Source organism: Flagellimonas taeanensis (assembly GCF_003584105.1).
Taxonomy (GTDB): Bacteria; Bacteroidota; Bacteroidia; order Flavobacteriales; family Flavobacteriaceae; genus Flagellimonas; species Flagellimonas taeanensis.
In genome coordinates, this window is the sequence record NZ_QXFO01000022.1 from 65,172 (window position 1) to 120,121 (window position 54,950).

The 54,950-nt window shown below is 45.1% G+C and carries 68 protein-coding genes (2 of these 68 cut by a window edge); 53 read left to right on the forward strand and 15 right to left on the reverse strand.

Translation table 11 applies throughout. From position 1 onward, the window contains the following. Together D2V93_RS10520 and D2V93_RS10525 are read left to right on the forward strand one after the other, a co-directional pair. On the forward strand, positions 1-973 hold the 3' portion of the coding sequence (locus tag D2V93_RS10520; RefSeq protein ID WP_119619472.1) for a sensor histidine kinase. The gene continues 86 nt to the left of window position 1, outside the view; only the last 973 of its 1,059 coding nucleotides appear in the window; the start codon falls outside the window, past its left edge; it ends in the stop codon at positions 971-973. Next, complete coding sequence (locus D2V93_RS10525; protein WP_119619473.1) at positions 970-1,695, forward strand: LytR/AlgR family response regulator transcription factor; 726 nt, start codon at positions 970-972, stop codon at positions 1,693-1,695. Before D2V93_RS10520 ends, D2V93_RS10525 begins: the two co-directional genes overlap by 4 nt. Before the next feature lie 117 nt (positions 1,696-1,812). On the opposite strand, the gene D2V93_RS10530 is transcribed toward D2V93_RS10525, so the two are convergent. The 3 genes from D2V93_RS10530 to D2V93_RS10540 all read right to left on the reverse strand — a co-directional run bounded on the left by D2V93_RS10530 (position 1,813) and on the right by D2V93_RS10540 (position 3,384). Continuing rightward, on the reverse strand, positions 1,813-2,190 hold the full coding sequence (locus D2V93_RS10530) for a DoxX family membrane protein (RefSeq protein WP_072881190.1): 378 nt from the start codon (positions 2,188-2,190) through the stop codon (positions 1,813-1,815). 94 nt (positions 2,191-2,284) lie between these two features. After that, on the reverse strand, positions 2,285-3,070 hold the full coding sequence (locus D2V93_RS10535) for an SDR family oxidoreductase (RefSeq protein ID WP_119619474.1): 786 nt from the start codon (positions 3,068-3,070) through the stop codon (positions 2,285-2,287). 2 nt (positions 3,071-3,072) lie between these two features. Beyond that, positions 3,073-3,384, reverse strand: coding sequence for a cupin domain-containing protein (locus D2V93_RS10540; RefSeq protein WP_072881194.1), 312 nt, complete (start codon positions 3,382-3,384; stop codon positions 3,073-3,075). Between the two features lie 95 nt (positions 3,385-3,479). Here D2V93_RS10540 and D2V93_RS10545 point away from each other — a divergent pair, with 95 nt between their 5' ends. Further along, a complete protein-coding gene (locus D2V93_RS10545; protein ID WP_119619475.1) occupies positions 3,480-4,838 on the forward strand; it encodes a UDP-N-acetylmuramate--L-alanine ligase in 1,359 nt (452 codons plus the stop codon). 2 nt (positions 4,839-4,840) lie between these two features. Here D2V93_RS10545 and D2V93_RS10550 read toward each other — a convergent pair whose 3' ends face one another. Next, positions 4,841-5,293: a DUF1569 domain-containing protein gene (locus D2V93_RS10550; protein ID WP_119619476.1), complete on the reverse strand. Its 453-nt coding sequence runs from the start codon at positions 5,291-5,293 to the stop codon at positions 4,841-4,843. 53 nt (positions 5,294-5,346) lie between these two features. Between D2V93_RS10550 and radC the strand changes: the two genes are divergently transcribed. The 6 genes from radC to D2V93_RS10580 are packed head-to-tail and all read left to right on the forward strand — an operon-like array spanning position 5,347 to position 10,952. Next, the gene (gene radC, locus D2V93_RS10555) at positions 5,347-6,045 is read left to right on the forward strand and encodes a RadC family protein (RefSeq protein ID WP_119619477.1); all 699 of its coding nucleotides are present in this window, start codon (positions 5,347-5,349) and stop codon (positions 6,043-6,045) included. A 2-nt stretch (positions 6,046-6,047) separates the two neighbouring features. Beyond that, on the forward strand, positions 6,048-7,343 hold the full coding sequence (locus D2V93_RS10560) for a polysaccharide deacetylase family protein (RefSeq protein ID WP_072881202.1): 1,296 nt from the start codon (positions 6,048-6,050) through the stop codon (positions 7,341-7,343). Further along, the gene (locus tag D2V93_RS10565) at positions 7,336-8,025 is read left to right on the forward strand and encodes a YjjG family noncanonical pyrimidine nucleotidase (RefSeq protein ID WP_119619478.1); all 690 of its coding nucleotides are present in this window, start codon (positions 7,336-7,338) and stop codon (positions 8,023-8,025) included. The genes D2V93_RS10560 and D2V93_RS10565 overlap by 8 nt, the downstream gene beginning before the upstream one ends. A 59-nt stretch (positions 8,026-8,084) precedes the next feature. Beyond that, positions 8,085-8,636 (forward strand): hypothetical protein, encoded by a 552-nt coding sequence (locus tag D2V93_RS10570; RefSeq protein ID WP_119619479.1) that lies wholly within the window; start codon positions 8,085-8,087, stop codon positions 8,634-8,636. Further along, complete coding sequence (locus D2V93_RS10575) at positions 8,633-10,090, forward strand: DUF5723 family protein (RefSeq protein ID WP_119619480.1); 1,458 nt, start codon at positions 8,633-8,635, stop codon at positions 10,088-10,090. Before D2V93_RS10570 ends, D2V93_RS10575 begins: the two co-directional genes overlap by 4 nt. Positions 10,091-10,103: 13 nt before the next feature. Next, on the forward strand, positions 10,104-10,952 hold the full coding sequence (locus tag D2V93_RS10580; protein WP_119619481.1) for a hypothetical protein: 849 nt from the start codon (positions 10,104-10,106) through the stop codon (positions 10,950-10,952). Here D2V93_RS10580 and D2V93_RS10585 read toward each other — a convergent pair. Then, the gene (locus D2V93_RS10585; protein WP_119619482.1) at positions 10,949-12,226 is read right to left on the reverse strand and encodes a replication-associated recombination protein A; all 1,278 of its coding nucleotides are present in this window, start codon (positions 12,224-12,226) and stop codon (positions 10,949-10,951) included. The two genes, D2V93_RS10580 and D2V93_RS10585, sit on opposite strands and share 4 nt — an antisense overlap. A gap of 120 nt (positions 12,227-12,346) precedes the next feature. Here D2V93_RS10585 and D2V93_RS10590 point away from each other — a divergent pair, with 120 nt between their 5' ends. Beyond that, entirely contained in the window at positions 12,347-13,072 is a 726-nt protein-coding gene (locus tag D2V93_RS10590; protein WP_119619483.1) for a rhomboid family intramembrane serine protease, read from the forward strand. A gap of 2 nt (positions 13,073-13,074) precedes the next feature. Here the strand turns inward: D2V93_RS10590 and rlmB are convergent, their stop codons facing one another. The 4 genes from rlmB to D2V93_RS10610 form a co-directional block, all read right to left on the reverse strand. Beyond that, positions 13,075-13,812, reverse strand: a complete 738-nt coding sequence (gene rlmB, locus D2V93_RS10595; protein ID WP_072881215.1) for a 23S rRNA (guanosine(2251)-2'-O)-methyltransferase RlmB — start codon at positions 13,810-13,812, stop codon at positions 13,075-13,077. A 29-nt stretch (positions 13,813-13,841) separates the two neighbouring features. After that, on the reverse strand, positions 13,842-14,558 hold the full coding sequence (locus tag D2V93_RS10600; RefSeq protein ID WP_119619484.1) for a hypothetical protein: 717 nt from the start codon (positions 14,556-14,558) through the stop codon (positions 13,842-13,844). 103 nt (positions 14,559-14,661) lie between these two features. After that, on the reverse strand, positions 14,662-16,110 hold the full coding sequence (locus D2V93_RS10605) for a SusD/RagB family nutrient-binding outer membrane lipoprotein (RefSeq protein ID WP_119619485.1): 1,449 nt from the start codon (positions 16,108-16,110) through the stop codon (positions 14,662-14,664). 8 nt (positions 16,111-16,118) lie between these two features. Then, a complete protein-coding gene (locus D2V93_RS10610) occupies positions 16,119-19,307 on the reverse strand; it encodes a SusC/RagA family TonB-linked outer membrane protein (protein WP_072881221.1) in 3,189 nt (1,062 codons plus the stop codon). A 498-nt stretch (positions 19,308-19,805) separates the two neighbouring features. On the opposite strand from D2V93_RS10610, the gene rpsL reads away from it, so the two are divergent. The 36 genes from rpsL (at position 19,806) to D2V93_RS10795 (ending at position 42,719) form a co-directional block, all read left to right on the forward strand. Further along, positions 19,806-20,180, forward strand: coding sequence for a 30S ribosomal protein S12 (rpsL, locus tag D2V93_RS10615; protein ID WP_013305196.1), 375 nt, complete (start codon positions 19,806-19,808; stop codon positions 20,178-20,180). Between the two features lie 19 nt (positions 20,181-20,199). Further along, complete coding sequence (gene rpsG, locus D2V93_RS10620) at positions 20,200-20,676, forward strand: 30S ribosomal protein S7 (protein ID WP_072881223.1); 477 nt, start codon at positions 20,200-20,202, stop codon at positions 20,674-20,676. Positions 20,677-20,684: 8 nt separating this feature from the next. Next, positions 20,685-22,811, forward strand: a complete 2,127-nt coding sequence (gene fusA, locus D2V93_RS10625) for an elongation factor G (protein ID WP_072881225.1) — start codon at positions 20,685-20,687, stop codon at positions 22,809-22,811. 12 nt (positions 22,812-22,823) lie between these two features. Continuing rightward, complete coding sequence (gene rpsJ / locus D2V93_RS10630; RefSeq protein ID WP_026915146.1) at positions 22,824-23,129, forward strand: 30S ribosomal protein S10; 306 nt, start codon at positions 22,824-22,826, stop codon at positions 23,127-23,129. A gap of 238 nt (positions 23,130-23,367) precedes the next feature. Beyond that, positions 23,368-23,991 carry a 50S ribosomal protein L3 gene (rplC, locus tag D2V93_RS10640; RefSeq protein ID WP_072881227.1) on the forward strand — a complete coding sequence of 208 codons (624 nt, stop codon included), beginning with the start codon at positions 23,368-23,370 and terminating at the stop codon, positions 23,989-23,991. Further along, complete coding sequence (gene rplD / locus D2V93_RS10645) at positions 23,991-24,620, forward strand: 50S ribosomal protein L4 (protein ID WP_119619486.1); 630 nt, start codon at positions 23,991-23,993, stop codon at positions 24,618-24,620. Before rplC ends, rplD begins: the two co-directional genes overlap by 1 nt. 7 nt (positions 24,621-24,627) lie before the next feature. After that, complete coding sequence (rplW, locus tag D2V93_RS10650; RefSeq protein ID WP_072881232.1) at positions 24,628-24,918, forward strand: 50S ribosomal protein L23; 291 nt, start codon at positions 24,628-24,630, stop codon at positions 24,916-24,918. 9 nt (positions 24,919-24,927) lie between these two features. Beyond that, on the forward strand, positions 24,928-25,752 hold the full coding sequence (gene rplB / locus D2V93_RS10655) for a 50S ribosomal protein L2 (RefSeq protein ID WP_072881234.1): 825 nt from the start codon (positions 24,928-24,930) through the stop codon (positions 25,750-25,752). Positions 25,753-25,764: 12 nt separating this feature from the next. After that, positions 25,765-26,043 carry a 30S ribosomal protein S19 gene (gene rpsS / locus D2V93_RS10660; protein ID WP_072881236.1) on the forward strand — a complete coding sequence of 93 codons (279 nt, stop codon included), beginning with the start codon at positions 25,765-25,767 and terminating at the stop codon, positions 26,041-26,043. Between the two features lie 7 nt (positions 26,044-26,050). Beyond that, positions 26,051-26,458 (forward strand): 50S ribosomal protein L22, encoded by a 408-nt coding sequence (gene rplV / locus D2V93_RS10665; RefSeq protein WP_108423770.1) that lies wholly within the window; start codon positions 26,051-26,053, stop codon positions 26,456-26,458. 10 nt (positions 26,459-26,468) lie between these two features. Further along, positions 26,469-27,188 (forward strand): 30S ribosomal protein S3, encoded by a 720-nt coding sequence (gene rpsC / locus D2V93_RS10670; RefSeq protein WP_072881240.1) that lies wholly within the window; start codon positions 26,469-26,471, stop codon positions 27,186-27,188. 19 nt (positions 27,189-27,207) lie between these two features. Continuing rightward, the gene (rplP, locus tag D2V93_RS10675) at positions 27,208-27,627 is read left to right on the forward strand and encodes a 50S ribosomal protein L16 (protein ID WP_072881241.1); all 420 of its coding nucleotides are present in this window, start codon (positions 27,208-27,210) and stop codon (positions 27,625-27,627) included. A 21-nt stretch (positions 27,628-27,648) separates the two neighbouring features. Next, positions 27,649-27,840 carry a 50S ribosomal protein L29 gene (gene rpmC / locus D2V93_RS10680; RefSeq protein ID WP_072881243.1) on the forward strand — a complete coding sequence of 64 codons (192 nt, stop codon included), beginning with the start codon at positions 27,649-27,651 and terminating at the stop codon, positions 27,838-27,840. 13 nt (positions 27,841-27,853) lie between these two features. After that, positions 27,854-28,111 carry a 30S ribosomal protein S17 gene (gene rpsQ, locus D2V93_RS10685; RefSeq protein ID WP_014032003.1) on the forward strand — a complete coding sequence of 86 codons (258 nt, stop codon included), beginning with the start codon at positions 27,854-27,856 and terminating at the stop codon, positions 28,109-28,111. 2 nt (positions 28,112-28,113) lie between these two features. Continuing rightward, positions 28,114-28,482, forward strand: coding sequence for a 50S ribosomal protein L14 (rplN, locus tag D2V93_RS10690; RefSeq protein WP_072881245.1), 369 nt, complete (start codon positions 28,114-28,116; stop codon positions 28,480-28,482). Positions 28,483-28,498: 16 nt separating this feature from the next. Next, positions 28,499-28,810, forward strand: a complete 312-nt coding sequence (gene rplX, locus D2V93_RS10695; protein WP_072881247.1) for a 50S ribosomal protein L24 — start codon at positions 28,499-28,501, stop codon at positions 28,808-28,810. A 2-nt stretch (positions 28,811-28,812) separates the two neighbouring features. Further along, positions 28,813-29,364: a 50S ribosomal protein L5 gene (rplE, locus tag D2V93_RS10700; RefSeq protein ID WP_072881249.1), complete on the forward strand. Its 552-nt coding sequence runs from the start codon at positions 28,813-28,815 to the stop codon at positions 29,362-29,364. A gap of 1 nt (position 29,365) precedes the next feature. After that, complete coding sequence (gene rpsN / locus D2V93_RS10705; protein ID WP_072881251.1) at positions 29,366-29,635, forward strand: 30S ribosomal protein S14; 270 nt, start codon at positions 29,366-29,368, stop codon at positions 29,633-29,635. 18 nt (positions 29,636-29,653) lie between these two features. Further along, the gene (gene rpsH, locus D2V93_RS10710) at positions 29,654-30,052 is read left to right on the forward strand and encodes a 30S ribosomal protein S8 (RefSeq protein WP_072881253.1); all 399 of its coding nucleotides are present in this window, start codon (positions 29,654-29,656) and stop codon (positions 30,050-30,052) included. Between the two features lie 19 nt (positions 30,053-30,071). After that, positions 30,072-30,614 carry a 50S ribosomal protein L6 gene (gene rplF, locus D2V93_RS10715; protein WP_072881255.1) on the forward strand — a complete coding sequence of 181 codons (543 nt, stop codon included), beginning with the start codon at positions 30,072-30,074 and terminating at the stop codon, positions 30,612-30,614. 12 nt (positions 30,615-30,626) lie between these two features. Next, complete coding sequence (gene rplR / locus D2V93_RS10720) at positions 30,627-30,980, forward strand: 50S ribosomal protein L18 (RefSeq protein ID WP_072881258.1); 354 nt, start codon at positions 30,627-30,629, stop codon at positions 30,978-30,980. Between the two features lie 8 nt (positions 30,981-30,988). Continuing rightward, complete coding sequence (gene rpsE, locus D2V93_RS10725; protein WP_072881260.1) at positions 30,989-31,513, forward strand: 30S ribosomal protein S5; 525 nt, start codon at positions 30,989-30,991, stop codon at positions 31,511-31,513. Between the two features lie 11 nt (positions 31,514-31,524). Beyond that, complete coding sequence (gene rpmD / locus D2V93_RS10730; protein WP_072881262.1) at positions 31,525-31,704, forward strand: 50S ribosomal protein L30; 180 nt, start codon at positions 31,525-31,527, stop codon at positions 31,702-31,704. A gap of 14 nt (positions 31,705-31,718) precedes the next feature. Then, entirely contained in the window at positions 31,719-32,171 is a 453-nt protein-coding gene (gene rplO / locus D2V93_RS10735) for a 50S ribosomal protein L15 (protein ID WP_119619487.1), read from the forward strand. An 11-nt stretch (positions 32,172-32,182) separates the two neighbouring features. Further along, complete coding sequence (gene secY / locus D2V93_RS10740) at positions 32,183-33,526, forward strand: preprotein translocase subunit SecY (protein ID WP_072881266.1); 1,344 nt, start codon at positions 32,183-32,185, stop codon at positions 33,524-33,526. A gap of 4 nt (positions 33,527-33,530) precedes the next feature. Further along, complete coding sequence (infA, locus tag D2V93_RS10745) at positions 33,531-33,746, forward strand: translation initiation factor IF-1 (RefSeq protein WP_008239515.1); 216 nt, start codon at positions 33,531-33,533, stop codon at positions 33,744-33,746. 5 nt (positions 33,747-33,751) lie between these two features. Then, positions 33,752-33,868 (forward strand): type B 50S ribosomal protein L36, encoded by a 117-nt coding sequence (gene ykgO / locus D2V93_RS10750; RefSeq protein ID WP_014166264.1) that lies wholly within the window; start codon positions 33,752-33,754, stop codon positions 33,866-33,868. Positions 33,869-33,870: 2 nt separating this feature from the next. Continuing rightward, positions 33,871-34,245, forward strand: a complete 375-nt coding sequence (rpsM, locus tag D2V93_RS10755; protein ID WP_072881268.1) for a 30S ribosomal protein S13 — start codon at positions 33,871-33,873, stop codon at positions 34,243-34,245. A 100-nt stretch (positions 34,246-34,345) separates the two neighbouring features. Beyond that, complete coding sequence (gene rpsK, locus D2V93_RS10760) at positions 34,346-34,741, forward strand: 30S ribosomal protein S11 (protein WP_072881271.1); 396 nt, start codon at positions 34,346-34,348, stop codon at positions 34,739-34,741. Between the two features lie 103 nt (positions 34,742-34,844). Continuing rightward, on the forward strand, positions 34,845-35,450 hold the full coding sequence (gene rpsD, locus D2V93_RS10765) for a 30S ribosomal protein S4 (protein ID WP_072881273.1): 606 nt from the start codon (positions 34,845-34,847) through the stop codon (positions 35,448-35,450). A gap of 21 nt (positions 35,451-35,471) precedes the next feature. After that, a complete protein-coding gene (locus D2V93_RS10770; protein WP_072881275.1) occupies positions 35,472-36,464 on the forward strand; it encodes a DNA-directed RNA polymerase subunit alpha in 993 nt (330 codons plus the stop codon). Positions 36,465-36,526: 62 nt separating this feature from the next. Further along, entirely contained in the window at positions 36,527-37,033 is a 507-nt protein-coding gene (gene rplQ / locus D2V93_RS10775; RefSeq protein ID WP_119619488.1) for a 50S ribosomal protein L17, read from the forward strand. 97 nt (positions 37,034-37,130) lie between these two features. Next, a complete protein-coding gene (gene carA / locus D2V93_RS10780; protein ID WP_119619489.1) occupies positions 37,131-38,243 on the forward strand; it encodes a glutamine-hydrolyzing carbamoyl-phosphate synthase small subunit in 1,113 nt (370 codons plus the stop codon). 119 nt (positions 38,244-38,362) lie between these two features. After that, positions 38,363-39,655: a phosphopyruvate hydratase gene (gene eno / locus D2V93_RS10785; protein ID WP_072881281.1), complete on the forward strand. Its 1,293-nt coding sequence runs from the start codon at positions 38,363-38,365 to the stop codon at positions 39,653-39,655. A gap of 119 nt (positions 39,656-39,774) precedes the next feature. Next, positions 39,775-41,313 (forward strand): glycogen synthase, encoded by a 1,539-nt coding sequence (locus tag D2V93_RS10790; RefSeq protein WP_119619490.1) that lies wholly within the window; start codon positions 39,775-39,777, stop codon positions 41,311-41,313. Between the two features lie 122 nt (positions 41,314-41,435). Next, complete coding sequence (locus D2V93_RS10795) at positions 41,436-42,719, forward strand: citrate synthase (RefSeq protein ID WP_072881285.1); 1,284 nt, start codon at positions 41,436-41,438, stop codon at positions 42,717-42,719. Positions 42,720-42,771: 52 nt separating this feature from the next. Here D2V93_RS10795 and D2V93_RS10800 read toward each other — a convergent pair whose 3' ends face one another. After that, entirely contained in the window at positions 42,772-43,230 is a 459-nt protein-coding gene (locus D2V93_RS10800; protein WP_119619491.1) for a hypothetical protein, read from the reverse strand. A 264-nt stretch (positions 43,231-43,494) separates the two neighbouring features. On the opposite strand from D2V93_RS10800, the gene D2V93_RS10805 reads away from it, so the two are divergent. The 5 genes from D2V93_RS10805 to D2V93_RS10825 all read left to right on the forward strand — a co-directional run bounded on the left by D2V93_RS10805 (position 43,495) and on the right by D2V93_RS10825 (position 47,940). Continuing rightward, on the forward strand, positions 43,495-44,421 hold the full coding sequence (locus D2V93_RS10805) for a dimethylarginine dimethylaminohydrolase family protein (RefSeq protein ID WP_119619492.1): 927 nt from the start codon (positions 43,495-43,497) through the stop codon (positions 44,419-44,421). 48 nt (positions 44,422-44,469) lie between these two features. Further along, a complete protein-coding gene (ctlX, locus tag D2V93_RS10810; RefSeq protein ID WP_409557889.1) occupies positions 44,470-45,405 on the forward strand; it encodes a citrulline utilization hydrolase CtlX in 936 nt (311 codons plus the stop codon). A 614-nt stretch (positions 45,406-46,019) separates the two neighbouring features. After that, positions 46,020-46,658: a Pr6Pr family membrane protein gene (locus tag D2V93_RS10815; protein WP_119619493.1), complete on the forward strand. Its 639-nt coding sequence runs from the start codon at positions 46,020-46,022 to the stop codon at positions 46,656-46,658. Between the two features lie 411 nt (positions 46,659-47,069). After that, positions 47,070-47,579, forward strand: a complete 510-nt coding sequence (locus D2V93_RS10820; protein ID WP_119619494.1) for a hypothetical protein — start codon at positions 47,070-47,072, stop codon at positions 47,577-47,579. Further along, positions 47,569-47,940 (forward strand): hypothetical protein, encoded by a 372-nt coding sequence (locus D2V93_RS10825; protein WP_119619495.1) that lies wholly within the window; start codon positions 47,569-47,571, stop codon positions 47,938-47,940. The genes D2V93_RS10820 and D2V93_RS10825 overlap by 11 nt, the downstream gene beginning before the upstream one ends. A gap of 3 nt (positions 47,941-47,943) precedes the next feature. Here D2V93_RS10825 and D2V93_RS10830 read toward each other — a convergent pair whose 3' ends face one another. After that, entirely contained in the window at positions 47,944-48,129 is a 186-nt protein-coding gene (locus D2V93_RS10830) for a hypothetical protein (protein WP_119619496.1), read from the reverse strand. A 56-nt stretch (positions 48,130-48,185) separates the two neighbouring features. Here D2V93_RS10830 and D2V93_RS10835 point away from each other — a divergent pair, with 56 nt between their 5' ends. Then, complete coding sequence (locus D2V93_RS10835) at positions 48,186-48,599, forward strand: hypothetical protein (protein ID WP_119619497.1); 414 nt, start codon at positions 48,186-48,188, stop codon at positions 48,597-48,599. Here D2V93_RS10835 and D2V93_RS10840 read toward each other — a convergent pair. From D2V93_RS10840 to D2V93_RS10850, 3 genes are all read right to left on the reverse strand, one after another. Further along, positions 48,577-50,082 (reverse strand): peptidase associated/transthyretin-like domain-containing protein, encoded by a 1,506-nt coding sequence (locus D2V93_RS10840; RefSeq protein WP_119619498.1) that lies wholly within the window; start codon positions 50,080-50,082, stop codon positions 48,577-48,579. The two genes, D2V93_RS10835 and D2V93_RS10840, sit on opposite strands and share 23 nt — an antisense overlap. A gap of 338 nt (positions 50,083-50,420) precedes the next feature. Next, complete coding sequence (locus tag D2V93_RS10845; protein ID WP_119619499.1) at positions 50,421-50,846, reverse strand: hypothetical protein; 426 nt, start codon at positions 50,844-50,846, stop codon at positions 50,421-50,423. Position 50,847: 1 nt separating this feature from the next. After that, positions 50,848-51,201 (reverse strand): bleomycin resistance protein, encoded by a 354-nt coding sequence (locus D2V93_RS10850; RefSeq protein WP_072881301.1) that lies wholly within the window; start codon positions 51,199-51,201, stop codon positions 50,848-50,850. A gap of 104 nt (positions 51,202-51,305) precedes the next feature. On the opposite strand from D2V93_RS10850, the gene argS reads away from it, so the two are divergent. Further along, on the forward strand, positions 51,306-53,084 hold the full coding sequence (gene argS / locus D2V93_RS10855) for an arginine--tRNA ligase (protein ID WP_119619500.1): 1,779 nt from the start codon (positions 51,306-51,308) through the stop codon (positions 53,082-53,084). Positions 53,085-53,123: 39 nt separating this feature from the next. On the opposite strand, the gene D2V93_RS10860 is transcribed toward argS, so the two are convergent. After that, positions 53,124-54,950 carry the 3' portion of a TonB-dependent receptor gene (locus D2V93_RS10860; protein WP_119619501.1) on the reverse strand. Its footprint extends 741 nt past the window's final position, so the window shows 1,827 of its 2,568 coding nt (coding positions 742-2,568); its start codon lies off the right edge, out of view — the gene reads right to left on this strand; its stop codon occupies positions 53,124-53,126.

Sequence of the window (54,950 nt, forward strand, 5' to 3'; positions counted from 1 at the left end):
TGTACCGAAGGGCATCAGCATGGAATTGACCATCTATTCCGTGGTTGTTGGCACTTTCATTGGGATTCTACCCACTTCCATATTGAGATGGTACTTAAAAAGAAATGTGCATCTTGATTCCTTTGGACCAAAGGATATTCTAAAGATTCTTGCTTCCTTGACATTGACGGCCTTGGTGTTTGGGCTGCTGAACATGTTCTTTGGATTCCTATATGGAAAATTTGGCCCTGCACTGACCGAGAACGAGATCCACATGTTCAAGAGCTACAACAATTTTTGGATCCAAGTGGTAAATTCCTTGTTCTTGGTAGGGGCTTGGATGGTCACCTATTTGGTCATTACCTTATTGCTCAAGTTGAATCAGGATAGGATAGAACGCTTGGAACTGAACACGAATTTGAAGCAGGCGCAACTGAACACCTTGAAGGGGCAGATCAACCCACATTTTATGTTCAACAGCTTGAACAACATACGCGGTCTTATGCTGGAAGATGTGGAAAAATCCAGGGAAATGCTCACAAAGCTGTCGGAAATCTTGCGGTACTCATTGACCAAGAACAACACCAACGATATTGCGGTAAGGGAGGAACTGGAAGTGGTGGACAATTATATCGATCTCTCCAAGATCCAATTTGAGGACAGATTGGAATTTGTCAAAAAAGTGGATGCGGATACCCTCGACCTCAGAATTCCGCCCATGGTGATCCAATTGCTGGTGGAGAATGCCGCCAAGCATGGAATCGCCAATCTGAAAAATGGGGGTAGGATCCTTTTGAAAATCCTCCAAAAAGAAGATCATTTGCTCATAGAGGTAAGGAACACGGGACAACTGAACATATCCAAAGATTCCACACAATTGGGGTTGAAGAACATAAAACAACGCCTAAAATTGTTATATGGCGACCGGGCATCATTTACATTGGAAGAAGTGACCGATGAAGTAGTGGCCCAAATAAGCATTCCACTCACATGAATATCAGGGCAGTCATAGTAGAAGATTCCAGATTGGCACGCAATGAGCTCAAAGAGCTCTTGAAAAAGTACGATGACATAACGCTTGTGGGAGAAGCGGAGAACGTAGATGATGGCTATGCGTTGATACAGGCCGAAAATCCCGACCTCTTGTTCCTGGACATCAATATGCCCGAGAAAGACGGTTTTGAGCTTCTTGAGATGTTGGACGAGGTGCCCATGACCATTTTTACCACGGCCTTTGATGAATATGCCATCAAATCGTTTGAATACAACGCCCTCGACTATCTGCTCAAGCCCGTGAACGAAAAGCGTTTTGCAATGGCACTGGAAAAAGTTAGGGGTAAGATGGAAACATCGAAACGGGACAGTGACAAGGCAAAGAAACTTACGGAGAGCAGCCAAATATTCATCAAGGATGGGGAGTCTTGCTGGTTGGTAAAGATCGGGGACATTTCGTTGTTCGAGATTGTCGGCAACTATACTAGGGTGTTTTTTGAAGACAAAAAACCGCTGCTGTACAAATCGCTCAACCAAGTGGAGGAAAAACTCCCAGAGGACACTTTTTTTAGGGCCAATCGACAACAGATTGTCAATACCAATTACATCGAAAGCGTGGTCCCTTGGTTCAATGGGAAGTTGAAACTCACCTTAAGGAACGGGGAAGAGGTGGAAGTGTCCCGAAGACAATCCTATATCTTTAAAGATCGAATGAGTTTATAATAAGGTAGAAGACTGCAGTTTGGATTTTGTCAGGTTGAGCGCAGTCGAAACCTCTTGATTGTCAGCAACCAATAAATTCCCGACTGCGCTCGAATTGACAGAAAGTCTTTTATATTGCTATGCGCGTAACAAATCCTTGTATCGATCCTTGTAGCCGACCAAAACAACAATGTTCAATATCAACAATGCAAGGGCAGGCGGTATGCCTTCGGGTGAAAGAGTAACATGAAAAAGTACGGCACAGACCGAAACACTCATCAAAATGAGGGCCATCAGTGCACCATATTTGTTGAAGATCAAGGCAAGTCCTGACAGTACTTCGACCACGGCCACCAATTTTAAGGTGTAGGTCGATGAAAGTGCTCCAAAATAATTCATGACCGCATCCGGCATTTCACCGCCGGCTGGCAGAAAGTTCAAGAACTTGTTCAGTCCGAAGACCAGGACAAATAGTCCCAAAAGTATACGGACCACCAAAAAAACTTTTGAATTCATAGAGTTGGATTTTATGGTTTATCCAATAAATGTATTCAAAAAATAAATATATGTTAATTTTTTTGGATTATATTTTTATTTATAATAAAAATGATTATAGAGATTTCAATAATCCTCCATCAATGGGTATGTTGGTCCCGGTAATAAAAGCCGCTTGGTCCGAAGCCAAAAAAGTGACCAAAAAACCATATTCTTCGGGTTTTCCTATCCGCTTCATGGGAACTTGCTCTTCCATGTTGGAGCGCACTTCATCGGGCGAAATGCCCAGATTCTCCGCTTTTTTCATGTTGAGTTGGGCAATGCGGTCCGTATCAAAATAACCCGTCAAGGTGCTGTTTATAGTAATCCCGTCCTTGGCCACATCATAGGCCAAGCTTTTTGCCCAGGTCACCACGGCCGCCCTTATGGAATTGGAGAGCGCCAAATAGTTCAGTGGTTCCTTGACTGAAATGGAGGCCACGTTGATGATCCTTCCCCATTTGTTCTGTTGCATGTGTTTCAATGCAAGTTCCGTAGTGAAAACCACGGATTTGAACAACAGGTCAAAGGCCTCTTGGTAGTCCCCGACCTTCTTTTCCAAGGCGCCACCGGCTTGTGGACCTTGGGTATTGTTCACCAAAATATCGATGGTATGGTGTTCAAAAAATGCCGAAATGCTGGTTTTGAACGCTTCAAAATCGGAGAAATCGACCACCAGATATTGATGTTGCTGCCCTTGTGAGGTATCCATTTCCTTTACGATGGCCTTCATGCGTTCCTCGCTCCGTGCCATAAGCGTTACACTGGCCCCGCTGGAGGCCAACTGTCTGGCTATGGCCTCGCCAATTCCTTTGCTGCTCCCGCCCACTAGGGCAGTCTTTCCTTTGAGTGAAATGTTCATGGCTATCTGTATTCTTCGCGGACTGGACTGAAAATGTCCATCAATTTGCAAGGCGTGATGGCTTTTCCACTATGTGGTACATGGGAAGGGATGATCACCACATCCCCTGGGCCATAGGTGTCTGTTTTTCCGTCAAGGGTAAATTCAAAAGTTCCTTCCACCACGTGCATGATCTGTTCGTGCATATGGCTATGCTCTGGCACTGCGGCATTTTTTTCCACATCCCAGAACACCCAGCTCATCTGCTCCCCGTGGACCAATTTTCCATGGTAGCCGGGCATGATTTCCTTTGATTTTAGTTCAGATAGGTTCATCGTGACAAATTTTTGGCAAGATAGAAATTAATAAGATGGTTTCTTTGTTTGTATTGGTAGGTCCAATGGCTATTTTTGGACCATAAATCGTATTGATGCACATACACTTTATAGCCATCGGAGGCAGTGCCATGCACAATCTGGCACTGGCATTGCAGGAACAGGGGCATGAAATAACAGGGAGTGACGATGTCATTTTTGAACCATCCAAGAGCAGATTGCAGGCCAATGGCCTTTTGCCGGAAGATTTTGGTTGGTTCCCCGAAAAAATCCACGGCGGTCTGGATGCCGTCATCTTGGGCATGCATGCCAAGGCCGATAACCCAGAACTGTTGAAGGCCCAAGAGTTAGGGTTGAAGCTATATTCCTATCCCGAATTTCTCTACGAACACTCCAAGCACAAAACTCGAGTGGTCATTGGAGGGAGCCATGGCAAGACCACCATTACATCCATGATTTTGCATGTGCTCAGATACCATGACATTGAGGTGGACTATATGGTGGGGGCCCAACTGGACGGCTTTGATAAAATGGTGCATCTTACCGAGGAAAACGATTTTATGGTTTTGGAAGGGGATGAATATCTTTCATCGCCAACGGACAGAAGGCCCAAGTTCCATTTGTATAGGCCCAACATTGCCCTGTTGAGCGGCATTGCATGGGATCATATCAACGTTTTCCCCACTTTTGAGAATTACGTGGACCAGTTCCGCATTTTTGTGGACAGCATTGTAAAAGGTGGGAGCATTACCTACAATTCGGAAGATCCCGAAGTGAGCAAAATAGTGGAGACCACAGAAAATCCCATACGAAAGTTCCCCTACAGCACGCCTTCGTACCGGGTAGAAGACGGGAAGACCTTGCTGGATACGCCAGATGGCGAAATGCCGCTTGAAATTTTTGGAAGGCATAATTTAGGCAATTTGGCCGGTGCCAAATGGATCTGTCAGCAAATGGGAGTGGACGAAATGGATTTTTATGAGGCCATGGCCACCTTTAAAGGTGCGGCCAAGCGTCTGGAAAAACTGGTAGAAGGAAAGGATAGGGTGGCGTTCAAGGATTTTGCCCATGCCCCGAGCAAGGTCAGTGCCACCACAAAAGCGGTGAAGGAGCAATATCCCCAACACCGGTTGATCGCCTGTTTGGAGCTACACACCTACAGCAGTCTGAACCCTGAATTCCTGAAGCAATACCGAGGGGCCTTGGATGCTGCGGACACAGCGGTGGTCTTTTATTCCCCGGAATCGGTGAAGGTGAAAGGTTTGCAGGAAGTGACCAGGGAGCAGATCATGGAGGCCCTGAATCGGACGGATGCCCAAATTTTCACGGATTCCTTGGCCTTTCAGGACTACCTATTCGCCCAGAATTTTAAGGACACCACTTTGTTGTTTATGAGTTCCGGGAACTATGGGGGCATCGATTTTGAAAAATTGGGGACTATCTTTTTGAAATAGGTCTAAACACCGAACTGCCTCAAATGGTGGTCCAGGTGCTTGTACTGCATCTGTCCCCATTGATCATAGGTGAAAGAACCAAAAACCGGATGTGGGTCCCACACTTTCTTGTCCTTTTGCTGATGGAAATCCTCGATTAGCTTGATCAATTTTTTCTTTTCGGTTGAAAAATCCTTGTCATCCGCAACCTTGAGGTCCTTGGCCGTGGGCAAGTTGTGTCGCCAGGGCTTGTCATCATACATACTTTTTTTGAAACTTTTCATGAGGAGTTTCATCAGGGGATTCACTTTTTTAAAGTTGCCATGATCTCCAAGGGCAATCTTGAGCGGAAACTGGCAATGGCACAGCATTTGGCCCACGGTCATTTTGCCCCAAAGGCCATGGGAAGATTCGGTCAGCTGATTTGTCCTCGCAAGAATTTCAGTATGGACTTCTGTGTTGAACAATGATTTCATCTATGGGCGTTTATCTTGAAAATTACATAAAATTAATCTCCTATCTTTAGACCATGCAAGAAAAACTAGCTTCTTTTTCCATTAAGAATTGGGCCGATGATGACAAGCCAAGGGAAAAATTGGTGCAGAAGGGCTGTTTTGTTTTGTCGGATGCCGAACTGATCGCCATTCTGATAGGTTCCGGGAGCCGTGATGAAAGTGCCGTGGAGCTCTCCAAACGCATTTTGGCCTCAGTGGACCACAACCTCAATGAACTGGGCAAACTTTCCGTCAACCAATTGATGAGGTTCAAGGGCATTGGTGAAGCAAAAGCAGTTAGCATAGCTGCGGCACTCGAGATGGGTCGTCGAAGGAGAATGGAGGATACCAAGAAGATCACGACCATAACCAGCAGCAAGGATGCCTTTGAGTTGTTGTACCCATTGATAGGGGAGCTGCCGCACGAAGAGTTCTGGATCTTGTACCTGAACAACTCCAACAAGGTCATCCATAAATCGCAGTTGAGTAAGGGAGGCATCACCGGTACTTTGGTGGATGTGCGGTTGGTGATGAAACAGGCGTTGGAACTTGGGGCCGTGGGCATCATTTTGGCGCATAATCATCCATCCGGCACGCTCAAACCCAGTTTGGCGGACAAACAGATCACGGAAAAGCTTAAAAAGGCATCGGAAGCGCTGGATATAAAGATCTTGGACCACTTGATCGTGGCCCATCACCAATACCTGAGCTTTGCGGATAAAGGAATCTTATAACCATGTTGCTGATATTCACCCATAAGATCACGAACAGGCTCACCTATACGGCGAAACAGCTATTTGAGAAAATACTGGGTATGGAAATCACTTTTACCACTAAGGTCGAGGATTTTATCAAGCATTCCGGGCCCAAAATGACCTATTCCAAGCAGCCCCTCCAAAATGAATTTTTTATACGAAGCAATGATCTATTGTTTGAGCAGGGTATCAATGATTTGGATATCAAGGTGATGGACTGGGAAGGAGTTCCCTGTTTTTTCTCGGCGGGGGACAAGAGTACTTTGCCTTTCGATATTTTTTCGGCAAGTTTTTTTCTTCTTAGCCGGTATGAGGAATACCTTCCCCATGTGAAGGATAGTGTGGGTCGGTTCCCGGTCAAGGAGAGCATTGCCTACCAGAACAAATTTTTGGAATTGCCGGTGGTGGACCTGTGGGCCTTCAAACTATTGGATGCGCTCAAACAGCGTTTCCCAGATCTTGAGCACAAGGAAAAATCGTATCGTTTTTCATCCATTATCAATGTCACCACTTCGCATGCCTTTGCCATGCGTGGATTGGCCCGTACCCTTGGAGGTTTTTTCCTTGATCTGGGAAATTTTAAGTTTCGCAGTATCCTAGATCGTTTCTCGGTGCTCCTGGGCTTGAAGAAAGACCCGTTTGACAATTTTTACGAGCTGATCGACATCCATAAAAAGTTTCCCATAAAGACGATGTTCTTTTTTCAGTTTGCCAAACATTCGGCCCACGACAAGAATGTCTCCACAAACCACAATAAGTTCAGGTACCTGATAAAATCAGTGGCAGATTATAGTGAGGTGTCGCTCAGCACTTCGTTTTTGTCGTCAACGGACAAAACTGTTTTGAAGGAAGAGAAAAAGCAATTGGGCAACCTGATCAATAGGCCCATAAGCTATTCCAGACTTCGGTACAACAGGGTGAATGTCCCTGCTACCTACCGTAATTTGGTGGAAACAGAGTTTACGGACGATTTTTCCATGGGCTACACCCACGAGGTCGGTTTTCGGGCCGGGACCTGCACACCTTTCCATTTTTATGACATCAATATGGAAGTAAGGCAACCGCTGAGAGTACATCCCTTTGCCGTACACGACTACGCTTTGGTGAACTATCGGGACAAGGAGGAGATCTTTGAAAAAATGGACAAGATGTACCGCATGGTCAAACAGGTGAAAGGGGATTTCATCGTGGTGTTCTCCAACGAACTGTTGGGCGGCAAGCAACACTTGGACTGGATGGAGCTCTATCAATCTTTTTTAAAACGGTATTATGTTTGAGCATAAGGTGACGGACATCTTTTTTGATTTGGACCATACCTTGTGGGACTTTGAAAGAAATTCGGCACTCACCTTTGCCAAGATCTTGGAAAGCAACCGGGTGAATGTGGATCTCAAGGGTTTTTTGGAAATCTATTCCCCGATCAACCTTGAAATGTGGAAACTGTACCGCGAAAATGGAATCAATCAATCGGAACTCCGCTACCAACGCCTAAGACGCACCTTTGACACCTTGAAAGAGTCCGTTACGGATGAGACCATCCATGCGTTGTCCCACGAATACATAGAACACCTGCCCTCGTTCGTACATCTTCTGCCCAACGCCCTAGAAGTGCTGGAATATCTTTTTCCAAAATACCGGTTGCATATCATCACCAATGGATTTGAGGAGGTCCAGGAGCGGAAGCTCAAGGGAAGCAATATCCATCATTACTTTGACCAGGTCATCAATTCTGAAATGGCCGGGGTAAAGAAACCCGACCCCTACATTTTTGAGCTGGCCCTGAGCAAGGCCAAAGTTGAACCAAGGCATACGCTTATGGTGGGGGACAATCTGGAAGCGGATATTTTGGGTGCCAAAGCCATGGGCATGCAGGTGGTACACTTCAATTCCAATAACGAAGCCAACCACGATGTTTGCAAAACTATCTACGATCTTATTGAAATAAAAAGCATTTTATAGAGTTATATAGTAAGAACGGCATACCCCTGTTACACTACTCTTGAAAAATGCTTTTGGCTATGAAGAAATTGTTTTTCCTTGTGCTTATTGCCTCAATTTCCATTTTGATGCTTTCTTCTTGCACAGAGGAACAGGATTTCAGTCAAATTGATGACCTCAGTGTGACACCAACTTTGGCCTCCGGTATTTTTTACTTGGAATCGGATGAGGAGACCATCAATTCCGCTGGGAGTTTTAGTGCATTCTATTCCCAAACCGTAAATTTTGACGCGTTCAACGAAGCCTATGTGGCAGAGCGCTTATTGGAAGGTGTGATGATCTACGAAATTGAGAATACGACGAGTAAGCGCGTAGACATCAGCATAGAATTTTTGGATGAATCAGGGAATATCCTAGATGTCGAGACATTCACTGTGGAAGCCAACCCTTCTGAAATTTTTACAAGGGAAGTGGTCTACGGTCCGGGGGGTAAAAACCTTTCCATTTTGGCCAACACATCCAGTCTTAGGGTCACAGCAAGAAATTTGGGCGATGCCACTAGCACATCTTCACTTCCGGAACCCAAGATTTCGTTGAGTTCCGCCGCAGAATTCATATTCCGTTTGAAATGAGAGGATTCCTCAAAACTGTTCTTGTGGCTGCTTTTGGGATTTCTTCCATCCATGCCCAAAATAGACAATTGCTCTACGATTTCAACGAAATTCCACAGGCATTGATGCTCAATCCGGGTATGAAGACCTCACAACGTTGGCATGTTGGGGTCCCAGTGATATCGGGACTATTTTTCCAAGTTTCGACCAGTGGGGTCACCGTAAATGACCTTTTTGCCAATGATGGGGTGGATTTTACCACAAAGGTGCAGGAACGTGTTTTGGACGTGATGACCCGAAGGGACGATTTTGGTTCCACCAGCCAGATAGAGGGCTTCAATATCGGTTTTCGGGGAAAGAACAGGCCGGACGACTATTATTCCTTCGGGATGTATGGTGAAACGGATATTATTGTCTATTGGCCCAAGGATTTGGCCCTATTGGCCTTTGAGGGCAATGGTGGCGCCAATATTGGTAGGAGTTTTGACCTGGGCGATTTGAAATTAAGGGGAGAAATGGTGAATGTGTTCCATTTTGGGATCAATAGGAAGGTGAGCAATACCTTGACCATTGGGGCCAGGGCAAAATTATATTCCAGTATTTTTCAGTTTCAATCCATCAAGAATTCAGGCTCGTTCCGAACCGTGCAGGGACAGGACAATATTTATAGGAGTACCATTGTGGCCGATATGCAATTGCAAACTTCGGGCGTCAAAGGGTTTTATGACATTATTGATGAGGATACCGGAACCACCAGAAAAGACTTGACCAGCCTGTTCACGGAGCGTGTATTGCTCGGAGGAAGCTTGGGATTGGGCTTCGATGCAGGGTTTACCCATCAATTGAACCCTCAGACCACCATAACGGGGAGTATTTTGGATGTGGGGTTCATTTATAATTCCAACGACGTTTGGAACTATACCTTTGAGGGTGCCACAAGTACAGAAGGTATCACGGTTTTTCTCCCTGAGGATATCGATACTGTGGACAATGACCTTTGGCAAGACCTTGTGGATGAAATCGATGAGGCCCTGCCCCATGGGGAAAACCAGTCCAGTTATATTTCCTTTAGACCGGTAAAGGCTTATGGGTCCATTCGTTATGATTTTGGGGAAGGAGGGAGAAACTGGTCGGAGAACTGCGGTTGTGCCATAAACACCGGTGGTGGCTCCAATAGCGATTTTTATAGGAACAGTGTGGGAGGACAGCTCTATATGATTAAAAGGCCAAGGGGCATTCAGGCCGCATTGACCGGATTCTACCAAAAAAGATTGGGAAGGACCCTGTCATTGAAGACGACCTACACCGTGGATAAATATTCTTTCACCAACATCGGTCTTGGACTGAATTTACAGGCAGGCCCCATAAATTTTTATGTCCTGGGGGATAATCTTTTGAGCTACGGGAACATTGCCGATAGTCACTACGCTTCTTTACAGTTCGGATTTAATATCATATCTTGGAACGATAATTGATTTATTGTTCAGTATGAAATCGAGATTGCTATATATTTTGTTGTTTGCCCTAGGGCTGAATTATTCCGTCAGCGCACAGTTGAATGAGTACAAGTATATCATTGTACCCAAAAAGTTTGGAAGTTTTAAATCGGAGAACCAATACCAGACCAGTACATTGGTCAAACATTTTTTAAGTGAAAATGGTTTTACGGCGGTATATGATGATGCGCTTCCTGCCGATTTGGCGGCCAATAGATGTTTGGGGCTTGTTGCCGATCTTTTGGATGCTTCCTCCATGTTCTCCACAAAGTTGCACCTCACCTTGAAAAATTGTCAGAATGTGGAAGTCTTCAGAACTGTGGAAGGGAAAAGCAAGATCAAGGATTTTGATTCAGCCTATAAAGAGGCATTGGAACGTGCCTTTGTTTCTTTTTCCAATATGAACTATCAGTATGAACCCAAAAAACAGGATGTCGTTTCGCAGGAAAAGCCCGTGACCATCAGTTTTAAGGATGATGTGAAATCCTTGGAAGAAAAACCCAAGGAATATGTTGTGGAACATAAGGCGACTTTGGAAGAGCAGACCTATAAGAGCGTGGAACCACGTCCTTCCACCATCCAAAGACCTACAAATGTTTCGGAACCACAGACCCAATTGCCTTCAGGAGTGCTGTATGCGCAACCGATAGCGAACGGGTATCAATTGGTGGACAGTACCCCAAAAATTGTATTGAAGCTAGGAGAGACTTCCATGGAAAATGTTTTCTTGACAGAATATGCAGGCAACAGTGCCGTGGTCTTCAAAAAGGATGAAAAGTGGGTTCTGGAATATTCCGAGAATGGAGAGAAAAAAATGATGGAGCTGAATATCAAGTTCTAAAAATCATATTTGTCCTTCCATCTACTTTTTAAAAAATCCTTCATGGCTTTTTCCCTGGGATTGTTTCCCGGTTTGTAGAAAGTGGTGCCCGAAATTTCATCGGGAAGAAACTCAAATTCCGCAAAATTGTTCTCATGGTCATGCGCATAGGCATACCCCTTGCCATAGCCGAGGTCCTTCATCAACTTTGTTGGGGCATTCCTGATGGCCATGGGTACGGATAGGTCACCGGTCTGTTTTACCATTTGCAGGGCTTCATTGATGGCCATATAACTGGAGTTGCTTTTTGGGGAGCTGGCCAAATAAGTGGCGCATTGGCCCAAAATGATTCTGGCTTCCGGATATCCAATGATGTTCACGGCCTCAAAGGTGGCGTTGGCCATGACCAGTGCCGTGGGGTTTGCGTTTCCTATGTCTTCCGATGCCAGAATGATCATACGGCGGGCAATGAACTTCACGTCCTCTCCACCCTCTATCATCCGGGCCAACCAATAGACCGCTGCATTGGGGTCACTTCCCCTGACCGACTTGATGAAGGCCGAAATGATATCGTAATGTTGCTCCCCCGTTTTGTCATAAAGTACCGTGTTCTTCTGGACCTTGCTAAGGACCAAATCATTGGTGATGGTGACGTTGTCGCTAGCTTCCGAATTGATGATCAGTTCAAAAATGTTGAGCAGTTTTCTGCCATCACCACCCGATAGCCGTAAGAGTGCTTCGGTTTCCTTCAGGGTTATTTTTTTGTTTTTCAGTGTACTGTCCGTTTTGATGGCCCTTTCCAACAGGGCCACGAGGTCCTCCTTGCCAAAAGGGTTCAGGATATAGACCTGACATCGGGACAGTAAGGCCGGAATCACTTCAAAACTTGGGTTTTCCGTTGTGGCGCCGATCAATGTCACCCACCCCTTTTCCACGGCACCCAGTAGGGAATCCTGTTGGGATTTGCTGAATCGATGGATCTCGTCAATAAAGAGGATAGGATTTTTTGAGGTGAACAGGCCACCACTTTGCTTGGCCTTATCGATTACTTCCCTTACATCCTTTACGCCACTGCTTATGGCGCTCAGGGTATAGAACGGTCTTTGGCTTTCCGTGGCAATAATATTTGCCAAGGTGGTCTTTCCGGTTCCCGGAGGCCCCCAAAATATTAGGGAGGGAATGACCCCATTTTTGATTTGTGTGGTCAATGCGCCATGTTCGCCCACCAAATGTTGCTGGCTGATATAATCTTCCAGTGTTTTTGGGCGTATCCGTTCTGCCAAAGGTTCGTTCATAGGTGTAAAAATAAGACAATTTTGATGTTGATTTTGCTCTCCTTTTCTGATGTAGTGTCGAGGAATATGACAATTTGTGTATTTTCAAGGTTCTGGTAACATAATTGCAGAGAAGGATCTATGGAATTGTCCAAACCCTACAAATTTTCCCAAAGTGTAGTACTGGCCCCTCTTTTGGCAGTGCTGGTCATTTGGACCGTGTTTTGGGCAGAGGTTCGATTTGGCATCAACCTGAACGAATATGGCATATACCCCAGAACCATATCTGGGTTGAAGGGTGTGGTGTTGAGCCCGTTCATCCATGGGTCGGTGGAACACCTCTATAACAACACTGTTCCCTTGGCCGTGCTATCGTCCTTTCTGTTCTATTTTTATCGCAAAGCTGCTTTTAGGGTCTTGTTGTTGGGGATATTGCTTTCCGGGTTTATTACTTGGGTAATAGGTAGGCCATCGTACCATATTGGGGCAAGTGGGGTTATTTACGTATTGTCCAGCTTTATTTTTTTTAAGGGAATCTTTGCCAAGCACTATAGGTTAGTGGCGCTTTCTTTAGTGGTCGTTTTCATTTATGGGAGCATGATCTGGTATATTTTTCCCATTAAGGAGGATATTTCATGGGAAGGACATTTGGCAGGATTCGCAACTGGGTTGTTGCTTGCATTGGCCATTAAGGTCAAACTTCCCTTGGAAAGAAAGTATGAATGGGAGCGGGAAGATTATAGCGAGGACAATGACCCTTTTCTCAAACATTTTGATGAGAATGGTAATTTCATTGAGAATCGGGATGAGGAGGGGGAAGGCACAGTGGAGGTCAGATACCACTATCGCCCTGATAAAAAGGACTGATGCTACTTTTTTCGTTGCCTGACGACTTCGTATAGGAATACCCCACATGCCACGGATACGTTCAACGAGCCTATTTTGCCCAAAAGGGGCAATTTCGCCTTTTGATCCACAATGCCAAGGATGGAAGGGGAGATGCCCTTTTCTTCTGACCCCATGATGATGGCGGAAGGTTGGTCAAAATCCACGACATAGATTTCATCTTCGGTTTTTTCAGTGGCAGCTGTAACGGATATCCCGGATGACTGCAAATAGAAAACAGCATCTTTAAGGTGGTCTACTTTGGCAATCGGCACATTGAAAGCTGCCCCGGCAGAGGTCTTTACCGTATCGTTCGTTATGGGTGCAGCACCGTTTTTGGGAACTATAATGCCATGTACCCCGCAGCATTCTGCGGTACGGATGATGGCACCAAAATTCCGGACATCGGATACTTGGTCCAAAAGCAGAAAAAGAGGAAGTTTTTCTTTGGAGATGACCTCTTCCACAAGTTGTTCAAAATCTTTGAAAGATACTGGGGAAATCTGGGCCACGACACCTTGGTGGTTATTTCGCGTCAATCGGTTCAATTTCTCAACGGGAACATAGGATGCGCTGATACCATTTTTCCGTATGGAGGATTCCAGTTCTTTGAAAAGCTCTCCCTTAAGGCCCTTTTGGAGGAATATTTTGTTGATGGGCTGTTCGGCGCTGATGGCTTCAAGTACTGCCCTTATCCCATAAATGTGCTGGTCGTTCTCCATGAGGGCAAAAGTAGGTAAAAAACCTTGTTTTATTTTGTCATAAGACAAAAGGAAATCAAGGCGTCAAGCTGAGTAGGATTGTCGAAATCTATATTGTTTGCTTTTACATAATTTTTTATCTCCTTTTTGACGTCCGGGTATGCTTTTGCAATTGCCCTTTCACCCAGGTTGCTGGATTCTATATATTTGCCTTCGGGGCCTTTTACGTAGAAGGTATTTTTTGTTCTATACTCTTCATAGGATTTTTTATCGAAGTTGTTTGTGGTGTCAGTGGCATTGTCATGAAGCCTTTTGGAAATCTCTTCGATGACATAGTCTGTATCTTTTGTACGCTGTCTGTAGTATTTCGTTTCTTTTACTGAACCACCAAAATCAGAAGGCGACTTTTTTACAAAAGTATCAGTGGTGGAGCCATTTGTCTTGTCCCCAACTTGGGTAAGGGTGAATTTTTCCACAGTGTTCATGTTCACTATGGTTCCTTTGGTATCATCTTGGTCGTCTTTGACAAGCAAGTTGTTCAATTCCAGATCGACCTGTATAAGCATAGGCTTGGAAGTGGTTTGGTCTGAAAAGGTGATTTTTCCGGCACCCCAACCATTGAAATAATATTTTGTGCCCTTGATGGAGCTATCGCCACCCATGAAACCATATTTTCCTTGATTTCCACCATCAATAAGTACAAGTTGTTGCCCAATGCCTAATTGACATGCAAAAAATAAGATGAAAAAGAATACATTTCTGTTCATGATATTGAATGTTTAAATTCATGTAAAAGTTAAGAATAAAATACGAAAAAGGGAGGGCATTTGCCCTCCCTTTTGAAGCTTATAGTTGAGCTAAGACTGATTGTTATTGTGCCCACCAAAGAACTGTGTCAAGGTTGTCGGGTCCTTGTGTAGCAACTGCAGCATTATAGTTTTCCTCGTTGCTGGCACTGGCGTTGGTAGCATAGGCTTGCCTTTGTGGGATACCTGTACCGCTCAAAGCAGTAGGAGGAGCCACAAGCGTAGGGGCGTCGGCACCAAACTTTCTCCATTCTGCCCATGCCTCATAACCTTGCAAGTATAGGGCCACATACTTTTCATAAGCAATATCAGCTATGTCTGTATATGGGTGCGCAGCAATATAGATGGCGGCATCTGCTGGGTCAACTCCCCATTGTTCCATAGAGGCTGCAATACCTTCTTCATAGAAAGTAGCGGCACTTCCACCTATCCAACCCAATTCAGCTGCTTCGGCTCTAGCGAAAGCGACTTGGGCATAGGTGAACATATAACCGGGAGCCTCTTGGTTGTAGATTACATCTGGTGTGATAAAAGAGTAATCAGGAGTGTTTCCATTTTCTTCACCATAGGGTGCTCCTACAAAAGTACCTGAGATTTCCGAAGGCACGGCATATTGCTCCAAGCGAGGATCCTCAGGTGCTGCAGGTGTTCCGCTGCCAACAAGGAAGTTTACAAACGTATCGCTCAGAAGGTAGTCCAAACGGAAGTTGGGGGCAAGAAAACGGTCTTCCCATGGGTTGTCATTGTTTTCCTCGGCACGATAGGTATAGAAAAGATTGTCATCGTTGGAAGCGATGGCCCCTGAAATCGCCTCGTTGAACTTGGTGGCTGCGTAGCCTCCAGGAGCGGGGAATCTTTTTGAAAGCCTGATGGCCATGTTCATTTTAAGCGTATTTGCAAATTGTCTCCAGCGAGCCATATCACCACCCAAGATGATGTCACCTGTGGGCCCCGGATTACCCCCTTCGATAAGGGCCAAGGCTTCGTCAATCTCATTGAAAAGCCCATCATAGATAACCTCTTGGGTATCATATGCGGCAAAGATGTCATCCAAACCTTGTAGTGCCTCTGTATAGGGAAGCATTCCCCAACGATCGGTCATCAATTGATAAGTGTATGCAGTAAGAATTTTTGCTACGGCTATCTGATTGTTGTTCGATCCATTGGCCTGTGCAGCAACCATAGTGCTTTCATCCATATTGAGTTCAATCACCCTTTGCAAAACCACAAGGATATTTGTGTAAGATGCTCCGTAATCGTAGTTGACAGTCGCATACTGTGATTCTTCAGGATACTGCCCGTTGCTCAGGTATTGAACATATAGATTGGGCGTAGTAGCTGTAGTGTATCCACTAAGCGAAATCTGTGCACTGGTCATCAATGATGCAGTCGAGGGGTCGCTAGGGTTATTAGGGTCAATATTCATATCTCCAAAATCCACATTGTCACATGATAATATGGTGAGGGAGATAATCGTAAACAGTACTTGTTTTATATTTTTCAGTTTCATCATTTTTGCTTTTAGAATGTTAAGCTCACGTTTAGACCTAAAGTCCTTGCAGGAGGCAACTGCCCACCTTCAATGAATTTGTAGTTGCTAGCCCCTGTACTCCATCCAATGTTCTCCAACTCAGAAGGATCAACAAAATTGAGGTCTGAATCGATCAACCAAAGGTTGTTTGCATACAAAGCGATATTAGCAGCTGTAAATGGGGTCTGATCCAATAACTTTTTAGGAATGTTGTAACCCAATCTAACGGTTCTCAATTTCAAATAAGTGGCGTCATGAAGGAAGAACTCAGAAAGTCCGAATAACCTTCCATAGTATTGTACTGGGTCAACATAATAGGATGCAGGTGCTCCTGTAGTGGCGTCTACACCTTCGACCAATATACCTCCTGAATCTGCTCCAGCAGTAGCAGCAGGTACGGCGATATCATTTACTATTCCAGTACCAGTAAGAGGATCACGTTTTGGGTTGCCCAAAGCATTGTCTCCGACCGATTCTATACCCAATCCTGAGTAGTTGATGAACATATCGGTGACAGAGAAGTACTGTCCTCCTTTTTGAAAATCGAATCCTAGGAAAAGGTCAAAATTCTTGTAGGTCATATTACTGGTGAAACCACCGGTGAAGTCTGGGAGCACATTGCCCAAGAACTGGTTAGTGTCATATTGGATGGCACCAGTGGATGAGAGCAATAGATTGCCAGCATCGTCCCTTTGGGCTTTTCTACCGTATAATACGCCCCATTCTTCGCCTTCCCGTTCTTGCAGCAATAATCCACCCCAACCTTGTGAAGTTCCATCAAGTGTATTGACAAGAACTCCTTCGGCCAGTTTGTTCACCCAACGTGATAAGGTAGCCAAGTTGGCTGAAATTTCCCATTCGAAATTTTCAGTCCTGATGGGAGTTGCGGTAAGTCCGAATTCCAAACCTTTGTAGAACTGTTCTCCTGAGTTGGTGCTAACTGATGTATAACCAGTTGAAGAATCAAGGGTCAATGCCACCGGGAGGTCCGTATCTGTTTTTTCGAAGTAAGTGATATCGAGCCCTATCCTATTTTTGAAGAACTTGAGTTCTCCTCCCAATTCAATCTCACTCCTAACACCGCCAGTAAGTTCGGGGTTACGAAGTTGGTTTGGCACGGTCATGGCACCATTGCTGCCGTATGGGTTTTGATTGGAATAGATGGCATTCAATCTATGTGCGTTAGGAAAAATGGGGGCTTCTGCATAACCGGCCCTCAATTTTCCGAAAGTGATGATATCATTCTGAGGAATGAACTCAGAGAACACAAAACTTCCGGAAATACCATAGGTTTCCACTTTGTTGTCTTCCGGATTGGCCGTTGAGCTCCAATCCCATCTTGCAGTACCGTCCAAGTACAAGAAACCGCCATAGCCCAAGGAAGCAGCGGCAAACACAGCCCTGTTCTGAGATTTGGTTCGATTGCTGTCCACATTGGGGCGGTCAACAGAGGTGTCCAAGGAATAATAGTTTTCCACGGTCATACCACCATTTGTGCTGGCCAATAATTCTTTGAATGTATAAAAACTGAATTCACTACCCAATTTTGCGCTGATGTCAAAATCTCCGAAGCTGTTCTGATAGTTCATGATACCGAACAATTCATCACGGGTTTCGGTGTTTTCGTTTTCGGCATAGCCTTCTTGGGTCAATCCTCCCCATCCTGTACGAGCTTCATAGTCATAAGCATTGTACGTTTTACGAGCTTCGATGGACAAGTTCAGGTTGTCACTAAAAGTATAGGTTCCACCAACTCTTCCGTTGAACATGTTTTTGACCTCATTGTTCACGCTTTCATGCAAAAGGAAATAAGGAGAATCCCAATAAAGTGGTCTTGGGTTGGTTGGTCCATTGATATTCCAAGATACGATCTGACCATTCCTGTTGTAGTCCCTGATACGATCCATGTCGATTTGGCGTTGCCACCACTGGTTGAAGTTGGATCCGATACTTCCATATCCAAGTGCGGCAAAGTTCTTTGTCTTTCTGGTTTGGAAAGATAGGTTGGTGTACATCTTGAATTTTTCGCTCAAGGTAATGTCCGCATTGGTAGAGAAGTCGTATTGTGTACGCCTAGTGTTGGGTACGATACCTTCTTTTTCGGTACGGGTTACCGAAGTGCGCACACCATAGTCCTCGCCACCTTTCATGAAAGTGAGATTGGTCCTGTTGGTCATCCCCGTATTGTAGAAATTTTTGATGTTATTGGGGTTTGGAGAGAAAGGTCTTAATTTTCCAAACTCAGGATCTCCTTCGATCCAACTGTCCCAATGTCTCACGGGAGTACCGTCCATACGTGGTCCCCAGCTCTCATCCGCATAATATTCCACCATGGGTTGGCCATCGAAAGCTTGCCATGAAGCAGGATGTTGAGCAGGATTATACTCGAAAACATTAAATTCTTGTGAGTAACCGCCTCCGTATTCATTTTGGTATTCTGGGAGAAGGTACACATTCTCCAAAGAAGTGTTTTGGTTTATTGTAATTGTTGCTTTTCCTTCTTTGGCCCTTTTTGTTGTGATGACAATGGCTCCATTACGCCCTTCAGGACCGTATAGTGCGGTCGCAGTAAGGCCTTTCAATACTGTCATGTCGGCAATATCGTCTGGGTTGAGGTCCGTAGAGGAACCTATCTTGATGTTGTCAACGATATATAGTACATTGGTGTTACCTCTGAGTCGGATGCTGGATTCTCTAAAATCCGAACTGGGTGCCCCCAAGAACTGAACACCCGAAACTTTACCGGCCAAAGCATTGTTGACATCGGTGTCACGTGCTTTGATAAGATTTTCACCATCTACTTTCTGGGCGGCAAAGCCAAGAGATTTTTGCTGACGGGTCAGACCAAGTGCGGCAGTGACCACAACCTCATCAAGGCTTTGCGCATCCTCTTCCATTTGCACATTGACCACATTGCTGGAACCAACAGTTCTACTGGCCGTTTTTAGACCTATATAACTAAAGAGAAGTGTTTGACCTTGACTTGCACTGATTACATAGTTACCGTCAAAATCTGTTTGGGTACCTGTGGTGGTCCCTTCAACGACAATATTGACCCCAGGCAGTGGGAGGCCATTGGCATCCGTGACTGTACCTGTGATCGTTTTGTCTTGTGCAAAGGATATATGCACAACAAACGCCAATAATAGCGTTAACAATCCATTAAGTTTTGTTCTCATTGTTAAATTATTTGAATTAGCTGATGGCTAAAGTCATAATTTCATGTTAATAATCCAAACTAATTTTACAAAATGTTTGAGAATGGTCAACTAAATGCAATAAGCTCAAAATGTTTGTTGTTGATTGTTGACTATGTAATTTTTAGGGGGTGCTGTTGGTTTTTATATAAATATTAGGATAAATACCCCCTAAAAAATAGCGCAAAAGATTTTTTTGTTTTTTACTGATTTTTTGATGTCATTTTTGGGAGTCATGCCTTGTAATTTACATTAAGTTAAATTTAACATAAAGCGAAAAGACACTGCTCCATATACCTTAAATATATATAATAGATTTTTGGAGTCTGGATGTAATGTTTGAGTAGGTGTATATATAGGTCTGTCCAAATATTTTTTCTCTTCCGTCAAAATTAACCGGTTAGGATTTGAATTATTCCAAAATATCACTACATTTGCAGCCCTCAAAATGGGGGTTATTCAGTTTTTAAAAGAAATTTAATGCCAACAATTTCACAATTAGTACGAAAAGGAAGGGCCACGATTACCAAGAAGAGTAAATCGGCTGCTTTGGATTCGTGTCCTCAACGAAGAGGGGTTTGTACGCGGGTATATACCACTACGCCGAAGAAACCAAACTCTGCAATGCGTAAAGTTGCAAGGGTAAGGTTGACCAACGGTAAAGAGGTGAACGCATACATCCCTGGTGAGGGGCACAATCTCCAAGAGCACTCGATAGTATTGGTAAGGGGCGGAAGAGTAAAGGATTTGCCTGGTGTTCGATACCATATCGTACGAGGGGCGTTGGACACTGCCGGTGTTGCCGGTAGAACACAACGTCGTTCGAAGTATGGTGCTAAGCGTCCTAAAAAGTAATCAACTTTAAGAAGAAGCGATGAGAAAAAAGCAGGCAAAGAAAAGACCATTGTTGCCAGACCCAAGATTTAACGATCAACTTGTGACGCGTTTTGTGAACATGATGATGTGGGATGGTAAAAAGTCGATTGCATTCAAGATTTTCTATGATGCCATTGATATAGTTGACGAGAAAAAGACGGATGAGGAAAAAACAGCCTTGGAGCTATGGAAAGATGCCCTTTCCAATGTAATGCCCCATGTCGAGGTTCGCAGTAGAAGGGTTGGGGGTGCTACCTTCCAGATTCCGATGCAGATCCGTCCGGACAGAAAGATATCCACTGCCATGAAATGGTTGATCAATTACTCCAGAAAGCGTAATGAGAAATCCATGGCTCAAAAACTGGCCTCTGAGATTTTGGCGGCAGCCAAGGAAGAAGGTGCGGCAGTGAAGAAAAGAGTGGATACGCACAAAATGGCCGAGGCAAACAAAGCATTCTCACACTTTAGATTCTAATCATTACAATGGGAAGAGATTTAAAATATACAAGGAATATAGGTATTGCAGCTCACATCGATGCTGGGAAAACAACTACTACAGAACGTATTCTTTTCTATACAGGTGTGAGTCATAAAATTGGTGAGGTGCACGATGGTGCGGCTACTATGGACTGGATGGAGCAAGAGCAGGAGCGTGGTATCACCATTACCTCTGCCGCTACTACCTGTACTTGGCAGTTTCCTTTGGAAAACGCGCAGCCTACACCTGATACTAAAGGATACCACTTCAATATCATCGATACTCCCGGGCACGTTGACTTTACTGTTGAGGTAAACCGTTCCCTTCGTGTATTGGATGGATTGGTGTTCTTGTTCAGTGCTGTAGATGGTGTTGAGCCACAGTCTGAAACCAACTGGAGGTTGGCTGATAATTATAAGGTGCCACGTATCGGGTTTGTGAACAAAATGGACCGTCAAGGTTCCAATTTCTTGAACGTGTGCAAGCAGGTTCGTGAAATGTTGGGCTCCAACTCCGTGCCGATCGTATTGCCTATTGGTGACGAGGCCGACTTTAAAGGTATCGTTGACTTGGTAAAGAACAGGGCCATTGTGTGGCACGATGACAACTTCGGTTCTACTTTTGACGTAGTTGATATCCCTGCCGATATGAAGGATGAAGTTAGGGAATACAGGGCGGCTTTGATCGAGGCTGTTGCCGAATATGATGAGAACTTGATGGAGAAATTCTTCGAGGATGAAGATTCCATCACCGAGGAAGAGGTGCATGCCGCTTTGCGTGCTGCGGTTATGGATAGGGCCATCATCCCGATGATTTGTGGCTCATCCTTCAAGAACAAAGGTGTTCAGTTCCTTTTGGATGCTGTTTGCCGTTATTTGCCCTCTCCATTGGACAAGGAGGCCATCATTGGTACCAATCCAGATACGGAAAAAGAAGAAAAAAGAAAACCGGACCCCAAAGAGCCATTTGCCGCTTTGGCGTTCAAGATTGCCACTGACCCGTTTGTAGGGCGTTTGGCATTCTTTAGGGCATATTCAGGTCGTTTGGATGCAGGTTCTTATGTCTTGAACAATCGTTCAGGGAATAAGGAGCGTATCTCTAGGATCTATCAAATGCACGCCAACAAGCAAAATGCCATCGAGTATATCGAGGCAGGTGATATTGGTGCCGCTGTTGGGTTCAAGGACATCAAAACGGGTGATACCCTTTCTGATGAAAAACATCCGATTGTATTGGAGAGCATGCAGTTCCCCGATCCCGTAATCGGTATTGCCGTTGAGCCAAAAACAAAGGCCGATGTGGATAAAATGGGTATGGCTTTGGCCAAATTGGCCGAAGAAGATCCAACCTTCCAGGTTAAAACTGATGAGGCTTCGGGGCAGACCATCATTTCAGGTATGGGTGAGCTTCACTTGGATATTATTGTTGATCGTCTTCGACGTGAGTTCAAGGTAGAGGTGAACCAAGGTAAGCCTCAAGTGGAATACAAAGAGGCCCTTACCGCCAAGGCGGATCATAGGGAAGTCTATAAGAAGCAGACTGGTGGTCGTGGTAAGTTTGCAGATATTGTATTCTCCATGGAACCTGCTGAAGAAGGAAAAGTGGGTCTTGAGTTTTCCAACGAGATCAAAGGTGGTAACATTCCTAAAGAATATGTTCCTGCCGTAGAGAAAGGTTTCAGGGAAGCTATGAAGAACGGACCTTTGGCTGGATTTGAGATGGACAGTATGAAGATTACTCTTAAGGATGGATCTTTCCACCCTGTGGATTCCGACTCATTGTCGTTCGAATTGGCCGCAAGACTTGGTTACAAGGTGGCAGCCAAAGCAGCTAGGGCAGTGTTGATGGAGCCTATCATGAAACTGGAGGTTCTTACTCCTGAGGAAAATATGGGTGACATTGTTGGTGACTTGAACCGTAGAAGAGGTCAAGTGAACAACATGGACGATAGGGCCGGAGCCAAAGTGATCAAAGCTGAGGTTCCTCTTTCGGAAATGTTCGGATATGTGACCTCATTGAGGACCTTGTCTTCTGGTAGGGCAACATCCACCATGGAATTTTCGCACTATGCAGAAACTCCTTCCAATATTGCAGAGGAAGTGATCAAGGCAGCAAAAGGAGTAACCGCTTAATAATTCAGCAAGATGAGTCAAAAAATCAGAATAAAATTGAAATCTTACGATCACAATTTGGTGGACAAATCTGCTGAGAAGATCGTAAAAACAGTAAAGACAACTGGTGCCGTGGTGACTGGACCAATTCCGTTGCCCACCAACAAAAAGATATTCACCGTTTTGCGTTCACCCCACGTGAACAAAAAATCAAGGGAGCAGTTCCAATTGAGCTCATACAAGAGATTGTTGGACATTTATAGCTCTTCGTCAAAGACCATTGACGCCCTTATGAAGCTTGAGCTTCCCAGTGGTGTTGAGGTTGAGATCAAGGTTTGATGAGGACTTGACTTTCTGCAGGCCAGAAAGTCGTAGCCGAACAAACACTGAGCGAAGTCGAAGTGTCTTAATGAAAAGATGCTGAAAAAGATTCAGCATAAACATGTCTCTGACGATGGTCAGGGAAAAACGGAGAAAGAAAAAAATCTGGGTCAGAGCAGAATTCTTTTCTTGACCCAATTTTTTTGCCGAGAAATTGGCGCAATTATAAAAAGTAAACAATTAATAATTAATAAATATGTCTGGGTTAATAGGTAGAAAAATCGGTATGACCAGCATCTTCGACGAGAATGGAAAAAACATTCCATGTACCGTTCTTGAAGCTGGACCATGCGTGGTTACCCAAGTCAGAACCGAAGAGGTGGACGGGTACAGTGCCCTTCAACTAGGTTTCGATGACAAGGCAGAAAAACGTGCTAACAAGGCCGAAACAGGCCACTTCAAAAAAGCAGGTGCTTCTCCCAAGAAAAAAGTCATCGAATTCCAAGGATTTGAAGGAGAATACAAATTGGGCGATACCGTTGGTGTCGATATTTTCATGGAGGGTGAGTTTGTTGACGTTGTCGGCACATCCAAAGGAAAAGGATTCCAAGGGGTTGTTAAGCGCCATGGTTTTGGCGGTGTAGGTCAAGCGACCCACGGTCAGCACAACAGGTTGAGGGCTCCCGGTTCCATCGGTGCCGCGTCATACCCGGCCCGTGTTTTCAAAGGAATGAAAATGGCCGGTAGAATGGGTGGTGACCGAGTAACGGTCCAAAACTTGAGAGTGTTGAAAGTGGTTCCAGAAAAAAACCTTTTGGTTGTAAAAGGATGTGTGCCTGGCCATAAAAATGCATATGTAACTATTCAAAGGTGGCAATAATGAAGGTAGCAGTTTTAGATATCAACGGAAAAGAAACAGGAAGAAAGGTTGACCTTTCTGACGATGTTTTTGCGATAGAGCCCAATCAGCATGCCATCTATTTGGATGTGAAGCAATATTTGGCCCATCAAAGACAAGGTACGCACAAAGCCAAGGAAAGGGCTGAAATTGCAGGTAGTACCCGTAAGATCAAAAAGCAAAAAGGTACAGGTACCGCAAGGGCCGGTAGCATCAAATCCCCAGTTTTCAGAGGTGGTGGTAGAATCTTCGGTCCAAGACCAAAAGACTATACCCAGAAGCTGAACAAAGGGCTTAAGCGGTTGGCCAGAAGATCAGCCCTTAGCCTGAAGTCCAAAGAGAACGCTTTGGTGGTTGTGGAAGACTTCAACTTCGAGGCACCCAAGACCAAGGATTTTGTTGCTTTCCTTACTTCTTTGGGCATCGACAATAAAAAGTCCCTGATAGTGTTGGGTGATACAAATAATAACGTATATTTGTCGTCGCGTAATTTGGAACGCTCCGAAGTTGTAACCAGCTCACAATTAAATACTTACAGTATAGTTAACGCTAAAAGTCTAGTATTGACCGAGAGTGCTTTGGAAGGAATTGAATCGAACCTAAAGAAATAAGAGCATCATGAGTGTGTTGATAAAACCGATCATTACGGAAAAAATGACCGCTGACAGCGAGCTTTTCAATCGCTATGGTTTCTATGTTGAGCCTAAGGCCAACAAGTTGGAGATCAAAGAAGCGGTAGAGGCTACTTATGGTGTTTCAGTGGAAAAGGTGAGGACTATGAACTATGGTCCTACCCGTAAGAGCCGCTATACAAAAACAGGTATCCAGCATGGTAAAACCAATGCCATGAAAAAGGCAATCGTAGATGTTGCCGAAGGTGATATCATTGATTTTTACAGTAATCTATAAAGACGAGAGATGTCAGTTAGAAAATTAAAACCGATAACCCCTGGTCAGCGTTTTAGAGTAGTGAACGGATTTGACGCGATCACTACTGATAAGCCGGAGAAAAGCTTGCTTGCTCCGTTAAAAAAGACAGGTGGTAGGAACAGTCAAGGAAAAATGACCATGCGCCATAGAGGTGGAGGTCATAAAAGAAGATATCGTATCATCGATTTCAAAAGGGACAAGCAGGGAGTGGATGCCACAGTGGCCTCTATCCAGTACGATCCGAACAGAACTGCATTCATCGCCTTGGTGGAATATCCTGATGGTGAGAAAAGATATGTGATTGCCCAGAACGGGATGCAGGTGGACCAAAAGATAACTTCTGGTACCGGTTCTGCCCCTGAAATTGGAAATGCATTGCCTTTGGGCGAGATTCCATTGGGTACCATTATTTCCTGCATTGAGCTTCGACCAGGCCAAGGAGCCATTATGGCAAGAAGTGCCGGAACTTTTGCCCAGTTGATGGCTAAAGACGGGAAGTTTGTTACCATTAAGCTTCCTTCTGGTGAGACCCGTATGATCTTGGCCACTTGTTTGGCCACTATAGGAGCGGTTTCCAACTCCGATCACCAATTGTTGGTATCCGGTAAAGCCGGTAGAAGCAGATGGTTGGGTAGAAGACCAAGAACAAGGCCAGTTGCCATGAACCCTGTCGATCACCCAATGGGTGGTGGTGAAGGAAGGGCTTCTGGAGGACACCCAAGATCTAGAAACGGTATTCCTGCAAAAGGATACAGGACCCGTTCCAAGACCAAGGACACCAATAGATATATCATAGAACGTAGAAAGAAATAAAAGAAAAAGGAAATGGCACGTTCATTAAAAAAAGGACCATACGTTCATCATAGCTTGGAAAAGAAAGTCCAAGGTAATATAGAATCAGGTAAGAAGACAGTTATCAAGACTTGGTCAAGGGCCTCCATGATAACCCCGGATTTTGTGGGACAAACAATTGCAGTGCACAACGGAAGACAATTTGTTCCCGTTTACGTGACTGAGAACATGGTAGGACACAAGCTTGGAGAATTTTCACCTACGCGATCTTTCCGAGGTCACGCAGGAGCCAAAAACAAAGGTAAAAAGTAAGTAAGCTATGGGAGTTCGTAAAAGACAAATGGCCGAAAGGTTAAAGGAAGAAAAAAAGCAACTTGCTATTGCAAAGCTTAACAATTGCCCTACATCTCCAAGAAAGATGCGTTTGGTAGCCGACTTGGTAAGGGGAAAACAAGTGGAATTGGCATTGGCCATCCTAAGGTTCAACTCTAAGGAGGCGTCCAGGAAACTGGAAAAGCTGTTGCTTTCCGCCATTGCCAACTGGGAGGCCAAGAATGAGGATGCCAGCATTGAGGATGCCGATCTTTATATCAAGGAAATCCGAGTGGATGGAGGTACCATGTTGAAACGTTTGAGGCCTGCTCCCCAAGGAAGGGCCCACCGAATCAGAAAACGTTCCAACCATGTGACCATGATCGTGGAATCCAATAACAACGTTCAAAGCTAGAAGATATAATATGGGACAGAAGACCAATCCAATAGGAAATCGCTTAGGAATTATCAGAGGATGGGAATCCAACTGGTATGGAGGAAACGATTACGGCGATAAGCTGGCTGAGGATGATAAAATAAGAAAATATGTTCACGCACGTTTGGCCAAGGCCAGCGTGTCCAGAGTGATCATTGAAAGGACTTTGAAGCTGATCACCATTACCATTACTACGGCAAGACCTGGTATCATTATCGGTAAAGGTGGGCAAGAGGTGGACAAGCTTAAGGAAGAGCTTAAGAAAATCACCAACAAAGAGGTCCAGATCAATATCCATGAAATAAAGAGACCGGAGCTCGATGCCAATTTGGTCGCTGCCAGTGTGGCAAGACAGATCGAAAGCAGGATTTCATACAGAAGGGCCATCAAAATGGCTATTGCAGCTGCAATCCGTATGAACGCCGAAGGTATCAAAATCCAGATCTCAGGACGTTTGAATGGTGCCGAGATGGCGCGTTCCGAGTCCTACAAAGAAGGAAGGATTCCATTGTCCACTTTCCGTGCCGATGTAGATTACGCACTACAGGAAGCCCACACTACCTATGGTAGATTGGGTATCAAGGTGTGGATCATGAAAGGAGAGGTCTATGGAAAAAGAGAACTTTCCCCACTGGTAGGATTGTCCAAGGCTCAAGGAACAAAAGGCGGTAAACAAGAAGGTGGCAAAAAACCACGCCGTAGAAAGTAATAAGATAAAGTAAGGTAAGATGTTACAGCCAAAAAGAACAAAATTTCGTAAGACCCAGAAGGGGCGTATGAAAGGGATATCCCAAAGGGGGCACCAACTTTCCAATGGAATGTTCGGTATCAAATCCATGGATTCGCATTTCATTACTTCCCGTCAAATCGAGGCTGCGCGTATTGCTGCGACTAGGTACATGAAAAGGCAAGGCCAGTTGTGGATCAAGATATTCCCGGACAAGCCCATCACCAAGAAACCTCTTGAGGTTCGTATGGGTAAGGGTAAGGGTGCACCAGAATATTGGGTGGCCATCGTGAAGCCAGGGAGGATCATGTTCGAAGTAGCCGGGGTTCCCATGGATATTGCCAAGGAAGCATTGAGGCTAGCGGCACAAAAGTTGCCGGTAAAGACCAAGTTTATCGTAGCAAGGGATTATTCCGCCTAATTTTTTAATTGGAGAAGAAAGATGAAACAATCAGAAATAAAAGAACTTTCAATTGAAGAGCTAAAGGAGAAGTTGGTCGAGTTGAAAAAGCAACATGCCGACCTCAAGATGGCACATGCCATTACTCCTTTGGAAAATCCTTTACAGATCAGAAAGACAAGAAGGACGGTGGCAAGACTTGCGACAGAATTAACAAAAAGGGAATTACAATAATTGGTTCTGCCTTATGGAAAACAGAAATTTAAGAAAAGAAAGAATAGGCGTTGTTACCAGCAACAAAATGGAGAAATCTATTGTGGTTTCTGAGGTAAAACGAGTAAAGCACCCTATGTACGGTAAATTCGTTTTGAAGACCAAGAAGTATGTAGCCCACGATGAGAAGAACGATTGCAACGAAGGTGACACCGTTAAAATAATGGAAACAAGACCATTGAGCAAAACAAAATGCTGGAGATTGGTCGAAATCCTTGAAAGAGCTAAATAATTATGGTACAACAGGAATCAAGATTAAAGGTTGCGGACAACACTGGTGCAAAAGAAGTTTTGACCATCCGCGTACTGGGAGGAACCAAAAGAAGGTATGCTTCCCTAGGTGACAAGATTGTTGTGTCCGTTAAGGAGGCAACTCCAAACGGTACTGTAAAGAAAGGTTCTGTTTCCACGGCCGTTGTGGTAAGAACGAAAAAGGAAGTAAGAAGACCTGATGGCTCTTACATCCGTTTCGACGACAACGCCTGTGTATTGTTGAACGCTGCTGGCGAGATGAGGGGGACCCGTGTTTTTGGTCCTGTTGCAAGAGAGCTAAGGGACAGACAGTTCATGAAGATTGTTTCATTGGCGCCCGAAGTGCTATAAAAGAAATATCAGAGAGATGAAGTTGAAAATCAAAACAGGGGATACGGTAAGAGTCACAGCAGGCGACCACAAAGGTAGCGAAGGCAAGGTGCTCGTAGTGGACCGCGAAAAGAACAAGGCCATCGTGGAAGGCATCAATATGGTGTCCAAGCACGAAAAGCCAAGTGCAAAGAACCCTCAAGGAGGCATAACAAAAAAGGAAGCTCCCATACACATTTCCAACCTGTCCTTGATCGACCCTAAGTCTGGCGAAGCCACAAGGGTAGGTTATGAAGTAAGGGATGGCAAGAAAGTAAGGGTCTCCAAAAAATCCAATGAAGTAATTTAGTCATGAGTTACATCCCAAGATTAAAGCAAGAATATAAGGAGCGTGTGATCAAAGCTCTTACCGATGAGTTTGGTTACAAGAACGTAATGCAAGTTCCAAAATTGGAAAAGATAGTTGTGAGTAGAGGTGTTGGTGCCGCTGTGTCCGACAAAAAGCTCATAGACCACGCGGTGGACGAGCTGACCAACATTACAGGTCAGAAAGCCGTTGCCACCATTTCCAAAAAGGACGTTGCTACCTTCAAATTGAGAAAAGGAATGCCCATTGGGGCCAAAGTGACCCTCAGAGGAGAGCGTATGTACGAATTTTTGGATAGATTGATCACCACCGCCCTTCCAAGGGTACGTGATTTCCAAGGAGTAAAGGCCACCGGTTTTGACGGTAGGGGCAATTACAACCTAGGTATCACCGAGCAGATCATCTTCCCAGAGATCAACATAGACAGGATCAACAGGATCAATGGAATGGATATCACCTTCGTTACTTCTGCCGATACTGATAAAGAAGCAAAATCATTGTTAACCCAATTGGGAATACCCTTTAAAAAGAACTAGTATGGCCAAGGAATCAATGAAAGCCCGTGAGAGAAAAAGGGCAAAAATGGTTGAGAAGTATGCCGAGAAAAGAAAGGCACTGAAAGAGGCTGGAGATTATGAGGCACTTCAGAAGTTGCCAAAGAACGCATCTCCCGTACGTATGCACAACCGTTGCAAATTGACCGGAAGACCGAGAGGATACATGAGAACATTTGGTATATCCAGGGTCATGTTCAGGGAAATGGCCAACAAGGGCTTGATTCCAGGTGTTAAAAAGGCAAGTTGGTAATTTAGACAAAGAAAAGAAATGCTTACAGATCCAATTTCAGATTATCTGACCAGAATTAGAAATGCCAGTAAGGCAGGTCATAGGGTAGTGGATATTCCCGCTTCCAATCTTAAGAAACAGATTACCAAAATATTGTTCGATCAAGGCTATATTTTGAGCTACAAGTTCGAGGAAGACAAAGTACAGGGAAATATCAAGATAGCCCTTAAGTATGACAAATCCACCAAGGAGCCCATTATCAAGAAGCTACAAAGGGTAAGTAAACCCGGACTTCGCAAATATGCAGCTTCTGATGAGCTTCCAAGGGTGTTGAACGGTTTGGGTATTGCCATCGTGTCCACTTCACACGGAGTGATGACCAGCAAGCAGGCCAAGCAGGAAAACGTCGGTGGCGAAGTATTGTGCTACGTATATTAATAGAGAAAAGAGAAGAAAAATGTCAAGAATAGGTAACAATCCAATTACAATTCCTGATGGGGTGACCGTAGAGGTGAAAGATGCCGTGGTGACTGTAAAAGGTAAATTGGGGGAACTTTCCCAGGATTTCTCGGAAGTTGATGTAAAGTTGGAAGATGGAAGCGTGATCGTGGAAAGACCTTCAGATTCCAAAGAGCACAAAGCAAAACACGGACTGTACCGTGCCCTTGTAGCCAATATGATCAAAGGTGTTTCACAAGGTTGGACCAAGCAATTGGAACTCGTTGGGGTTGGATATAGGGCCAGCAACCAAGGACAGAAATTGGACCTTGCCCTAGGATTCTCACACAACATCGTTCTGGACATCGCTCCAGAGGTGCAAATTGAGACCATCTCAGAAAAGGGGAAGAACCCTATCGTGAAACTAACATCTCATGACAAACAACTGGTAGGACAGGTAGCTGCCAAGATCAGAGGTTTCCGTAAGCCAGAGCCTTACAAAGGAAAAGGTATCAAGTTTGTGGGTGAGCAACTAAGAAGAAAAGCAGGTAAATCAGCTTAATGATATAAGACTATGGGATTATCTAAGACTGAAAGAAAATTACGCATCCGAAGAAGAATACGCAAAGTATCCTTCGGAACTGAAGCAAGACCAAGATTGTCCGTTTTCAGGAGCAACAAGGAAATATATGTCCAGTTGATTGATGACAACAAAGGGGTTACCCTTGCCGCTGCATCGTCTAGGGACAAAGGTGTCGATGCTAAAGGATCCAAATCCGATGTGGCCACTGCCGTTGGTAAGGCCATTGCCGAAAAAGCCCTTAAGCTTGGTGTGGATACCGTGGCTTTTGATAGGGGAGGAAACCTATACCACGGAAGAGTAAAATCATTGGCTGAAGGAGCTAGGGAAGCAGGACTAAAATTCTAATAAGAGCTATGTACCAAAATTATAAGAACGTAGAGATTGTTAAGCCAGGTGGACTGGAGTTGAAAGACCGTTTGGTTGGAGTACAAAGGGTTACCAAGGTAACTAAAGGTGGTAGGGCCTTCGGTTTTTCTGCAATTGTTGTGGTTGGTGATGAAAACGGTGTTGTTGGACATGGTTTGGGTAAATCAAAGGAAGTTGCAACCGCTATTGCAAAAGCCATCGAGGATGCCAAAAAGAACTTGGTCCGCATTCCTTTGAACAAAGCCACACTTCCCCACGAACAAAAAGGGAAGTACGGAGGTGCAAAGGTTTACATCCAGCCAGCTTCCCATGGTACCGGAGTGATCGCAGGTGGTGCGGTTAGGGCCGTACTCGAAGCGGTTGGTGTACACGATGTATTGTCAAAGTCACAAGGTTCATCCAACCCCCACAACGTTGTAAAGGCAACTTTTGATGCCCTATTGCAGTTGAGGAGCGCCGATACCGTGGCAAAACAAAGAGGCATTTCTTTGGAAAAAGTCTTTAAAGGATAAAAGAGGATATTATGTCAAAGATTAAGGTAAAACAAGTAAAGAGCGCCATCAAAAGGCCACAGAACCAAAAAAGGACTTTGGAGGCCCTTGGACTGCGCAAGATCGGGCATGTTGTTGAACACGATGCAACGCCTAATATCCTTGGAATGATAAATAAGGTAAAACACTTGGTTTCCACAGAGGAAGCCTAAAAATATAACGGCACATGGATTTACATAATCTTAAACCAGCGGAAGGCGCTGTTCACAAAGAAGGAAAACGTGTAGGAAGAGGAGAGGGCTCTGGAAAAGGAGGCACTTCCACCCGTGGACACAAAGGGGCCAAAGCAAGATCTGGGTATTCCAAGAAAATTGGTTTTGAAGGAGGCCAGATGCCCTTGCAGAGAAGGGTTCCCAAGTTTGGTTTCAAGAACATCAACAGAAAGGACTACAAAGCAGTCAACTTGGCCAAACTTCAGGAATTGGTGGACAATGCCGGTGTAAAGAACGAAGTTACATTGGACACCTTGATCCAGAACGGATTGGCGCACAAGAACGATTTGGTGAAGATTTTGGGCAATGGAGAGTTGAAGGCGTCCCTAAAAGTATCTGCACATAAATTTAGTGCTTCCGCAAAAGCTGCCATTGAGGCTGCCGGAGGTGAGGCAATAAGTTTATAAGTACATATAGCATGAAGAAATTTATCGAGACCATATCAAATATCTGGAAAATTGATGAGCTGAGACAGCGCATCATCCTTACGCTCGGCCTATTGTTGGTATACCGTTTTGGTGCCCAGGTCGTGCTTCCCGGTATTGATACTGCCCAATTGGCCCAATTGGCCTCCCAAACCGATTCGGGTATTTTGGGAATTCTTAATGCTTTCACAGGAGGTGCTTTTGCCAATGCATCTGTATTTGCATTGGGGATCATGCCCTACATTTCCGCATCCATTGTGGTACAGTTGATGGGAATCGCCATTCCTTACCTGCAAAAATTGCAGAAAGAAGGGGAAAGCGGTAGAAAGACCATCAACCAGATTACCCGTTGGTTGACCATCGGTATCTGTATTGTCCAAGCACCAGCTTATCTGTATGGTCTTGGAGCTTTGGGAGTGCCGGACAGTGCCTTTGTATTGGGAAAAGGACTGGATTTCATCATCCCTTCCGTTGTGATCTTGGTCACCGGATGTGTGTTTGCCATGTGGTTGGGTGAAAAAATCACTGATAAAGGAATTGGAAACGGTATTTCTTTGTTGATCATGGTAGGGATCATTGCTACCATGCCACAATCTTTTGTGCAGGAGTTCATCTCTAGGACTACGAACAACACAGGGGGCATCATGTTCATGCTGATAGAAGTGATCGTATGGTTCTTGGTCATCTTGGCCAGTGTGCTATTGGTCATGGCAGTGAGACAGATACCGGTACAATATGCCAGAAGGACAGCTTCTGGAGGTTATGAAAAAAACATCATGGGAGCTAGACAATATATCCCATTAAAATTGAACGCTTCCGGGGTAATGCCCATCATTTTCGCCCAAGCGATCATGTTCGCGCCAAGTTTGTTGGGAAGAACGTTCAACAATACTGCAGTGGGACAGTGGATGGAAGTCCAATTCGCCGATATCTTCGGATTGGCCTACAACATCCTGTTCGCTGTACTGATCATTATCTTTACCTACTTCTATACAGCCATCACCGTGCCTACCAACAAAATGGCCGATGACCTGAAAAGAAGTGGCGGTTTCATACCAGGTATCAGACCTGGAAAAGAAACCGGGGATTATTTGGACAAAATCATGTCATTGATTACCCTGCCAGGATCTATTTTCTTGGCCCTGTTGGCCGTATTGCCCGCATTGGTGGTCAAGTTGATGGATGTGCAGGCAGGCTGGGCCCTGTTTTACGGTGGAACATCGCTGTTGATCATGGTGGGTGTGGCCATTGATACGGTACAACAAGTCAATTCCTATTTATTGAACAGGCATTATGACGGCTTGATGAAAACCGGAAAAAACAGAAAAGTAGCATAACCCTATGGCAAAGCAGTCAGCAATAGAACAAGACGGGACTATCATTGAGGCATTGTCAAACGCAATGTTCAGGGTAGAATTGGAAAATGGGCACGTTGTAACAGCACACATCTCTGGGAAAATGAGGATGCACTACATCAAATTGCTCCCAGGGGACAAAGTAAAGTTGGAAATGAGCCCATACGATTTAACAAAAGCAAGAATTACTTATAGATACTAGTTACAATGAAAGTAAGAGCATCAATAAAGAAGAGGAGTGCCGAGTGTATAATAGTACGCAGAAAAGGCAGATTGTACGTAATCAACAAAAAGAATCCTAGATTTAAACAAAGACAAGGGTAGTTATGGCAAGAATTGCAGGTGTAGATATACCTAAACAAAAGCGTGGCGTTATTTCACTTACCTATATTTTTGGAATAGGTAAAAGCAGGGCGCAAGAGATTTTGAAGATGGCCCAGGTAAGTGAGGATACCAAGGTGTCCGACTGGAACGATGACGAGATCGGTAGGATCAGGGACGCCGTTTCCACTTTCACCATCGAAGGAGAGCTTCGTTCAGAGACCCAAATGAACATCAAGCGTTTGATGGACATCGGTTGTTACCGTGGAATTCGTCACAGAGCTGGACTACCACTTAGGGGACAACGTACCAAGAACAACTCTAGGACCAGAAAAGGAAAACGTAAAACAGTTGCCAACAAGAAAAAGGCAACCAAATAATAAGAACAGTCATTAGTCTTTAGACGTTAGAAGAATCTGTTTGAAATGTAAAAGTCTAGGATTCCAATAACTAAGAGCTAACAACTAGAAACTAAAAGATATGGCAAAGGCAAGTACCAAAACAGCTACCAAAAAGCGCAAGGTAATCGTAGAATCTACCGGGGAGGCGCACGTAGTGGCATCTTTCAACAACATCATCATTTCCCTGACCAATAAGAAGGGGGATGTGATCTCTTGGTCATCAGCAGGAAAAATGGGATTCCGCGGATCCAAAAAGAACACTCCCTATGCCGCACAGGTGGCAGCAGAGGATTGCTCCAAGGTAGCCCATGAAGCTGGATTGCGTAAAGTGAAGGTATATGTAAAAGGACCAGGTAACGGTAGGGAATCTGCTATACGTTCCATCCACAATTCAGGGATTGAAGTCACCGAGATCATCGATGTGACCCCACTACCACACAACGGTTGTAGGCCACCCAAAAGAAGAAGAGTTTAATCAAGTATAATCAAATGGCCCCTAGAGGGTCTTCACAGAAAGCGCAGTTAGATTATCGAAGGATAAGCCTTAATTCATAATCGCGCTTTCCAAATTAAAGAAGATGGCAAGATACACAGGACCAAAAACAAAGATCGCTAGAAAATTTGGAGAAGCGATTTTCGGAGATGACAAATCCTTCGAAAAGAAAAATTACCCTCCAGGGCAACACGGTAACAACAGACGTCGCGGCAAGAAATCGGAATATGCCGTGCAGTTGATGGAAAAACAAAAGGCCAAATATACCTATGGTATTTTGGAGCGTCAGTTCCGTAACTTGTTCGCCGAGGCCAAAAGAAAAGAAGGAGTTACCGGTGAGGTATTGCTCCAGTTGTGCGAATCCCGTTTGGACAACGTAGTCTACAGAATGGGAATTTCCCCTTCAAGAAGAGGTGCACGACAGTTGGTCTCACACAGGCACATCACTGTAAACGGTGAAGTAGTGAACATTCCTTCATACAAGCTGAAAGCAGGTGACGTGGTAGGTGTAAGGGAAAAATCAAAATCCGTTGAATCCATCGTAGATTCATTGGCTGCCAATAGTTCCGTTTATGAATGGATCACTTGGAATTCTGAAAAGAAGGAAGGTACTTTCGTATCTGTTCCCCAAAGAATCCAGATTCCTGAAAACATCAAGGAGCAGCTGATCGTCGAATTATACTCTAAATAAGAATTCAACATTAATCCAATTATGGCATTACTTAATTTTCAGAAGCCCGATAAAGTTATAATGATAGATTCAACAGATTTCGAAGGGAAATTTGAATTCCGCCCTTTGGAACCTGGTTATGGATTGACAGTTGGGAACGCGCTGAGAAGGGTATTGCTTTCCTCTTTGGAAGGTTTTGCCATCACTTCTGTGCGCATAGATGGAGTTGAACATGAATTTTCTGTCGTCCCTGGCGTTGTTGAGGATGTAACTGAAATCATATTGAACCTAAAACAAGTTAGGTTCAAAAGACAGATTGATGATGTTGAGAGCGAGACCGTTTCCATTTCTGTGAGCGGAAAAGAACAATTGACAGCCGGAGATTTCCAGAAATTCATTTCTGGATATCAGGTGCTCAACCCAGATTTGGTGATCTGCAACATGGGTCCCAAAGTGAGCATCAACATGGAAATCGTCATCGAAAAAGGACGTGGATATGTTCCTGCAGAGGAGAACAAGAAATCCAATGCACCGCTTGGTAGCATCGCAGTGGACTCTGTGTACACTCCCGTAAAGAACGTAAAATATAGCATCGAGAACTACAGGGTAGAGCAAAAGACCGATTATGAGAAATTGGTTTTTGAGATCATCACCGATGGTTCCATCCACCCAAAAGATGCATTGACCGAAGCCGCTAAGGTTTTGATCCACCATTTTATGTTGTTCTCCGATGAGCGCATCACCTTGGAGGCTGATGAGATCGCACAGACAGAGACCTATGATGAAGAGTCATTGCACATGCGTCAACTGTTGAAAACCAAATTGGTGGACATGGACCTGTCCGTAAGGGCATTGAACTGTCTGAAAGCCGCCGAAGTGGATACTTTGGGAGATTTGGTTTCCTTCAACAAGAACGACCTAATGAAATTTAGGAACTTTGGTAAAAAATCTTTGACCGAATTGGAAGAGTTGGTGATCAACAAAGGACTTCAGTTTGGAATGGATTTGAGCAAATACAAATTAGATAAAGATTAAATAATCATATTTTGCTCTCCCTCTAAACCGGGGATTTGGCAGCAAGATGATAAACTGTAAACATGAGACACGGTAAAAAAATCAATCACTTAGGAAGGAAATCGGCCCATAGAAAAGCAATGTTGGCCAATATGGCCTGTTCCTTGATAGAGCACAAGAGAATCAGCACCACTGTTGCCAAGGCCAAGGCTTTGAAGCAGTTCGTTGAGCCTTTGATCACCAAATCAAAGACCGAGAACAACCAGACTGCCGAAAAAGGTACGCACAACAGAAGGATTGTTTTCAGCAACTTGAGGAGCAAGGAAGCGGTGACCGAACTTTTTGGAACTGTGGCCGAGAAAGTAGGCGACAGACCAGGAGGGTATACCCGTATCATCAAATTGGGCAACCGTTTGGGTGACAATGCCGATATGGCGATGATCGAGTTGGTGGACTTCAACGAGCTGTACAACGCTGGTAAGCCCGCCAAGAAATCGACCCGAAGAAGCCGAAGGGGAGGCAGCAAGAAAGCAGAGGTGGTCGCACCGGTCGCTGAGACTGAAACCAAAACCGACGATTCTGAAGAGTAAGAAGAATGTTATCAACTATTATATTAGTGGAAAAAGGATAAGTGAGAACTTATCCTTTTTTTATGTTTTTTTGTCAAAATAGAAATTAGAACACAGCATGAAGTATCACACAAAGAAAAGCGCATTGATTTTGTTGGCCGATGGGACCATTTTCTATGGGAAATCCGTTGGAGGAAAGGAAGGTACCGCCGTTGGGGAAGTCTGTTTCAACACGGGGATGACCGGTTATCAGGAAATTTTTACCGACCCTTCCTATTTCGGACAGTTAATGGTGACCACCAATGCCCATATCGGCAACTACGGCACCCAGGAAGACGAAGTGGAATCCGAAACCGTCAAGATCGCAGGGCTTATCTGTAAAAATTTCAGCTACGAGTATTCCAGACCAAGTGCAGATTCCAGCCTTTTGGAATTTTTGGACAAAAACAACCTCTTCGCCATTTCGGATGTGGACACACGTGCCCTGGTGAGCTATATCCGGGACAATGGGGCCATGAATGCCTTGATCTCCACTAGGGTCGATGAGATAGATGCCCTGAAGGAAGAGCTCAAACAAGTGCCCAGCATGGAAGGGTTGGAGCTTTCTTCCAAGGTTTCCACCAAAGAACCCTATTATTACGGGGACGAAAATTCAACATATCGGATCTCTGCTTTGGACATCGGGATCAAAAAGAACATCTTGAGAAACCTGGCCAAAAGAGGAGCCTATATCAAAGTGTTCCCTTACAACGCTTCTTTTGAGGAAATGAAGGCGTGGAACCCCGATGGTTATTTTATATCCAACGGACCCGGTGACCCAGAGCCATTGACGGATGCCATTGCAGCGGCCAAGGAAATGATAAAATCCGACAAACCCTTGTTCGGGATCTGTTTGGGCCACCAAGTACTGGCCTTGGCCAATGGAGTGTCCACTTATAAGATGCACAATGGGCACAGGGGGATCAACCATCCCATATTGAACCTGGTAACGGGCAAGGGGGAGATTACTTCCCAGAATCATGGCTTTGCAGTGAACCGGGAGGAGACCGAAGCAAACCCAGAACTGGAGATCACCCATGTCCATCTGAACGATCAGACCGTGGCCGGAATCCGGATGAAGGGCAAGGACGTTTTCTCGGTGCAATACCACCCAGAGGCTAGTCCTGGACCCCATGATGCAGACTATCTGTTCGATCAGTTTTTTGATATGATCAAAACAGGAAAAAACTAAATCGTTATAGTTTTATTTTTAGGTTATCAAGAGGGTTTTATCGAGAGCAACATAGTATCTAAAAGGCGCTCCTTTTGTATCTTAGCCCAATAAAATCAAAACATTAATAAAGCGTTACAATGAGCATTATCATCAACATTCATGCAAGACAGATATTAGATTCAAGAGGTAATCCTACGGTAGAGGTAGACGTCGTTACCGAAAATGGTATTTTAGGAAGGGCCGCAGTGCCTTCAGGAGCCTCTACGGGAGAACACGAAGCTGTTGAATTGCGTGATGGAGGAAGCTCGTTTATGGGAAAAGGCGTGACCAATGCCGTCAACAACGTCAATACCATCATTGCAGAGGAATTGGTGGGGACTTCGGTCTTTGAACAAAATCAAATAGACCAGATCATGATCGAACTGGATGGCACGCCGAACAAATCCAAGTTGGGCGCCAATGCCATTTTGGGTGTTTCCCTCGCCGTGGCCAAAGCGGCCGCGAACGAGTTGGGCATGCCCCTTTACCGATATGTGGGCGGGGTAAGTGCCAACACCCTTCCTGTGCCCATGATGAACATTATCAACGGAGGTTCGCACTCCGATGCGCCCATTGCGTTCCAGGAATTTATGGTAATGCCCGTAAAGGCGAAAAATTTCAGTCACTCCATGCAGATGGGTACCGAGATTTTCCACAACCTTAAAAAAGTGTTGCACGATCGTGGATTGAGCACCGCTGTAGGGGATGAGGGAGGTTTTGCACCAAACTTGGCCGGAGGTACGGAAGATGCTTTGGACACCATCGCAAAAGCTGTGGAAAAGGCTGGGTACAAATTGGGTGACGATGTCATGATCGCCTTGGATTGTGCCTCTGCCGAATTCTATGTGGACGGAAAATACGATTATACCAAGTTTGAAGGTGACAAGGGGATGGTGAGGACCTCTGCCGAGCAGGCACAATATTTGGCCGACCTTTGTGCAAAATACCCTATCATTTCCATTGAAGATGGAATGGATGAGAACGATTGGGACGGATGGAAACTGTTGACAGAAAAAATTGGGGACAAGGTACAATTGGTAGGCGATGATTTGTTCGTGACCAATGTGGAGCGTTTGTCCAGAGGCATCGAGAACGGCATAGCCAACTCCATTTTGATCAAAGTGAACCAAATCGGTACCCTTACCGAGACCATTGCTGCTGTGAACATGGCAAAAAATGCAGGATACACCTCAGTGATGTCGCACCGATCTGGGGAAACCGAGGACAATACCATCGCCGATCTCGCAGTGGCGTTGAACACAGGTCAGATTAAGACCGGTTCGGCTTCAAGGAGCGACCGTATGGCCAAGTACAACCAGTTGCTCAGAATAGAGGAGGAGTTGGGAAGTGTAGCCTACTATCCGCAGGAAAAAGCCTTCAAGGTCAACTAATGAAAAGCGATTTTTCAGCTATAAAAGCCCTTCCAAATTTGGAGGGGCTTTTTTTTGTTACACTAACAAAGTTTGGTTAAATTGATGTTCAACTAAACATACCTTTTAAAATTTCCCTGATGAACAATTTTCTTTTCGTAGCGGCCGAAAATGATGCCTTGGAAAACTGCAAGGCTGGAGGCATGGGCGATGTTGTACGGGACGTCCCAAGACAGATTTCCGAACGTGGGGACAGGGTCCATGTCATTGTACCATCCTATTCAAGGCTCCATCATGGGGGTGTGCCCAAGACCACGGTCAATTTCTCCCTGAGGGGGATGGGCTATACCGCGGAACTCTACGAAGTAAAGCCAAAGAAGGAATTTCCGAACATCTTCCACTATGTACTGCACCATCCTGAGATAGAGGCCGGTGACATTGCACACATTTATCATAACGACCCGGAAGAACCGTTCTATACCGATGCCATAAAATATTTCATTTTTTGTACCGCAGTGGCAGAGGCTATCAAAAAAGGCGCATTTGGGAAGTTGGATGTGGTCCATTTGCACGATTGGCACTCCAGTCTTTTGCTGTTCTTGAGAAAATTCCATCCCGAGTACACCAACCTTAAGGATATCCGGTTTGTGTACAGTATCCACAATTTGGCCATTCAGGGCATAAGGCCGTTCGAAAACAATTATTCATCCGTGAGGAACTGGTTTCCTGATATTGCCATTGACCATAGGGCATTGATGGACTACAGATACCGGGACTGCATCAACCTCATGGCCGTGGGCATCCGCTTTGCGGATGCAGTGCACACCGTTTCCCCATCCTATAAGGAAGATGTGCTATTGCCCAGCTCCCCGCCCGAGTTCATAGGAGGGGAAGGTCTGGAACGGGACCTGCAAAAGGCCGATGCCGAAGGAAGGCTCTTCGGTATCTTGAACGGCTGCAATTACAAAAACATCAACAAGGAGAAAAAAGGAAATATCTACCGCAACACCGTCAAGGCCCTATTTCGATGGTTGCAGGAAGAGTCCAAGAAGTACAAAGCGGATTTTCTGGCCCATACCGGGGAAAAGATTATGGATTATGTGGAGAACAGGCCCAAGTTCATCGCATCCAGTGTGGCCCGTTTGACGGAACAGAAATTCTATTTCTTTATGCGTTCCCCCGAAGCCTTTGTGGAAATCCTGAAACGTTTGGAAAAAGTGGACGGAATCTTCATACTCTTGGGAACCGGGGCACCCGAGTACGAGGAGCTTTTCAGAAAACTGAGTTACGAACATAAGAATTTCATCTTTACCAATGGCCAATCGGAGAAATTGATTGATTCCATGTACTTGGAATCCGATCTCTATTTTATGCCTAGTCTTTTTGAGCCGTGCGGCATCAGCCAGATGTTGGCCATGCGCAATGGGAACCCATGTCTTGTCCATCACACTGGTGGCTTGAAGGATACCGTGGAGCATATGGTCACAGGTTTCAGTTTCGATGGCGACAGTTATGATGAAAAGATAAAGAACATGTTGAAGGCCTTGGATGAGGCACTGGATGTGTTTGAAAACGACAAGCCCAAATGGAAAAAGATCCAGGCTTCCGCCAAGAAAATGCGCTTCACTTGGCAAAAGTCCGTGGACGAATATTATACACAACTTTACAAAACAAATTGAGGATTTCTTGTCATTGATATTTTATTGTTAATAACAGCACAAATCACAACAGTAAATTGTTAATGGTTCCGCTTTTTCGTAAATTCCGCATTCTATTTTTACTAATCTATTTAATTGTATAAATGTCGGATAAAGCTATACTCGAATATGGGGGTAAACGGTATGAATTCCCCGTAATCAAAGGTACTGAAGATGAATTGGCTATAGATATAAAAACGTTGAGGGCCGAAACGGGAATGGTGACCATAGACCCGGGCTACAAGAATACGGGATCCTGTGAAAGTGCCGTTACCTTCCTCGATGGCGAAAAGGGGATATTGAGGTACCGAGGTTACTCCATTGAAGAGTTGGCCGAGAAAGCCGACTTTTTGGAAGTAGCTTACCTTCTTATTTTTGGCGAGCTGCCCAATAAGGCGCAATTGCAAAAATTCCATAACGACATTAAAGAGGAATCCCAAGTGGATGAGGAGATGAAGAAGATCTTGGACGGATTTCCAAAATCTGCCCACCCCATGGGCGTGCTTTCGTCCCTGACGAGTGCTTTGGTCGCCTTTAACCCCACTTCCGTGGATGTATCCTCCGAAACGGCCATGTACAACTCCATTGTGCGAATTCTGGCCAAATTCCCGGTATTGGTGGCGTGGACGCTCCGTAAAAAGAAAGGTCTTCCGTTGGATTATGGTGATGATTCATTGGGATATGTGGAGAACATCCATAAAATGATGTTCAAAAGACCCAACCAGGAATACAAAAAAGACCCTATCGCCATAGATGCATTGGACAAATTGTTGATATTGCATGCCGACCATGAGCAGAACTGTTCCACATCTACCGTGCGAATCGTGGGATCATCACACGCAGGCTTATTTGCTTCGTTGTCCGCTGGTATTTCGGCCCTTTGGGGACCACTTCATGGTGGTGCCAACCAAGCGGTTCTCGAAATGTTGGAAGCTATCGAGGCAGATGGTGGCGATACCAAAAAATATATGGCGAAGGCCAAGGACAAGGACGACCCGTTCCGATTGATGGGCTTTGGACACCGAGTCTACAAGAATTTTGACCCAAGGGCCAAGATCATTAAGAAAGCCGCAGACGATGTGCTTGGAAACCTGGGCATCCAAGACCCGATTCTTGATATTGCCAAGGGACTGGAAAAAGAAGCTCTGGAAGATTCTTATTTTGTGGACAGAAAACTGTACCCCAACGTCGATTTTTATTCTGGGATCATATATCGTGCCCTCGGCATCCCAACAGAGATGTTCACTGTGATGTTCGCATTGGGAAGATTGCCCGGTTGGATAGCACAATGGAGGGAGATGCGATTGCGAAAAGAACCCATAGGAAGGCCTCGTCAAGTATACATCGGGGAAAACCTTAGATCCTTTGTGCCGTTGGAAAAAAGGTAAGATTTGGGACAACAATTATACAGAGAGGGCGATAAATCGCCCTTTTTGCATTCTATAGCCTACTGGCCGAGCCAAGGTTCAGGGCCTTATCGTTGTCATAGCATATTTGCATGATTTTCCGATGGTAGTGTTCCTGCACCTCGGAAAGCTCCTTGTTCTGGAGGTAGCCTTTGGAACGCTGGAACTCTTGGTGTATAAAATTATGCGCGTCTATATAGTTCAGGTTTTTGGTCGCCGTTTCCATGGAAATTTTATACTTCACCAAGGAATTTTCCACCTTTTTGATGTCCCATTCGTTGTGGGCCTCCCCATTGTTTGCCTCTGAAGCATAGTTTTCAGGAAAATCCTCCTGGTCTATGCAGTCCTTATACTTTGCAGCATAGATAGTTGACATCCCATCATTTGAAACGGCAGTGTCAACAACCTCCCTTTCACCATGAAATGCGTCAATACCTCCAAGTATGGCAAAGGCACCTGCGAGGAGTGAGGTCAATAATATTATTTTTTTCATTTGTAAGAAAAATCTTGATACAAATGTAGTGATTAAAAATGTACTGCCAACATTTGATAAATAAAAAATGGAGAAAGAAATTAATTTTTAACTATCTGTAAAACATGTAGTTGCAATTTTGTGGATTTCCATTTTTGGGCGATGGAAAATTGACAGGATTGTTGTGTTTTTTCCTTTTTCGTAGGAGAGAAATAGGTAGTAAAACACTAGATTTGCCCTAGAAATTTTAAGGTATTTGTTCAACGTTCAATACGGTTCACCAAGATGATACGATTGCACATCGAAAACGAAACGAGTCCATTGAGGGCGGTGCTGTTGGGAACGGCCAAAAGCTGTGGCCCCACACCGAAACCTGAGGAGGCTTACGACCCTAAATCGTTGGAACATATCTTGGCGGGCACATACCCGAAAGAAGAAGATATGGTACGTGAAATGGACGCCTTTGCCCGAGTGTTCCAAAAATATGGGGTAGAGGTCTATCGGCCAGAGGTATTGGAAGATTGCAACCAGATTTTTGCCCGTGACATTGCCTTTGTGATCGAGGATAAGCTGTTCCATGCCAATATCCTTCCCGATCGCGAACGGGAGTTTGTGGCCATCCACGAAGTGTTGGACATGATCGCCCCGGAAAACATCATCAGGCCGCCAGCAGAGGTCCACATTGAAGGAGGGGACGTAATGCCTTGGAACGACCATATTTTTATCGGCACTTATACCGGGGCGGACTATGCAAGCTATATCACCGCCCGAACCAATAAGGAAGCCGTGGCCTATATCCGAGAGATGTTCCCCCACAAAACGGTAAAATCCTTCGAGTTGCGGAAATCCAATACCGACCCCAGGGAAAATGCCCTGCACTTGGACTGTTGTTTTCAGCCAGTGGGGAAGAATAAGGCCATTTTGCACAAAAATGGGTTCTTGGTGGAGGAGGAATACCACTATTTGGTGGATTTTTTTGGGCCGGAGAACATTTTCGAGATCGATAAGGACGAAATGTACCAGATGTTCAGCAACGTATTCTCCATTTCGCCCGAGGTGGTGGTCTCCGAGAAAAACTTTACCCGCTTGAACCACTGGCTCCGTGATCAGGGCCTTACCGTGGAGGAGATTCCGTATGCCGAGATTGCCAAGCAAGAGGGACTTTTGCGTTGCAGTACCATGCCCTTGATCAGGGAGCGAATGTCATCCTGAGCACAGGCGAAGGATCTCGGCATTACACAGATTTTAAAACACACACGAGTGAAAAAACAGATTACCGATACCATTCTTATGGTTCGTCCCGTGAATTTCAGGATGAACGAACAGACTGCCGTGAACAACTATTTCCAGGAAGACCTGGATGTGAGGAACACGGAGATCAACCACAAGGCCCAACAGGAATTCGACCAGTTTGTACAGGTGCTCCGCGACCATGGGGTAAATGTGATTACGGTGGACGATACCAAGGAGCGTGATACCCCCGATTCCATCTTTCCGAACAACTGGGTGTCCTTTCATGAGGATGGGACTGTCTGTCTGTATCCCATGTTCGCCGAAAACCGTCGGAAGGAACGCCGGGAGGATATTTTGGCCTTGTTGGAGGAACAGGGATTTGTGATCGACCACGTGATGGATTATACCGCTGCAGAAGAGGAAGGTGTTTTTTTGGAGGGTACGGGCAGCATCTTGTTGGATCGGGTGAACCAAAAGGCCTATTGCGCCCTTTCCGAGCGCGCACACGAGGAGCTTTTTATCGAGTTCTGTGAGGATTTTGACTGTTTCCCCGTCATTTTCACGGCCAACCAGACCGTGGACGGGCAGCGGTTGCCCATTTACCACACCAATGTGATGATGGCCATGGCGGAGACCTTTGCCGTTATCTGTTTGGCCACCATTGACGATAAAAAGGAGCGCAAGAACGTGGTGGACCACATCAAAAAGGACGGGAAGGAGATCATTGACATTACCGTGGATCAGATGTACCACTTTGCGGGCAACATGCTCCAAGTAATCGGCGCAGACGACCAACGTTACCTCGTGATGAGTTCCGCGGCCTACAACAGCCTGCGCAAGGATCAGATTGCCGCCATAGAAAAGCATTGCAGTATCATCCACAGTCCGCTGGACACCATTGAGACCTGTGGGGGTGGGAGTGCCCGTTGCATGATGGCCGAAGTGTTCCTGCCAAAATCATAAATTGTCCCCTTGAGGCCTGCCTGCCGTAGGTAGGGGACTTTAGGGCTGTAAAGGGAGACAATGGACAATATCCAATAAACAATGAACAATGGTGCCCTATGTTGTCAGGTCGGGTGTTCCAAACGTGTTTGGAATGTATCGAGACCGCTTATTGGGAGTAAAATGGGTTCGTACTTCCACCTTCGTACTTCGTCCTCTTGGTCTGACACGAATTCCACGAATGTTCACAAATTATAATAATCAATGAAAAATTATCAATACCGCAAGTAGTTGTCAGGTCGAGTGTTCCAAACGTGTTTGGAATGTATCGAGACCTCTTCCGGATTAAATTGATTCGTCCTCTCTACCTGACACACCCGTCTGTCATTTCGAGATGTCATCCTGAGCGCAGTCGAAGGAGCAGTCGAGAAATGCTTTTGGGTACTTCTTTTGCTTGGACTTCGACTGCGCTCAGTCGGACAGCAAAAGCATCAGTCATTTTGACTATATCGAAACCTCTTCAGTGGTAAAATGATTTGTACTTCCACCTTCGTATATTGTACTTTGTTCTTCGTCCTTCAACTACGCTCAGTCTGACAGTAAAAAATCCGTAACTTCACTTCCAAAAACCGACCTTGCGAAGAAATTTTGAGATTTTGGGGCTATGTATGGGCTGGTTCGCGGTGATGGCCCAACTTTACCTGATGCTCCAAAACCGAGAAGTGGGCGTTGCCGAGAGCTTGGTGCGCTTTTTCAGCTATTTTACCATATTGACGAACGCTTTGGTGGCCCTTTTCTTTACGGTCAGGGTATTCGGGGCCAACCAAAAGCGATTGGCCCTGCTCCACGGAAAGGCAACCCCGATGGCCCTCACGGCCTTCATTATTGTGGTGGGGCTGGTGTACCAAGTGGTGTTGCGAAAGCTCTGGAACCCCACGGGACTGCAAATGGTGGTGGACGAACTGCTCCATACCATCATCCCCGTATTGGTGTATATCTATTGGGTCATGTTCCATGCGCGGACGCCCGTTGCATGGAAACAGCTTTTCCAATGGCTGCTATACCCTTTAGGGTATGTGCTGTTCGTGATGCTGCGCGGGCATTTCTCCGGATTTTACCCCTATCCGTTCCTGAACGTGGGAGCGTTGGGGCTGGCAGCTACCTTGCTGAACATTGCGGTGGTATGTGCTTTGATGGTATTGGTCATGGCCGCACTTTTCTATTTGGGCAAATTGATGCAACCCAGACAGGGGACAATTTCCAATAAACAATGAACAATGGGGCCTAGGTTGTCAGGTCGAGTGTTCCAAATGTGTTTGGAATGTATCGAGACCTTTTCAGGGGTAACAATTGATTTGTACTTCCGCCTTCGTACTTCGTACTTTTTTCCTCGTCCTTCTGCCACGCTCAGTCGGGCAGCAAAAGCCATCTGTCATTTCGAACGGATGTGAGAAATCTAGGGGTTGGTCGGGATTTCTCAATCGTCCCGATGACTCTCGGGCCTCATGTCGAAATGACGCTTTAGATATTCCATTGACAATTGTCAGCCCCTGAAAGCTTTTCTGTTGTCCTTGTAAGATATTTTAGCGAAATAGTGTATATTAGGTTGATTTTTAGAAGTTTCCCTCCCCAATTTTTAGTGAAGATAGATTTGTGCCTTTGAATAATATACTTCTGGACAATGTATGAATAATTTGATGATGAGTAGACTTTCAAGCAAATTTTATAAGCTAAATATCCAAAAAGTAAAATCTGAACAAGAAAGTTCTGGAGCCAATCAACTTTTTAATTGTATAAAATCTATTGAGTCTAGTGCTGGTAAAATTTCATCTTGGTCTTTAAGTGTTTTAGGAGGATCTATCCTCACACTTTTAAGTGATAAATATCTTCACCCTGAGAATATTGAATTACGACTACCCTATATTTTATTTTTCATTGGATGGGTATTTTTGGCCATTTCTCTATATAATTCAAAAGAGATTTTAGGTAGATCTATTGCAGCAGAGTTATACAAAGTAGACAAGGATAATCTTAAACCTATTTTTAGAAAATGTAATAAGCTGTATAAGAATCAACTGATGTTTTTTAATTTATCTCTATTAGCTTTTGGAATATGGTTGGTTATTTATCTTTCTTGGTGGATTTTCGGTGATTGCATTTTAGCTATTTTAATAAAAAATTGGTATGAATTGTAATTTTGATAGGCATTGTACTAAGGTTCCGATACCTAATGAGTGTATTGAATATTGTACAGAAAAAATTCTCAGGTTGGCGACGCCGGATGAAAAGCAACTTATTATTGGATTAGATATTGATCTTGCACAAAAAATATTCATGATTTATAATACATATTCAGTACAATCCTTTGAAGATTTACAAAGAAATTTAAGTAAAACCGAGATTAATGTGCTTAAGAAAGCCTTTTTTGATTTGACACAATCACGGTTGAGCTTCTTTCAAAAAAGTAAATGGGAAAGAGATTATATTATTAATCAAATTAAAAGAGGAAATCTCAACGCGGATAATCTTGATGATTTATCAACCGACAATGGTTAGTTCTTATTGATTTCTTAATCCCACAACAATCCCTCTCATCGCAGCCACCACCTGTTGCACCTCTTTACGGTCAAAAGCATCTTCTTCCAAATAAAATAGCATTTCAATACCATAATCCAGAATTTTAGCCAGTTCTTCGGGAGAGGCGTAGGTATCCACAATCCATTCGGAGAAAGTCTTTGGGTCCATTCTTAGCTTTTAGGTAAGCAAGAAAAGATTTATATTGACAACTTTAAATGTCGGATATGGCAAGTATTGAAGAAAAAACGGTTTTTAAAAATCAAACTTTCCAAACACTCGTAGTAGCAGCTTTGGGCATTTTGATGGCAGTAAATCTATTTAATGCAATTTTTGCCTTAAGTTATATTTCCCTGCTACCTTTTGCTGTTCAAGCAACTGTATTGGTATTGGTTCTCACAAAAGATAAATATGCAAAATCGTCCATCAATATATGGTCAATCCTATTAATGGTTGGGTCAGGGTTTTCATTGTTGGGCAAAATTATTTATCTGACTATAGGAGATAATGTCGAACTCAGCTCTTTGTTCCTTCAAGCTATATTTCTAAGCATAGGAATCGCAGTATATTATTATAATATGGAAACGACAGAGGTAGTATCTATGCCAACAAAAGGGACTAATCGTCCTCCTCCACCGTAAACTCCCTAATCGCCTGATTGGGTTCCATAATGGTGTGGCCTTGCCAAAACTCGGGATCATAGCGCGGCATATAGGTGGCCCGCACGGTCTTGTCCTCCTTGAAGTTGGCAAACTGCGGTTCGTCCACGAGGTCCTGCCCAAACACCACCAGTTCCCACTTTTCGGTGGGGCTCATTCGAAAATCGATGTTCAGTTCCAGTTCGTTCTGCTTGCGGCGACCTTTTACGTGCTTGTTCTTTTCCACCACTTTCAGCGGACGGTCCACGGCAAAGTAGTTCCCCAAGGTAAGGTCCATGAACTTGAGGTCGTACCGGCCGTTGGGCAGTTGGGCAAAGCGGGCCGTGCCCTTGTAGAGCACCTCGCGGTAGGTAATGCCCAGCAACCGGAAGTTGCGTAGGCGGTCGGTGTTCTCAAAATCCATCCGCATCACGGCAAAGTCCTCGATGTTGATGTAGAGCCGCCCCTTGAAATCGGCACTGCTCCGCTTGGGGAAAAAGTCCACCACATACACCCCCATACCATCGATATCGGCATAGCCCACCAGTTTAAAATCGTAGCGGTTCGTTTTTTCAATAAGGTCCAGCTTGCTGTCCTCCCGGTAGTAGAGCTCCGCGAGTAGGTCCTTGATGGTATGCCGCTGCGAGTCCAACAGCCCCGAAGTGCTGTCCTTTTGGATGCGCTGCTTCACTTTTTGGGCCTGTTCTTCCTCCATTTCGTCCAAAATGGAATCCACCTGCACCTTTTGGCTAAAAATGCCCGACTTGATCTTCAGGTAAGAATCCGGCTTGATGTTCTTTTTAAAAATGGCCTCCATGCGCTTGCCGAGATCTTCAAAAGAGCCCACATTGTTCTTGTCATACAGGTCGGCAGCCTTGACGATGGCCAGTTTGTAGTCCGTTCCTTTTTTGTAGAGATCGCCAAGGCTCTCGGTATAGTGATGGGCATTTTTGGGCACGGAACGGGCAATGCTGTCCATGAGTTCCTTGTCCAGTTCCTTGATGGTGGACTTTTCAAACCCGAAATCCACCTTGGTGATGGTGGCAAACTCGGACCGCCGCAGGAAAAACCGTTGCTTGACAGGGTCGTTGTTGATGTTCTGGGGCAGGCGTTCCTTCATTTTCTCGATGATGTCGTCCACCTCCAGTTCCTTGTCAAACAGATACACGCCACTGAGCTCGATAGCCTTGGGGGTGAGCATCACGAGACTGTCCTGAAGTTGTTGCAGGGCAAAGCCCTTTTTCTCGTACCCCATGGAGGAGATGTGGATGGAGTCGGGCAGGGTAGTGCCGGCTTCCAGCACAAAGCTGAAACGGCCCTCGTCGTTGGTGATCACGCCTTGGTGTTCGCCATATTGGACGGTGGCGTAGGGGATGCCCTTTTTGGTCTTGGCGTCCACCAAGCGGGAGCTGATGGTCTGGGCGCTGAGGGAAGAGACCATCAAAATGAAAAGGGAACAGAGGGTCAGGATCTTGTGGAATGACATGGTTTTGTGTGTTTAAGTATAAAGACGCCAATTGGACGGCCAAGGTTGCTCCGGACATATGACGAACTTAGCCGAATTTTGTGACAAAGTGTTTTAAAGGATTGTTATTTCTGTGGATAGGACACAAATTCCAATGGTCAGGTCGAGCATTATGAATTGTTCCCTTGAGGGGACTTTAGGGGTGTGAAAGGAATGGTGATGAACAATTTCCAATAAGCAATGAACAATAGGACAGTGAGTTGTTCGGTTGAGTGTTCCAAACTTGTTTGGTTCGTACTTCTACCTTCGTACTTCGTTTTTTATCTAGACTTCGACTACGCTCAGTCTGACAGCATACTTCAAAGATCGTCTATGGAAGTGGGCAGATTGTCCGCCCGATGGTCCAGCAGTTTTTTGAAAAACTTTTGGACGGCCTTCGTGTCAGACCGCACCTTGATGAAGTGCTTGTCCATATAGATGGAATGGATGGCCAAATCGCCCTTGAAAAGGTTCAATTTGTAGTAGGGGATGATGAGCCCGTAAGTCTCCAGCAGGGAGCGGAACCGCACAATGATGCCCTTGGGCCTGATCTCGATGTTGCAAGTGTTGAGGTTGTTGTCCAAAAGAAGCAGGTTGTTGATCTCCATACTGGCCTGGGTAATGTGGAGTTTTGGGGAACCGATGCCGCCCATGGCAAAACGTTCCTTTAGCGTTAAGGGCTTGCCCACGGCCTCGTCTATTTTTCGGGTGATGTTTTTGTCGGAATAGGAAACGTTTAGGAGCATGTCACAATTTTTGTCCGAACCGCAGTAGGTTGCCATCGCCATCCAAGGCAGAGAATTCACGAAGCCCCCATGGTTTGTCGCCCAACGGCCCATTGGGATGGATGACCCCGGTTTCTTTCAGCTCCGCATAGAGTTCGTCCACATGGTCCACATAGAGATAGCAACTGGTATTCTCTGGAAATATCTTGTTGTCGCATTTCCAGAAATGAAGCTCTACTTTATCGCGACCGATAACGGCATAATGGTCGTCCACCCAACCTATTTTATTGAAACCCATTTTTTCTTGGTAAAAGGCCACTGATTTTCGAATGTCCAATGAGGCCAGAACAGGAGAGGCACGTTGTAAATGTTCCATGCGGGAGTTTTGTATAAAAATACGGTTTCTATCGGGTCAACACTGCTCGGAATTGCCATAAAAGGGCAAAAAATATGTAGTTTTGCGGGCTGAAAGCCTATGAGATGAGTTTACAGAACGATTTGACCCAAAAAGTGATCGAGGCGGTAAAGCAACTGTACCAGATAGACCTGCCCACAGTTGAGTTCCAACCGACCCGAAAGGATTTTGAAGGGGACCTCACGGTGGTGGTGTTTCCCATGTTGCGCTATGTGAAGGGCAATCCGGCCCAAATTGCGACCCAGATCGGGGACTATTTGCAGGAGCATATGGCCGAGGTGACCAAGTGCAATGTGGTTCAGGGTTTTTTGAACATTGTGATCGCGGACAGCTATTACCTCAATTTTTTCAACACCATCAAAGATGAGGTGAATTTTGGGTATGTGAAATCAACGTCCAATGATGCGATCATGGTGGAATATTCCTCGCCCAACACCAACAAACCGTTGCATTTGGGACATATCCGAAACAACCTTTTGGGCTATTCCGTTGCGGAGATTTTGAAGGCTTCGGGCAAGAAGGTGTATAAGACGCAGATCATCAACGATAGGGGCATCCATATCTGTAAGAGCATGCTGGCTTGGCAGAAGTTTGGAGAAGGGGAGACCCCGGAATCCTCTGGCCTGAAGGGCGATCATTTGGTGGGGAAATACTATGTGGCCTTTGACAAGGCCTACAAGGAACAGATTGGGGAACTGATCGCTGCCGGAACAGAGAAGGAAAAGGCCGAACGGGAAGCTCCCATTTTGTTGGAGGCCCAAGAAATGCTTCGCAAATGGGAGTCCGGTGACGAAGCGGTGGTGTCCCTTTGGAAAAAGATGAACGCTTGGGTATATGCAGGTTTTGACATCACTTATAAAAACCTAGGGGTCGATTTTGATAAGCTGTACTACGAAAGCGATACCTATCTGTTGGGTCGCGATGTGGTCAAGGACGGTCTGGAAAAAGGGGTCTTCTTTAAAAAAGAAGACGGCAGTGTATGGATCGATCTTACCGAGGACGGTCTGGATGAAAAAATCGTGCTGCGCTCCGATGGTACTGCGGTCTATATGACGCAAGATATCGGGACGGCCATCCAACGGGTAACGGATTTTCCCGACATCAACGGAATGGTCTATACGGTGGGTAACGAACAGGACTATCACTTCAAGGTGTTGTTCCTCATTTTAAAAAAATTGGGCTACACATGGGCCGAACAGTTGTACCACCTCAGTTATGGCATGGTGGACCTGCCCAGCGGCAAGATGAAAAGTAGAGAGGGAACCGTGGTGGATGCGGACGACCTTATCCAGAGCATGGAGGATACCGCCGAGGCCATTTCCGAGGAATTGGGCAAACTGGACGGTTATTCCGATGCTGAAAAAAAGGAGTTGTACCGTACCATTGGTCTGGGCGCCCTCAAATATTACATTCTAAAAGTGGATCCCAAAAAGCGGATCCTGTTCAATCCGGAGGAATCAGTTGATTTTCAAGGAAATACAGGACCTTTCATCCAATATACCTATGCGCGGATCCAATCCATTCTCCGAAAGGCGGACAATGCTGGGTCGAGCGCAGTCGAGACTTCACTGGTTCTTCATGAAAAGGAAAAAGAGCTGTTGAAGCAGGTGCAACTGTTCCCGGAAACGGTACAGTTGGCGGCGGAAAACTATAGTCCGGCGCTTATTGCCAACTATACCTATGATTTGGTGAAGGAATTCAACTCGTTTTACCAACAGGTGTCCATTTTGGGCGAACCCGACGGGCAGAAGAAACAGCTTAGGGTATTGTTGTCCCAAAAAGTGGGGGAAGTGATCAAATCCGCGTTCCTGCTTTTGGGTATCGATGTGCCGGAGCGGATGTAGGATACATCCCTCTGTCCTTTGACTAATTAGTCAAAAGTTTTAAAAACTCACCCGAAAACTGAAATTAGGGGTAATGCCCAAGGAGAGATTTTCCACGGCCTCGATCTCATCACTTTCATTCACGCGATAGTATTTGTTCAGACTGTTCTTCCGATTGGTCATGTTCAATAAAGAGAGACCGGCATTGGCATTGATGCCCGTGGTCAGTTTGAAGTTATAAATGGCGGAGGCATCCGCCCTGAAGTATTCGGGCAACCTGCTGCTGTTCGGTGCCTTGTAGTTGATGCGTGCCGGGGAGAAATTATTGTCGAGGGCATCGTCGCCGTCCAAGGGTTCCGTAAATGGTTTGCCAGTGCGATAGTTTACCCCAAGGCTCAACTTCAGGTTTTTATAGGTGTAGGCCCCGGCAAATGTGAGCGTATGGCGGATGTCCAGATTGTTGGGGAATTTTTGGGGTACTATGGAGTCAAAGGTATAGTCGTTCTTGTTGAAGGAATAACTCAACCAAGTACTGAGCCGATCACTCTTTTTGTTGATGAGAAATTCGATGCCCTTGACCTGGTAACTGCCTATCTCTCCAGAAAATTGGTATGGATTTTGGAACCCTTGGGTGTTGGTACTGATGCCGTCCACATTTTTGTAGAACCCTTCCACACCCACATAAAAGTTGTTCTTTTCATAATTGATCCCCGCAGAGCCTTGTTTGCTCTTCGTCACGGGAAGTGTGGTGTCATTGGATAGTACCCACCTGCGTTTTTCGACCCCTAGAAAATTTTGTTCCAGATCGACGACCTGATTGGTGGTCTGGCTCTTGAACTCGCCCAAAATCTCAGCTCTCAGGTAGTTGGCCAGTTTGATGTTCAGGTTGACCCTTGGCTCTATCAACGCTTTGGAAAAAGTGTTCAGGTTTTCAATAAAATTGAACCGCGCGCCCACTTTGGCCATGAACCTATTGTCCGATGAGGCATAGTTCAACTGTGAAAAGGGTGCATGGATTCGGATAACCCCTTTGATTTTACTGCGGAACTCCGGCTCGTTGAGCTCTGTAGCGTTGGTAATACCAGTTTCTATATATTGGTAGCCATTGTTCCAATCCAAATGTTCGCTGATCCCATAGTCCGTGCTCAGTTTCAAGGCATTTTCAATGACCTGGTTGTTCTGGAACAGCAGTTGCACCTGGTTTCCAAAAACGTTTTGGGCATCTAGGTTGTAGCGGGAGTAGTAGATGTTCAGATGGGAAGAGAACCTGTCGGACCATTGGCTTTGGAACTGTCCCCCGACCGAAAGATTATCCTGTTTCAATAGGCTAACGGTCCTTTCATTGTCGGTCACATTGCGCTCCACATACTTTAGGTTGTTCTTGATGTTGATCAGGCTCAACCTGACCTTGTGCCTGTCATTGATGTCATAGAGGAGCTTGCCCCCAAAATCATAGAAGAAAAAATCCTCTTCGCGGGTGATTTCATCATCTACGGTATTGTTGTCCCCATCAGTGATCTCGCTGTCCTGAAAGGCACGGTCAAAAAACTGTTTATAGGAGGGGGTGCTCAAGAAATCGGTCATCGAACGCCTTGCTGAAAATTGGACACCCAGTTTTTCGTTGACGGGAACCTCGGCATACATATCGCCGCTGATGAGGTTGAAACCGGCCCCACCCGTCCATGTGCTGGCTATGTGGTCGCTGGTTTCCATGTGGATCACACTGCTGACCCCGTCGCCAAAAGCTGCCGGGGTTCCATTTTTGTATATGGTCACCTTGTCGGTCAGATAGGGGTTGAAGGCGGAGATCAACCCAAAAAAATGCCCGGATTGGTACATTTTGATACCGTTCCAGAGGATAAGGTTCTGGTCGTTGGTGCCGCCCCT

Excerpts from the sequence above, each read along its gene's own strand:
- D2V93_RS10525 (WP_119619473.1), top strand. The coding sequence starts at position 970 with ATGAATATCAGGGCAGTCATAGTAGAAGATTCCAGATTGGCACGCAAT.
- D2V93_RS10530 (WP_072881190.1), bottom strand. The coding sequence starts at position 2,190 with ATGAATTCAAAAGTTTTTTTGGTGGTCCGTATACTTTTGGGACTATTT.
- D2V93_RS10535 (WP_119619474.1), bottom strand. The coding sequence starts at position 3,070 with ATGAACATTTCACTCAAAGGAAAGACTGCCCTAGTGGGCGGGAGCAGC.
- D2V93_RS10540 (WP_072881194.1), bottom strand. The coding sequence starts at position 3,384 with ATGAACCTATCTGAACTAAAATCAAAGGAAATCATGCCCGGCTACCAT.
- D2V93_RS10545 (WP_119619475.1), top strand. The coding sequence starts at position 3,480 with ATGCACATACACTTTATAGCCATCGGAGGCAGTGCCATGCACAATCTG.
- D2V93_RS10550 (WP_119619476.1), bottom strand. The coding sequence starts at position 5,293 with ATGAAATCATTGTTCAACACAGAAGTCCATACTGAAATTCTTGCGAGG.
- radC (WP_119619477.1), top strand. The coding sequence starts at position 5,347 with ATGCAAGAAAAACTAGCTTCTTTTTCCATTAAGAATTGGGCCGATGAT.
- D2V93_RS10560 (WP_072881202.1), top strand. The coding sequence starts at position 6,048 with ATGTTGCTGATATTCACCCATAAGATCACGAACAGGCTCACCTATACG.
- D2V93_RS10565 (WP_119619478.1), top strand. The coding sequence starts at position 7,336 with ATGTTTGAGCATAAGGTGACGGACATCTTTTTTGATTTGGACCATACC.
- D2V93_RS10570 (WP_119619479.1), top strand. The coding sequence starts at position 8,085 with ATGAAGAAATTGTTTTTCCTTGTGCTTATTGCCTCAATTTCCATTTTG.
- D2V93_RS10575 (WP_119619480.1), top strand. The coding sequence starts at position 8,633 with ATGAGAGGATTCCTCAAAACTGTTCTTGTGGCTGCTTTTGGGATTTCT.
- D2V93_RS10580 (WP_119619481.1), top strand. The coding sequence starts at position 10,104 with ATGAAATCGAGATTGCTATATATTTTGTTGTTTGCCCTAGGGCTGAAT.
- D2V93_RS10585 (WP_119619482.1), bottom strand. The coding sequence starts at position 12,226 with ATGAACGAACCTTTGGCAGAACGGATACGCCCAAAAACACTGGAAGAT.
- D2V93_RS10590 (WP_119619483.1), top strand. The coding sequence starts at position 12,347 with ATGGAATTGTCCAAACCCTACAAATTTTCCCAAAGTGTAGTACTGGCC.
- rlmB (WP_072881215.1), bottom strand. The coding sequence starts at position 13,812 with ATGGAGAACGACCAGCACATTTATGGGATAAGGGCAGTACTTGAAGCC.
- D2V93_RS10600 (WP_119619484.1), bottom strand. The coding sequence starts at position 14,558 with ATGAACAGAAATGTATTCTTTTTCATCTTATTTTTTGCATGTCAATTA.
- D2V93_RS10605 (WP_119619485.1), bottom strand. The coding sequence starts at position 16,110 with ATGATGAAACTGAAAAATATAAAACAAGTACTGTTTACGATTATCTCC.
- D2V93_RS10610 (WP_072881221.1), bottom strand. The coding sequence starts at position 19,307 with ATGAGAACAAAACTTAATGGATTGTTAACGCTATTATTGGCGTTTGTT.
- rpsL (WP_013305196.1), top strand. The coding sequence starts at position 19,806 with ATGCCAACAATTTCACAATTAGTACGAAAAGGAAGGGCCACGATTACC.
- rpsG (WP_072881223.1), top strand. The coding sequence starts at position 20,200 with ATGAGAAAAAAGCAGGCAAAGAAAAGACCATTGTTGCCAGACCCAAGA.
- fusA (WP_072881225.1), top strand. The coding sequence starts at position 20,685 with ATGGGAAGAGATTTAAAATATACAAGGAATATAGGTATTGCAGCTCAC.
- rpsJ (WP_026915146.1), top strand. The coding sequence starts at position 22,824 with ATGAGTCAAAAAATCAGAATAAAATTGAAATCTTACGATCACAATTTG.
- rplC (WP_072881227.1), top strand. The coding sequence starts at position 23,368 with ATGTCTGGGTTAATAGGTAGAAAAATCGGTATGACCAGCATCTTCGAC.
- rplD (WP_119619486.1), top strand. The coding sequence starts at position 23,991 with ATGAAGGTAGCAGTTTTAGATATCAACGGAAAAGAAACAGGAAGAAAG.
- rplW (WP_072881232.1), top strand. The coding sequence starts at position 24,628 with ATGAGTGTGTTGATAAAACCGATCATTACGGAAAAAATGACCGCTGAC.
- rplB (WP_072881234.1), top strand. The coding sequence starts at position 24,928 with ATGTCAGTTAGAAAATTAAAACCGATAACCCCTGGTCAGCGTTTTAGA.
- rpsS (WP_072881236.1), top strand. The coding sequence starts at position 25,765 with ATGGCACGTTCATTAAAAAAAGGACCATACGTTCATCATAGCTTGGAA.
- rplV (WP_108423770.1), top strand. The coding sequence starts at position 26,051 with ATGGGAGTTCGTAAAAGACAAATGGCCGAAAGGTTAAAGGAAGAAAAA.
- rpsC (WP_072881240.1), top strand. The coding sequence starts at position 26,469 with ATGGGACAGAAGACCAATCCAATAGGAAATCGCTTAGGAATTATCAGA.
- rplP (WP_072881241.1), top strand. The coding sequence starts at position 27,208 with ATGTTACAGCCAAAAAGAACAAAATTTCGTAAGACCCAGAAGGGGCGT.
- rpmC (WP_072881243.1), top strand. The coding sequence starts at position 27,649 with ATGAAACAATCAGAAATAAAAGAACTTTCAATTGAAGAGCTAAAGGAG.
- rpsQ (WP_014032003.1), top strand. The coding sequence starts at position 27,854 with ATGGAAAACAGAAATTTAAGAAAAGAAAGAATAGGCGTTGTTACCAGC.
- rplN (WP_072881245.1), top strand. The coding sequence starts at position 28,114 with ATGGTACAACAGGAATCAAGATTAAAGGTTGCGGACAACACTGGTGCA.
- rplX (WP_072881247.1), top strand. The coding sequence starts at position 28,499 with ATGAAGTTGAAAATCAAAACAGGGGATACGGTAAGAGTCACAGCAGGC.
- rplE (WP_072881249.1), top strand. The coding sequence starts at position 28,813 with ATGAGTTACATCCCAAGATTAAAGCAAGAATATAAGGAGCGTGTGATC.
- rpsN (WP_072881251.1), top strand. The coding sequence starts at position 29,366 with ATGGCCAAGGAATCAATGAAAGCCCGTGAGAGAAAAAGGGCAAAAATG.
- rpsH (WP_072881253.1), top strand. The coding sequence starts at position 29,654 with ATGCTTACAGATCCAATTTCAGATTATCTGACCAGAATTAGAAATGCC.
- rplF (WP_072881255.1), top strand. The coding sequence starts at position 30,072 with ATGTCAAGAATAGGTAACAATCCAATTACAATTCCTGATGGGGTGACC.
- rplR (WP_072881258.1), top strand. The coding sequence starts at position 30,627 with ATGGGATTATCTAAGACTGAAAGAAAATTACGCATCCGAAGAAGAATA.
- rpsE (WP_072881260.1), top strand. The coding sequence starts at position 30,989 with ATGTACCAAAATTATAAGAACGTAGAGATTGTTAAGCCAGGTGGACTG.
- rpmD (WP_072881262.1), top strand. The coding sequence starts at position 31,525 with ATGTCAAAGATTAAGGTAAAACAAGTAAAGAGCGCCATCAAAAGGCCA.
- rplO (WP_119619487.1), top strand. The coding sequence starts at position 31,719 with ATGGATTTACATAATCTTAAACCAGCGGAAGGCGCTGTTCACAAAGAA.
- secY (WP_072881266.1), top strand. The coding sequence starts at position 32,183 with ATGAAGAAATTTATCGAGACCATATCAAATATCTGGAAAATTGATGAG.
- infA (WP_008239515.1), top strand. The coding sequence starts at position 33,531 with ATGGCAAAGCAGTCAGCAATAGAACAAGACGGGACTATCATTGAGGCA.
- ykgO (WP_014166264.1), top strand. The coding sequence starts at position 33,752 with ATGAAAGTAAGAGCATCAATAAAGAAGAGGAGTGCCGAGTGTATAATA.
- rpsM (WP_072881268.1), top strand. The coding sequence starts at position 33,871 with ATGGCAAGAATTGCAGGTGTAGATATACCTAAACAAAAGCGTGGCGTT.
- rpsK (WP_072881271.1), top strand. The coding sequence starts at position 34,346 with ATGGCAAAGGCAAGTACCAAAACAGCTACCAAAAAGCGCAAGGTAATC.
- rpsD (WP_072881273.1), top strand. The coding sequence starts at position 34,845 with ATGGCAAGATACACAGGACCAAAAACAAAGATCGCTAGAAAATTTGGA.
- D2V93_RS10770 (WP_072881275.1), top strand. The coding sequence starts at position 35,472 with ATGGCATTACTTAATTTTCAGAAGCCCGATAAAGTTATAATGATAGAT.
- rplQ (WP_119619488.1), top strand. The coding sequence starts at position 36,527 with ATGAGACACGGTAAAAAAATCAATCACTTAGGAAGGAAATCGGCCCAT.
- carA (WP_119619489.1), top strand. The coding sequence starts at position 37,131 with ATGAAGTATCACACAAAGAAAAGCGCATTGATTTTGTTGGCCGATGGG.
- eno (WP_072881281.1), top strand. The coding sequence starts at position 38,363 with ATGAGCATTATCATCAACATTCATGCAAGACAGATATTAGATTCAAGA.
- D2V93_RS10790 (WP_119619490.1), top strand. The coding sequence starts at position 39,775 with ATGAACAATTTTCTTTTCGTAGCGGCCGAAAATGATGCCTTGGAAAAC.
- D2V93_RS10795 (WP_072881285.1), top strand. The coding sequence starts at position 41,436 with ATGTCGGATAAAGCTATACTCGAATATGGGGGTAAACGGTATGAATTC.
- D2V93_RS10800 (WP_119619491.1), bottom strand. The coding sequence starts at position 43,230 with ATGAAAAAAATAATATTATTGACCTCACTCCTCGCAGGTGCCTTTGCC.
- D2V93_RS10805 (WP_119619492.1), top strand. The coding sequence starts at position 43,495 with ATGATACGATTGCACATCGAAAACGAAACGAGTCCATTGAGGGCGGTG.
- D2V93_RS10820 (WP_119619494.1), top strand. The coding sequence starts at position 47,070 with ATGAATAATTTGATGATGAGTAGACTTTCAAGCAAATTTTATAAGCTA.
- D2V93_RS10825 (WP_119619495.1), top strand. The coding sequence starts at position 47,569 with ATGAATTGTAATTTTGATAGGCATTGTACTAAGGTTCCGATACCTAAT.
- D2V93_RS10830 (WP_119619496.1), bottom strand. The coding sequence starts at position 48,129 with ATGGACCCAAAGACTTTCTCCGAATGGATTGTGGATACCTACGCCTCT.
- D2V93_RS10835 (WP_119619497.1), top strand. The coding sequence starts at position 48,186 with ATGGCAAGTATTGAAGAAAAAACGGTTTTTAAAAATCAAACTTTCCAA.
- D2V93_RS10840 (WP_119619498.1), bottom strand. The coding sequence starts at position 50,082 with ATGTCATTCCACAAGATCCTGACCCTCTGTTCCCTTTTCATTTTGATG.
- D2V93_RS10845 (WP_119619499.1), bottom strand. The coding sequence starts at position 50,846 with ATGCTCCTAAACGTTTCCTATTCCGACAAAAACATCACCCGAAAAATA.
- D2V93_RS10850 (WP_072881301.1), bottom strand. The coding sequence starts at position 51,201 with ATGGAACATTTACAACGTGCCTCTCCTGTTCTGGCCTCATTGGACATT.
- argS (WP_119619500.1), top strand. The coding sequence starts at position 51,306 with ATGAGTTTACAGAACGATTTGACCCAAAAAGTGATCGAGGCGGTAAAG.